General features: G+C 73.2%; 50 protein-coding genes (1 of these 50 running past the window's edge). 12 read left to right on the forward strand and 38 right to left on the reverse strand.

Annotation, left to right across the window (positions count from 1 at the left end; all coding sequences use genetic code 11):
• Positions 1–134 precede the first annotated feature (134 nt).
• Entirely contained in the window at positions 135–506 is a 372-nt protein-coding gene (locus tag M3148_RS15220; protein WP_251305579.1) for a hypothetical protein, read from the forward strand.
• 279 nt (positions 507–785) lie between these two features.
• On the forward strand, positions 786–2,597 hold the full coding sequence (locus tag M3148_RS15225) for an acetyl/propionyl/methylcrotonyl-CoA carboxylase subunit alpha (protein WP_251305580.1): 1,812 nt from the start codon (positions 786–788) through the stop codon (positions 2,595–2,597).
• Between the two features lie 3 nt (positions 2,598–2,600).
• On the opposite strand, the gene M3148_RS15230 is transcribed toward M3148_RS15225, so the two are convergent.
• Positions 2,601–3,524, reverse strand: a complete 924-nt coding sequence (locus tag M3148_RS15230; RefSeq protein WP_251305581.1) for an NUDIX domain-containing protein — start codon at positions 3,522–3,524, stop codon at positions 2,601–2,603.
• Between the two features lie 160 nt (positions 3,525–3,684).
• Between M3148_RS15230 and dapD the strand changes: the two genes are divergently transcribed.
• Positions 3,685–4,638, forward strand: a complete 954-nt coding sequence (dapD, locus tag M3148_RS15235; protein WP_251305582.1) for a 2,3,4,5-tetrahydropyridine-2,6-dicarboxylate N-succinyltransferase — start codon at positions 3,685–3,687, stop codon at positions 4,636–4,638.
• Positions 4,631–5,482, forward strand: a complete 852-nt coding sequence (locus M3148_RS15240; protein ID WP_251305583.1) for a hypothetical protein — start codon at positions 4,631–4,633, stop codon at positions 5,480–5,482. Before dapD ends, M3148_RS15240 begins: the two co-directional genes overlap by 8 nt.
• Here M3148_RS15240 and M3148_RS15245 read toward each other — a convergent pair.
• From M3148_RS15245 to M3148_RS15290, 10 genes are all read right to left on the reverse strand, one after another.
• Positions 5,479–6,312, reverse strand: coding sequence for a hypothetical protein (locus M3148_RS15245; RefSeq protein ID WP_251305584.1), 834 nt, complete (start codon positions 6,310–6,312; stop codon positions 5,479–5,481). The two genes, M3148_RS15240 and M3148_RS15245, sit on opposite strands and share 4 nt — an antisense overlap.
• A complete protein-coding gene (locus tag M3148_RS15250; protein ID WP_251305585.1) occupies positions 6,309–7,058 on the reverse strand; it encodes an ABC transporter ATP-binding protein in 750 nt (249 codons plus the stop codon). The genes M3148_RS15245 and M3148_RS15250 overlap by 4 nt, the downstream gene beginning before the upstream one ends.
• A complete protein-coding gene (locus M3148_RS15255; protein WP_251305586.1) occupies positions 7,055–7,678 on the reverse strand; it encodes a YIP1 family protein in 624 nt (207 codons plus the stop codon). Before M3148_RS15255 ends, M3148_RS15250 begins: the two co-directional genes overlap by 4 nt.
• Complete coding sequence (locus M3148_RS15260; RefSeq protein WP_251305587.1) at positions 7,675–7,959, reverse strand: hypothetical protein; 285 nt, start codon at positions 7,957–7,959, stop codon at positions 7,675–7,677. Before M3148_RS15260 ends, M3148_RS15255 begins: the two co-directional genes overlap by 4 nt.
• 13 nt (positions 7,960–7,972) lie before the next feature.
• The gene (locus M3148_RS15265; protein ID WP_251305588.1) at positions 7,973–8,515 is read right to left on the reverse strand and encodes a stage II sporulation protein M; all 543 of its coding nucleotides are present in this window, start codon (positions 8,513–8,515) and stop codon (positions 7,973–7,975) included.
• Positions 8,516–8,517: 2 nt separating this feature from the next.
• Complete coding sequence (locus tag M3148_RS15270) at positions 8,518–9,213, reverse strand: ABC transporter ATP-binding protein (protein WP_251305589.1); 696 nt, start codon at positions 9,211–9,213, stop codon at positions 8,518–8,520.
• Positions 9,173–10,834, reverse strand: a complete 1,662-nt coding sequence (locus tag M3148_RS15275) for a hypothetical protein (protein WP_251305590.1) — start codon at positions 10,832–10,834, stop codon at positions 9,173–9,175. Before M3148_RS15275 ends, M3148_RS15270 begins: the two co-directional genes overlap by 41 nt.
• A 10-nt stretch (positions 10,835–10,844) precedes the next feature.
• A complete protein-coding gene (locus tag M3148_RS15280) occupies positions 10,845–11,189 on the reverse strand; it encodes a hypothetical protein (protein ID WP_251305591.1) in 345 nt (114 codons plus the stop codon).
• Positions 11,190–11,309: 120 nt separating this feature from the next.
• Positions 11,310–12,467, reverse strand: coding sequence for a sensor histidine kinase (locus M3148_RS15285; RefSeq protein WP_251305592.1), 1,158 nt, complete (start codon positions 12,465–12,467; stop codon positions 11,310–11,312).
• Positions 12,468–12,506: 39 nt separating this feature from the next.
• Positions 12,507–12,683 carry a hypothetical protein gene (locus M3148_RS15290; protein ID WP_251305593.1) on the reverse strand — a complete coding sequence of 59 codons (177 nt, stop codon included), beginning with the start codon at positions 12,681–12,683 and terminating at the stop codon, positions 12,507–12,509.
• A 139-nt stretch (positions 12,684–12,822) separates the two neighbouring features.
• Between M3148_RS15290 and M3148_RS15295 the strand changes: the two genes are divergently transcribed.
• On the forward strand, positions 12,823–13,488 hold the full coding sequence (locus M3148_RS15295) for a response regulator (RefSeq protein WP_251305594.1): 666 nt from the start codon (positions 12,823–12,825) through the stop codon (positions 13,486–13,488).
• A 65-nt stretch (positions 13,489–13,553) separates the two neighbouring features.
• On the opposite strand, the gene M3148_RS15300 is transcribed toward M3148_RS15295, so the two are convergent.
• The 3 genes from M3148_RS15300 to fdxA all read right to left on the reverse strand — a co-directional run bounded on the left by M3148_RS15300 (position 13,554) and on the right by fdxA (position 16,499).
• On the reverse strand, positions 13,554–14,846 hold the full coding sequence (locus M3148_RS15300) for a citrate synthase (protein WP_251305595.1): 1,293 nt from the start codon (positions 14,844–14,846) through the stop codon (positions 13,554–13,556).
• Between the two features lie 197 nt (positions 14,847–15,043).
• Positions 15,044–16,180 carry a succinyldiaminopimelate transaminase gene (gene dapC / locus M3148_RS15305; protein ID WP_251305596.1) on the reverse strand — a complete coding sequence of 379 codons (1,137 nt, stop codon included), beginning with the start codon at positions 16,178–16,180 and terminating at the stop codon, positions 15,044–15,046.
• A 1-nt stretch (position 16,181) separates the two neighbouring features.
• Positions 16,182–16,499: a ferredoxin gene (gene fdxA, locus M3148_RS15310; RefSeq protein WP_251305597.1), complete on the reverse strand. Its 318-nt coding sequence runs from the start codon at positions 16,497–16,499 to the stop codon at positions 16,182–16,184.
• Positions 16,500–16,616: 117 nt separating this feature from the next.
• On the opposite strand from fdxA, the gene M3148_RS15315 reads away from it, so the two are divergent.
• On the forward strand, positions 16,617–16,841 hold the full coding sequence (locus M3148_RS15315; protein ID WP_251305598.1) for a putative acetyltransferase: 225 nt from the start codon (positions 16,617–16,619) through the stop codon (positions 16,839–16,841).
• 1 nt (position 16,842) lies between these two features.
• On the opposite strand, the gene M3148_RS15320 is transcribed toward M3148_RS15315, so the two are convergent.
• From M3148_RS15320 to typA, 4 genes are read right to left on the reverse strand one after another with little or no spacing between them, the layout of a single operon-like run.
• Positions 16,843–18,585, reverse strand: coding sequence for a VanW family protein (locus M3148_RS15320; RefSeq protein ID WP_251305599.1), 1,743 nt, complete (start codon positions 18,583–18,585; stop codon positions 16,843–16,845).
• Positions 18,586–18,627: 42 nt separating this feature from the next.
• Positions 18,628–19,125 (reverse strand): flavin reductase family protein, encoded by a 498-nt coding sequence (locus M3148_RS15325; RefSeq protein ID WP_251305600.1) that lies wholly within the window; start codon positions 19,123–19,125, stop codon positions 18,628–18,630.
• Positions 19,122–20,645, reverse strand: coding sequence for a PIG-L family deacetylase (locus M3148_RS15330; RefSeq protein ID WP_251305601.1), 1,524 nt, complete (start codon positions 20,643–20,645; stop codon positions 19,122–19,124). Before M3148_RS15330 ends, M3148_RS15325 begins: the two co-directional genes overlap by 4 nt.
• Positions 20,646–20,682: 37 nt before the next feature.
• A complete protein-coding gene (typA, locus tag M3148_RS15335; protein WP_251305602.1) occupies positions 20,683–22,590 on the reverse strand; it encodes a translational GTPase TypA in 1,908 nt (635 codons plus the stop codon).
• A 380-nt stretch (positions 22,591–22,970) separates the two neighbouring features.
• Here typA and M3148_RS15340 point away from each other — a divergent pair, with 380 nt between their 5' ends.
• Positions 22,971–24,011 carry a type IV toxin-antitoxin system AbiEi family antitoxin domain-containing protein gene (locus M3148_RS15340; RefSeq protein ID WP_251305603.1) on the forward strand — a complete coding sequence of 347 codons (1,041 nt, stop codon included), beginning with the start codon at positions 22,971–22,973 and terminating at the stop codon, positions 24,009–24,011.
• A gap of 109 nt (positions 24,012–24,120) precedes the next feature.
• Here the strand turns inward: M3148_RS15340 and M3148_RS15345 are convergent, their stop codons facing one another.
• From M3148_RS15345 to M3148_RS15400, 12 genes are all read right to left on the reverse strand, one after another.
• Entirely contained in the window at positions 24,121–24,807 is a 687-nt protein-coding gene (locus M3148_RS15345; RefSeq protein WP_251305604.1) for an ABC transporter ATP-binding protein, read from the reverse strand.
• Entirely contained in the window at positions 24,800–25,798 is a 999-nt protein-coding gene (locus M3148_RS15350) for an ABC transporter ATP-binding protein (protein ID WP_251305634.1), read from the reverse strand. The genes M3148_RS15345 and M3148_RS15350 overlap by 8 nt, the downstream gene beginning before the upstream one ends.
• Before the next feature lie 82 nt (positions 25,799–25,880).
• Positions 25,881–27,386: a sodium/proline symporter PutP gene (putP, locus tag M3148_RS15355; RefSeq protein WP_251305605.1), complete on the reverse strand. Its 1,506-nt coding sequence runs from the start codon at positions 27,384–27,386 to the stop codon at positions 25,881–25,883.
• Positions 27,387–27,461: 75 nt separating this feature from the next.
• Positions 27,462–30,254, reverse strand: coding sequence for an ABC transporter permease (locus tag M3148_RS18190; protein WP_251305606.1), 2,793 nt, complete (start codon positions 30,252–30,254; stop codon positions 27,462–27,464).
• Positions 30,251–33,397, reverse strand: coding sequence for an FtsX-like permease family protein (locus tag M3148_RS15365; RefSeq protein WP_251305607.1), 3,147 nt, complete (start codon positions 33,395–33,397; stop codon positions 30,251–30,253). The genes M3148_RS18190 and M3148_RS15365 overlap by 4 nt, the downstream gene beginning before the upstream one ends.
• Before the next feature lie 3 nt (positions 33,398–33,400).
• The gene (locus M3148_RS15370; RefSeq protein WP_251305608.1) at positions 33,401–35,164 is read right to left on the reverse strand and encodes an ABC transporter ATP-binding protein; all 1,764 of its coding nucleotides are present in this window, start codon (positions 35,162–35,164) and stop codon (positions 33,401–33,403) included.
• Positions 35,164–36,192: an ABC transporter permease gene (locus tag M3148_RS15375; protein WP_251305609.1), complete on the reverse strand. Its 1,029-nt coding sequence runs from the start codon at positions 36,190–36,192 to the stop codon at positions 35,164–35,166. The genes M3148_RS15370 and M3148_RS15375 overlap by 1 nt, the downstream gene beginning before the upstream one ends.
• 52 nt (positions 36,193–36,244) lie before the next feature.
• Positions 36,245–37,768: an ABC transporter permease gene (locus M3148_RS15380; RefSeq protein ID WP_251305610.1), complete on the reverse strand. Its 1,524-nt coding sequence runs from the start codon at positions 37,766–37,768 to the stop codon at positions 36,245–36,247.
• Positions 37,769–37,965: 197 nt separating this feature from the next.
• Positions 37,966–39,810 (reverse strand): ABC transporter substrate-binding protein, encoded by a 1,845-nt coding sequence (locus M3148_RS15385; RefSeq protein WP_251305611.1) that lies wholly within the window; start codon positions 39,808–39,810, stop codon positions 37,966–37,968.
• 292 nt (positions 39,811–40,102) lie between these two features.
• Positions 40,103–43,576 (reverse strand): bifunctional proline dehydrogenase/L-glutamate gamma-semialdehyde dehydrogenase, encoded by a 3,474-nt coding sequence (locus M3148_RS15390; RefSeq protein ID WP_251305612.1) that lies wholly within the window; start codon positions 43,574–43,576, stop codon positions 40,103–40,105.
• 299 nt (positions 43,577–43,875) lie between these two features.
• Positions 43,876–44,622 (reverse strand): DUF1345 domain-containing protein, encoded by a 747-nt coding sequence (locus tag M3148_RS15395; RefSeq protein ID WP_251305613.1) that lies wholly within the window; start codon positions 44,620–44,622, stop codon positions 43,876–43,878.
• A gap of 85 nt (positions 44,623–44,707) precedes the next feature.
• Entirely contained in the window at positions 44,708–45,277 is a 570-nt protein-coding gene (locus M3148_RS15400) for a thymidine kinase (protein WP_251305614.1), read from the reverse strand.
• Between the two features lie 37 nt (positions 45,278–45,314).
• Here M3148_RS15400 and M3148_RS18370 point away from each other — a divergent pair, with 37 nt between their 5' ends.
• Positions 45,315–47,126, forward strand: coding sequence for a S9 family peptidase (locus M3148_RS18370; RefSeq protein WP_251305615.1), 1,812 nt, complete (start codon positions 45,315–45,317; stop codon positions 47,124–47,126).
• 571 nt (positions 47,127–47,697) lie between these two features.
• Here the strand turns inward: M3148_RS18370 and M3148_RS15410 are convergent.
• Together M3148_RS15410 and M3148_RS15415 are read right to left on the reverse strand one after the other, a co-directional pair.
• Entirely contained in the window at positions 47,698–48,546 is an 849-nt protein-coding gene (locus M3148_RS15410) for a hypothetical protein (protein WP_251305616.1), read from the reverse strand.
• A gap of 1 nt (position 48,547) precedes the next feature.
• The gene (locus M3148_RS15415) at positions 48,548–49,051 is read right to left on the reverse strand and encodes a hypothetical protein (RefSeq protein WP_251305617.1); all 504 of its coding nucleotides are present in this window, start codon (positions 49,049–49,051) and stop codon (positions 48,548–48,550) included.
• 103 nt (positions 49,052–49,154) lie between these two features.
• Here M3148_RS15415 and yidD point away from each other — a divergent pair, with 103 nt between their 5' ends.
• The 3 genes from yidD to M3148_RS15430 all read left to right on the forward strand — a co-directional run bounded on the left by yidD (position 49,155) and on the right by M3148_RS15430 (position 50,659).
• The gene (gene yidD / locus M3148_RS15420; protein ID WP_251305618.1) at positions 49,155–49,442 is read left to right on the forward strand and encodes a membrane protein insertion efficiency factor YidD; all 288 of its coding nucleotides are present in this window, start codon (positions 49,155–49,157) and stop codon (positions 49,440–49,442) included.
• A gap of 339 nt (positions 49,443–49,781) precedes the next feature.
• Complete coding sequence (locus M3148_RS15425; RefSeq protein ID WP_251305619.1) at positions 49,782–50,159, forward strand: ArsR/SmtB family transcription factor; 378 nt, start codon at positions 49,782–49,784, stop codon at positions 50,157–50,159.
• The gene (locus tag M3148_RS15430) at positions 50,156–50,659 is read left to right on the forward strand and encodes an SRPBCC family protein (protein ID WP_251305620.1); all 504 of its coding nucleotides are present in this window, start codon (positions 50,156–50,158) and stop codon (positions 50,657–50,659) included. Before M3148_RS15425 ends, M3148_RS15430 begins: the two co-directional genes overlap by 4 nt.
• A gap of 71 nt (positions 50,660–50,730) precedes the next feature.
• Here M3148_RS15430 and M3148_RS15435 read toward each other — a convergent pair whose 3' ends face one another.
• The 5 genes from M3148_RS15435 to M3148_RS15455 form a co-directional block, all read right to left on the reverse strand.
• Complete coding sequence (locus tag M3148_RS15435; protein ID WP_251305621.1) at positions 50,731–51,225, reverse strand: hypothetical protein; 495 nt, start codon at positions 51,223–51,225, stop codon at positions 50,731–50,733.
• A 64-nt stretch (positions 51,226–51,289) separates the two neighbouring features.
• Positions 51,290–51,727 carry a VOC family protein gene (locus M3148_RS15440; protein ID WP_251305622.1) on the reverse strand — a complete coding sequence of 146 codons (438 nt, stop codon included), beginning with the start codon at positions 51,725–51,727 and terminating at the stop codon, positions 51,290–51,292.
• Positions 51,728–51,788: 61 nt separating this feature from the next.
• Positions 51,789–53,456: an ABC-F family ATP-binding cassette domain-containing protein gene (locus M3148_RS15445; protein ID WP_251305623.1), complete on the reverse strand. Its 1,668-nt coding sequence runs from the start codon at positions 53,454–53,456 to the stop codon at positions 51,789–51,791.
• 34 nt (positions 53,457–53,490) lie between these two features.
• Positions 53,491–54,012: a hypothetical protein gene (locus tag M3148_RS15450; protein ID WP_251305624.1), complete on the reverse strand. Its 522-nt coding sequence runs from the start codon at positions 54,010–54,012 to the stop codon at positions 53,491–53,493.
• Positions 54,012–54,743: a hypothetical protein gene (locus tag M3148_RS15455; protein ID WP_251305625.1), complete on the reverse strand. Its 732-nt coding sequence runs from the start codon at positions 54,741–54,743 to the stop codon at positions 54,012–54,014. The genes M3148_RS15450 and M3148_RS15455 overlap by 1 nt, the downstream gene beginning before the upstream one ends.
• A gap of 1,008 nt (positions 54,744–55,751) precedes the next feature.
• Here M3148_RS15455 and M3148_RS15460 point away from each other — a divergent pair.
• The gene (locus tag M3148_RS15460; RefSeq protein WP_251305626.1) at positions 55,752–57,158 is read left to right on the forward strand and encodes an IS1380 family transposase; all 1,407 of its coding nucleotides are present in this window, start codon (positions 55,752–55,754) and stop codon (positions 57,156–57,158) included.
• A gap of 112 nt (positions 57,159–57,270) precedes the next feature.
• On the opposite strand, the gene M3148_RS15465 is transcribed toward M3148_RS15460, so the two are convergent.
• Positions 57,271–57,671 carry the 3' portion of a hypothetical protein gene (locus M3148_RS15465; RefSeq protein ID WP_251305627.1) on the reverse strand. 223 nt of this gene lie beyond the right edge of the window, so the window shows 401 of its 624 coding nt (coding positions 224–624); its start codon lies off the right edge, out of view; it ends in the stop codon at positions 57,271–57,273.

Consider the following 57,671-nt stretch of genomic DNA (forward strand, 5'->3'; position numbering starts at 1 on the left):
CCCCTCCCCCATCCCCCCTCCCCCGCCGACAGCTGGATTCCGCCGACCGCCCGGTGCGCGGGAGGCGCCACAACCTCCTCCCCGGGGACGGGGACTTGTACCGTCGGTGGGAGGACGAGGGACGGGGTGATGCTGTGAGCGACCTGCAGTGCGCGGCGACGCTCGTCGTCGTGGACACGGCCGCAGGCGGCGAGGCACTGCGCGCCCGGCGTGCGGCAGCCGTCGTCTCGACGCCCGGCGCACTCGACACCGCCGCCGACCTCGCCCAGCTGCTCGAGGTCGCCCGCCGGGACCTGCCGGAGGACACCACCTCGCCCGAGGCTCTCGTCCGCGCCCTCGACGACCTCGCCGACGAGTACCGCGGGGAGTGCGTGGCCGTCGCCGTCACGCCCGCAGCGCTCGCCGCTCTGGTCCGCCTCGTGCTCCCTGGCGGACGCGGCGCCGTCGTCGTCGAGATCGACGGGGACGGCCATCGCTGGGAACCCTGGGCTGCGGGCGCCAGGTGAGCTCAGGAAGGCGACTGTCGGGGCTAGGTCGGTCGCGGTGGGAGGGCTGAGCGGCGGAGCGGGCGTGGGCTGTGCGGGCGCGACAAGCGGGCGCGCCCGCGCCGCACCCCTGCCCCGCCGCCCTTGTAGGGTCGGCACAACTCACCCGCGAGGGACCTGCGCCTGCCGACAGACTTGCCCGACGCGACGGTACCTGGATAGGAGTGTCGCCGCGGGGCGGCTACCGTGGGTCGGTCCGGGCGCTGGCCCCGGGGCCAGCGCGAACAGATCGGAGCACTCATGACGAGCACCTCTGGAGCGTCGTCCACCCGGCGCCCACTGACGAAGGTGCTCATCGCCAACCGCGGCGAGATCGCGGTGCGGGTCGCGCGCGCCTGCACGGACGCCGGGATCGCCTCCGTGGCCGTCTACGCCGACTCCGACCGTGACGCCCTCCACGTGCGGCTGAGCGACGAGGCCTTCGGTCTCGGCGGCTCCCGCGCGGCGGAGACCTACCTCGACGCCGGCAAGCTCCTCGACGTCGCCCGCCGCAGCGGCGCGGATGCCGTCCACCCCGGCTACGGCTTTCTCTCCGAGAACGCCGAGTTCGCCCAGCAGGTCATCGACGCCGGCCTCGTGTGGATCGGCCCGCCGCCCGCGGCCATCCGCGCCCTGGGCGACAAGGTGAGTGCCCGCCACATCGCCAGCGCCGCCGGTGCGCCCCTCGTCGCGGGCACGCCGGACCCCGTCGAGTCCGCGGACGAGGTCCTCGCCTTCGCCGACGAGCACGGCCTGCCGGTCGCCATCAAGGCCGCCCACGGTGGTGGGGGGCGCGGCCTCAAGGTCGCCCGCACCCGCGAGGAGATCCCCGAGCTCCTCGACTCCGCGGTGCGCGAGGCCAAGGCCGCCTTCGGCCGCGGCGAGTGCTTCGTCGAGCGCTTCCTCGACCGTCCCCGCCACGTCGAGACCCAGTGCCTGGCCGACGAGCACGGCACGGTCGTCGTCGTCTCCACCCGCGACTGCTCCCTCCAGCGCCGTCACCAGAAGCTCGTCGAGGAGGCGCCCGCGCCCTTCCTCACCCCCGAGCAGGACGCCCTGCTCCGCGAGGCGTCGACCGCCATCATGCGCGAGGCGGGCTACGTCGGGGCCGGCACCTGCGAGTTCCTCATCGGCGCCGACGGCACCGTCTCCTTCCTCGAGGTCAACACCCGCCTGCAGGTCGAGCACCCGGTGACCGAGGAGGTCACCGGCATCGACCTCGTCCGCGAGCAGCTGCGTGTCGCGGCCGGTGAGCCGCTCGGCTACACCGCGGTGCCCACCCGCGGCCACAGCATCGAGTTCCGCATCAACGGGGAGAACCCGGCCGCCGGCTTCCTGCCCGCGCCCGGCACCATCTCCTCCCTCACCTGGCCCGGTGGCCCGGGCGTGCGCGTCGACACCGGCGTCTGCGCCGGTGACACCGTCTCCGGGGCCTTCGACTCCATGCTCGCCAAGCTCATCGTCACCGGCGCCGACCGGCAGCAGGCGCTGCAGCGCGCCCGCCGGGCGCTGCGCGAGCTGGAGGTCACCGGCATCCCCACGGTCCTGCCCTTCGCGCGCGCCGTGCTGGACGCGCCGGAGTTCGCCGCCGCGGATCCCTCCTCCTTCACCGTCCACACGACGTGGATCGAGACCGACTTCGCCGAGCGCCTCTCCCAGCTCGGGGCGCCGGTCGCCCCCACCGCCGTCACGCCCGACACCCCCGACGACGCGACCGAGCGGGTCGTCGTCGAGGTCGGGGGCAAGCGGCTGGAGGTCGTGCTGCCCGCCGGCCTGGGCATCGGCGCCGGCCGCGGGGGCCGCGGTGCGGTCCGCCGTCCCGCCCGCCGCAGCGGCGCCCGAGCCGCCGCCTCGAGCAACGGCTCCCTCACCTCCCCCATGCAGGGCACGATCGTCAAGGTCGCCGTCGAGGACGGCGCGACGGTCGCGGCCGGCGAGCTCGTCGTCGTCCTCGAGGCGATGAAGATGGAGCAGCCGCTCGTCGCCCACCGCTCCGGGAAGGTGCGCGGGCTGCAGGCCGCCGTCGGCCAGAACGTCTCGGCCGGCACCGTCATCTGCGACATCGACGAGTAGCGGCTACCCCAGTACGAGGGACGGTCCCGCGGCCCGGGCGCCGCTCGCCTCGACGCGTCCGCGCAGCTCACGGTCGGCGGTGACGACGACGACGTCGGCCCCCTCCCGCACATGCCGCTCGGCCTGGGCCGCGATCTCGTCGTCGCCCTCCCCCGGCGCGTCGACGACGTCGACCCGGCCCACGCCGTCGGCGGCCGGGATCCCGGCCGCTCCCCTCCCACGTCCCTCGGCCACGAGGACGACGTGCGGGTACCAGGTGTGCCCGGGCAGGCCGACGCGCTCGGCGGGCAGGCCGGTCGTGGCGAGGGTGACCAGCTCGTCGCGCAGCCGGGTCGTCGCGGCGGCGCGGTCACGCCACCAGCCGTCGGGCCGCGAGCCCATCGTGTTGGCGCCGTCGACGACGAGCACGAGCCGGCGCCCGAGCAGCGCGCGCAGCGCAGGCAGCGCGTCCGCGAAGGCCGGGAGCAGCGGGCGGTCACGCACGGCGGCGCCCTCGACCCAGGCCACTCCGAGGCTCTCCGGGTCGCTGACCCGCGGCTCGACGTCCTCCACCGCCTCGGCGACGACGGTCGTGTAGGACCAGTCCGGGTGCTGGAGGCGGTGGCTCGCCCGCACCGCCATACCCGCCGGCGGGAGGGCGGCCTCCTCCTGCGCCTCGCGCAGCGCCCCCTCGACGTCCGTCTCACCGGGGTCGACCGCACCGCCGGGCAGGCCCCAGGTGCCGCCGTGGTGGCTCCACAGCGCGCGGTGCTGCAGGACGACGGCGTAGTCGTGCGGGCCGGTGGCCGGGTGGTGCAGCGGCCGCCACAGCACCAGGCCCGCGGCGCCGTGGCGCCCCCAGTGCCGGTGCCCGCAGCGGCACTCGACCCAGCCGTCACCGGGCCGGTGCGGCGAGCGCGGGTCCGGCGGGGTCAGCGAGTCGGCCACCGCACCACCCTGTCCCGCCACCCCCGCCCTCCGCAATCGGTGGCTTCCTGCGCCGGCCCGGCGGCCGCTCCACCAGCGGCGACCTCCCGGGAGGACTCCGTGAGGCGGGGCACACGGACGGCGTCCGGGAGCGTCCCCGGGCCCTCGTAGGCTGTCCCCCATGACGGCACGTCTCGCACGCGCAACCGGCCTGGCCACGGTCACGGAGGGGGGCACGGTCCTCGACGTCTGGTACCCCGACCCCACGGTCGACGGCGCGGAGGGGGCCGGATCCACGGCCGCCACCGCCCTGCCGGTCGCCGAGCGCCGCGACGAGGCCCGCGGCGTCCACAGCCGGGTCGTCACGGCGGAGATCGACCTCGACGCCCCTCCCACGAGCACCGTGGACGCCTACCTGCGCCTGCACCTGCTGTCCCACCGCGTCGCGGCGCCGAACTCCCTCAACCTCGACGGGATCTTCGAGGTGCTGCCCAACGTCGTGTGGACCTCGGCCGGCCCCTGCGCCGTCGAGGGCTTCGACCAGACCCGGGTGCGGCTGCGCGCGCGCGACGGCCACCTCACCGTCCACGGCGTCGACAAGTTCCCGCGGATGACCGACTACGTCGTCCCCAGCGGCGTGCGCGTCGCCGACTCCTCCCGGGTGCGCCTGGGGGCCCACCTCGCGCCGGGCACCACCGTCATGCACGAGGGCTTCGTCAACTTCAACGCCGGGACGCTGGGCCGCTCGATGGTCGAGGGCCGCATCTCCCAGGGCGTCGTCGTCGGTGACGGCACGGACGTCGGTGGCGGCGCCTCGATCATGGGCACGCTCTCCGGCGGCGGCGAGGAGCGCATCACCATCGGCCGGCGCTGCCTGATCGGCGCCAACAGCGGGACCGGGATCTCCCTCGGTGACGACTGCGTCGTCGAGGCCGGTCTGTACGTCACCGCCGGCACGAAGGTGACCGTCCTGACGGCCCCCGGGGACTCCGCCGCCTCACCCACGGTCGTCGCCGCCCGCGAGCTGTCGGGCCTGCCGAACCTGCTCCTGCGGCGCCACTCCGTGACCGGCGCCGTCGAGGCACTCACCCGGACGGGGACGGGCATCACGCTCAACGACGCCCTCCATGCGTAGCAGGCTGCTGCGTGGCACCGTCGGGGTGCTCGCGCTCGTCGTGCTCGCCGTCGGCGGGGTCGCCCTCCTCCTCACGCGGCTGGTGCCGGACCGCGTGAGCGAGACCTGCGCCGTCGTGCTCGACGACGGCACCCGCCACGTCCTGGACGCGGACCAGGCGGACAACGCCGCCCTCATCACCGCGGTCACCGTCCGCCGGGGGCTGCCCGCCCGCGCCGCGACCATCGCGCTCGCGACGGCGGTCCAGGAGTCGAAGCTGCGGAACATCGACTACGGCGACCGTGACTCCCTCGGGCTCTTCCAGCAGCGCCCCTCCCAGGGCTGGGGCACGCCGGAGCAGGTGACCGACCCGGTGTACGCGACCAACGCCTTCCTCGACGGCCTCGTGCAGGTGCCCGGTTACACCGAGCTGCCGGTCACCGAGGCCGCGCAGACCGTCCAGCGCTCGGGCTACCCCGAGGCCTACGCCGACCACGAGCCGGAGGGTCGCGCCTTCGCGTCCGCCCTCACCGGCCACTCTCCGGCCTCCCTCACCTGCCACCTGCCCGAGCCCGACGCCGCCGCGTCCCCGGCCGCGGCGGTCAGCGCGCGGCTGGAGCAGGACTTCGGGATCACGGCGACGGCGGCCGACGGCGCCGTCGTCGTCGGGTCCGCCGCACTGCCCGGGGAGGACCCGCAGCGGATGGCGTGGGCCGTGGCTCACTGGGCGGTGGCGACCGCGGTCGAGACGGGCGCGACGACGGTCGAGGTCGCCGGCCAGGTGTGGCAGCGCTCGGGCGGCAACGAGACAGGTTGGGAGCCGGCCGACGGCGGCGGCCCGGGCGACGGTGTCCGGATCTCCTAGCGGCACACCCGGGCGCGCAGGGTCGCCGGCGCGAGCGCCAGGGCAGCCGCGGTGACGCCGAGCGCCCCGAGCACGGTGAGCACCCACCCGGCGTCGACGTGCTGGGAGCCCCACGCGAGCGCCTTGAGGTGCGTCCCCAGCAGCAGCCGGGGCTCGGTCGCGACGACGAGCAGGACCGGTTCGACGAGTGCGGACCACCCGAGCACCAGCGCTGCTGCCGCCAGGGGTGAGCCCGTCGCCAAGACGAGGACGAGGGAGACGGCGAGGACGAGCGCCCCGAGCACGACCGTCCCGGCGAGCACGGAGGCGACGAGCAGGACCGTCTCCCCGTGCAGCCAGCCACCGAGCCCGCGGCCCCGCGCGACGAGGATCACTCCGGTGCCGGCAACCGTCCCCGCGGTGGCCGCCCCGGCCAGCGCCGTCCAGCGGCGGGTGGCGTGCAGCCACGCGGCGAGCACGAGCTGGCGCGGGGCGAGGCCGGTGGACAGCTGCACCTGGGCGAGCCGGCTGCGCAGGTCGCGGCCGACCGACGGGGCGATGAGGAAGACCGCCAGCACCGCGACCTGGGGTGCGAGGAAGCGGGCGACGGCGCTCGCCCCGGCGGGTTCACCGAAGCCGCCCACCGTGTAGGGCAGGCCCGCGCCCTCCGAGGGCACGGTACCGCCCGTGACGGCGGCCAGCCCGGTGACGAGGACGGCCACGAGGAGCCCGAGCACGAAGGCCCCCGCCACCGCCGGGCGCACGCCCCGCGCCTCCCGCTTGAGCGACTCGGCCGCCCACGCCCGGCGCAACCCACCGGCAGGCGCGGTGGCGGCAGCGACGGCGCTCATGCGACGACCCCCATGCCGGACGCGCCCGCCGGCGCCATGAGCGCGCCGAGGCGGTCCGCCAGGCCGGGCACCGCCGGGGGTGCGGGCGGCGCGCCGAGCAGCTCGGCCAGCTCGCCCTCGTGGACGGCGCGGCCCCCCCGGAGCACGACCACCCGGTCGCACACCCGCTCGAGCAGGTGGACGTCGTGGCTGGTGACGACCACGCAGCGCCCCTCCGCCGCCGCGGTGCGGATGATCGTGGCGAGGCCGAGCACGGCGACGGGGTCCAGGCCGTTGGTGGGCTCGTCGAGGAGGACGACGTCGGGGTCGCGCAGGAGCACGGTGGCGAGGGACAGTCGCTGGCGCATGCCCATCGACAGCTGGCCTGCGCGCACGGCCGACGCCCCGCCGAGGCCCACCTGTTCCAGGGCCTCGCCGGCCCGCCGGGCCGGCACCCCGGCCGAGGCGGCAACGACCTCGGCGTTGCGCCGGACGCTGTGCCCGTCGAGCAGGGCGGGCCCGTCGATGACGGCGCCGACCCGGTGGACGTAGCGGTGCGGCGCGTCCAGCGGGTGGCCGAGGACGGTCCCGCCTCCCGCCGTCGGGCGCAGGAGACCGCACAGCACGCGAAGGAGGGTCGACTTGCCCTCCCCGTTGGTCCCGACCAGGCCGGTGACACGCCCCTGCGGGAAGGTGGCGCTGACGCCGTCGAGCACCCTCCGCGTGCCGCGCGCCGCGACGAGGCCGTCGAGAACGACGCCGCTCATCCCAGCACCGCCTCGGCGAGCGGGCTGAGCAGCCCGACGAAGCTCGAGAGGAAGGTGACGACGACGCTCGCGGTGCGGCCCAGGCCCAGGGCCCGACGGCAGGCGAGGAACAGGAGGACGGCCGTCCACACGAGGAAGGGGTCGGCCATCTGGACGAGCCAGGACCGCTCGGCGTACCACTCGGCACCGGCCACGAGGGTGACACCGGAGATGACGACCTGCCGCAGCACGAGGGGCAGGATCGCGAAGAGCCAGGCCGTGGTGATGCGGCGTACGGTCGCGTCGGTGCCGGCGACGCGCACGGAGAGGCTGAAGACGAGCAGGTGCATGAGGAGGAGCACCAGCTGCAGCACGAGCGCGGCGACCCCGAGGGCCACGGCGATGAAGGGGGCGTTGGGGACGAGGTCGACCGTCTCCGGGTTGCCCCCGAACTCCCGCGCGAGCGCGTCACTGGCGACGACGCCGGTGAGGAGCGGGGCGAGCGGCAGCACGGCGAGGAGGAGCAGCACGACCGGGCGGGCGGCGCCGTCCCGGTCGAGGGACGCGAAGAGCCGGGACGGGGAGCCGAGCACCACGAGCAGCGGTGCCCGGACCGCGGTGGGCGCGGGCGCGGCGGTCATGACGTGTGCTCCAGCACCATGACCCCCGTGGCGACCGCGAGGTAGCCGACGACGACGGCGGACAGCGCCACCCGCATGGCCGTCGAGCGCACGAAGGGCAGGAGGAACAGCAGGCTCACGGCGAGGATGCCGAGGCCGACCGTGATCCCGAGGACGCCGGGGAGGACGAGGATCGCGACGAGGGCGAGGAACGGTGCGGCGCCCACCGGCAGGAGTCGCAGGAGCACGTTGCCCGGCGGCTGTGCTCCCGTGCTGGCGGACCGGTCGAAGAGCGTGTCCATGGGGTCTCCTTGGTCAGATGACGGTCGACTCGAGCGCCGCGGCGGCGACGAGCAGGATGGTGCCGGCAGCGGTCCAGCCCGTGGCGGCGAGGACGGCGCGGGTGAGGGCGCGCGCAGGGGCGGCCCCGCGGACGTAGGACCACACCCACACCGCGCCGTGGAGCCCGGCGCCGGTGAAGGCGACGAAGGCGAGCAGCTCGGGCACGAGGTGGGGGACGAGGGCGAGGGTGGCGCCCCACCCGAGGTCGGCGACGTGGGCGCCGAGGACGTAGCCGGAGGCCACCGAGCCGACGGCCGCGACACCGGCGGCGCCGACCCCGAGGGTGAGCCAGCCGAGGACACTGATCGCCAGCCCGAGGCGCAGGTTGTGGCGCAGGACGTCGAGCCCGCCGAGGTCGGTCCCGCCGGGGGCGACCTGCTCGACCTGGTGCCCGACCGCCCCGGCGACGAGGAGCGGGAGGAGGACGACGACGGCGGCCGTCACGCCCAGCGCCGTCTCGCGCCGGCGGGGAGCCGTCTCGCGCCGCCCGGGGGCGGCTCGCGTCGGCGCGAGCACGCTCACCACCTCACCCGCCCGGCCGGCCCGACGGCGTCGGGCAGCTCAGCAGGCCCGTCGGCGGTGACGGTGCCCCGCTCGACGACGACGCGGCGGCGCGCCACCCCGCGCATGTCCCCCACCGTGTGCGCGACGACGACGACGGCCCCGCCGCGCTCGGCCCAGGTGGTGATGAGCCCGCGCAGCAGCTCGGCGGTGTCCCCGTCGAGCCCGTTGAACGGCTCGTCCATGAGGACGAGTTCGGGCTCACCGACGGTGAGCAGGGCGAGGGAGAGCCGCTGACGCTCCCCGAGGGAGAGGTCACGACCGAAGGAGCGGGCCACGTGGTCCAGCCGCAGCTGCGCGAGCAGGGCGGCGGTATCGACGCGGCGCTGCCAGAAGCGGGCGAAGAACTCGATGTGCTCGGTGACGGTGAGGACGTCGTAGAGCACCGGCGCGTCACCGAGCAGCGCGACGCGCAGCCCCGCGCGCGTGGTGACGGTGCCGTGCGACGCCGTCACCTCACCGGCGAGGAGCCGGAGCAGGGTGGACTTCCCGGCACCGTTGGGGCCGCTGACGAGGACGACGTCCCCGGCCGCGAGGGTGAGGTCGACGTCCTGGAGGATGCGGGAGTCACCGATCTCGACCCCCGCTCCGGCGAGGTGGGCGAGCACCGGGTCAGACCCCGGTGGCGGCGCGTCGGCGTGCTGCAGTCGCACGGGTGTCTCCCTTCACGAGGTTGCGGTGGACCGCCGGGGCCAGTCGGCCGGCGGTGGCGTGGGCGACGGGGACCGCGGCGAGCACCGCGAGCACCGTGACGGCGACGGGCACGGCCCCGGTCCACACCGAGGCGAGCACGACGAGCGGGGTGGTGGTGGTGACGACGACCGCGGTGACGACCCCGCTCGCCAGCCGCACGGAGGGCTCCAGGTCCGCGATGCCCAGGTCCTTGCGGAAGAGCGCGGGACGGTGCGCGGAGCCGACGACGACGCAGACGGCCTCCCCCACGGCCGCGACGACGGCGACCACGGCCATCGCACCGAGCGCCGCCCCTGGCCACGGCGCCACGGTGTGGACGAGCCCGGCGCAGGCGATGCCGACGACGGCGAGGATGGTGGCGGCGACGGCGGACTTCGCGGCGAGGTAGCCGCGGTAGGCGGCCGGGTGCCAGCGCAGCAGGCGCAAGGTGGGGCCGTCGGCGTCGGAGGTGAGGAGCGGGGTCAGCGCCTCGGAGGCCATGCCGAGGATGACGACGACGAGCCCGGCGTTGGCGAGGGTGGCGAGATGACCGAGGAAGGGGTCCGCGGAGGTGGCGGCCACCACCTGCCCGGCGAGGCCGACCCCGACGAGCACGGGCAGGAGGGTGAGGACGTCGTCGAGGAGCTGCCAGGCGGGCAGCCCACGGCGCAGCAGGAGACGCAGGTCCTTGTCCGCCGTCGCCCGGGCCGGCGTGAGCGGGAAGGGCCGGGTGGTGCGCCACCGGTGCCCGCCGGACAGCCGGCTGCGCACGCGGTGGAGGTTCGTGGGCAGCGCGAGATGGGCGACGGCGAGGCCCGCGGCGAGCGCCAGCGCGGTCGCGGCACCGCACAGCGCCAGCCCCTCGGGGGTGCGGACCACGGCCAGGACCGACTCGACGCGCGGGTCGGAGAGGAGGGCACCGGGCCAGGACGTGAGATCCCCGCCCTCACGACCCGCCGCGAGGAGCACCGGGGAGACGGAGACGGCGAGCGTGGTGAGCGCCACGGGCACCAGCAGCCCCAGCCCGAAGAGTCCCGGCCCGACAAGGACGGGCGGAAGCCGCAGGACGAGGGTGAACAGGAGGCAGGACAGCGTCATGGCGAGGCCGGACGCGGCGACGTACAGCAGCCCGGCACCCGCGAGCGGCACGAGCGCTCGTGCCGGCGTGCCGGTGACGAGGGCGGCGACGGCGACGGCGAGCCCGAGGAGGAGGAGACCGGCGGCCTGCGGGACGAGCTGGGTGAGCCAGACCCGCCCGAGGTAGAGGTCGGCGCCGCGCAGCGGGGTGCGGGAGACCAGCCGGAGGTCGGCCTGCTCGTAGGCGGTGACGGCGCCGGCCGGGCTCAGCCCGGTGAGTACCCGGAGCAGCGCAAGGACGAGGAGGAGAGCGGCGCCGCCCTCGAGCAGCCGGTCCCGGCCCTCCCCCGCTGCGGGCAGGACGCCCACGAGGACGAGGCACGTCGCCACGGTGACGGCCACGGCGAGCGTGACCACCAGCGCGACGACGTGCCTGCGCGTGGGCAGCAGCCCGGGAACCCGGACGGTCCAGGCACGCTGACGACGGAGCACGTCCATCCGCCACAGCACCCACGCGTTCCTCATGTCAGCCGCCTCAGAAGGTCAGGGCGGCCTTGCGGGCCGCCTGCTTGCCGAGCTGCCGGACGAGCGCGGCGAAGGTGAGACGGATGGTCACGGCCCACGCCCCGAAGCCGAGCGGGACCAGCGCCAGCGACAGCGCCATGGCCCACGGGCTGTTGAAGGCGTTCCAGATGCCGACGGCGGCGGCCCCGCTGATGCCGAGGTGGACCTTGAGGTCCGGGGCGAGCTCCGCCGCCCCGAGGAGGCTGCTGGTGCCCAGGGCCGGGGTCAGCAGCAGGATCGCGACGGCGAGCAGCGTGACCGCCCCCGCGACGCCGGCGGCACGGACGGCGTCCGTGCCGATCGCTGAAGTCTTCATGTGCGCACTCCTTCGTGTGGTTCCGGACGGTGTTGTCCGTGGGAACCGACGCTAGGGAGGGCGCCGTACCCGGCGCGATACCCGATCCGCGACTCCGACCCCCGACCTTCGTCGAGAGAGTCAGGCGACGGGGACGACGCAGCGCAGCACCCACGTGTCGCCCTCGCGGGACCCGGTCACCGTCCCGCCGTGCTCCCGTGCGCGCGCGCTCATGTTGCCCAGCCCGAGGCCCGAGGAGGGCAGGTCCGACGCCTCACCGACCGCGTTGCGCAGCTCCAGGCACAGCCGGCCGGCCTCCCGGGTCGCGCGCAGCGCGACCGGCTGACGGGGGTCGGCGTGCTTGACGACGTTGGTCGCCGCCTCCTGGAGGATCCGTCCCAGGGCGACGTCGAGCTCCAGGGGCAGGCCCGCGAGGACGGCGGGGTCGTAGTCGACCTCCGTGCGCAGCCCGAGGGCGTGGAGGTGCTCGCGCACCGCCGCCATGGTCGCCTCCAGGCGCAACGACTTCTCCCCCGGCCCGGCGAGCTCCTCCGGTGTCTGCAGCACGCGCAGCATCCAGCGCAGCTCGGTGAGCGCCTGGCGGGTGGACTCGGCGATGACGCGCAGGGACCTGTCCCGCTGCTGCGCGTCCTTTGACATCGACACGACGTCCGCGTGCATCGACGCCATCGTCACGTGGTGCGCGACGATGTCGTGCAGCTCCCGGGCGATCCGGTCCCGCTCCTCCGCCAGCGAGCGGGCGCGCTCCTCCTCGAAGCCCGAGATCCGGTCCGCGGCGGCGGCGCTGCGCTGGGAGAGCGCGGCGTACGCCGCCCCGACGCTCACCGAGGCGACGAGGACGGCCACCGGGACGAAGGCGACGGCCCGGGAGTTCTCGTGGGCGAGGAGGACGAGGACGAGCCACAGGAGCGAGGCGGTGACGTAGCCGGCGGCGAAGCGGGGCGTCGCCTTGCCCACGACCACCCCGCTGAGCGCGAGACCGATGATGCCGGTCGGGAGCCACAGCTCGGTGGTGGCGCTGACGAGCATGACGACCATGACCGCGGCCGCACCGACGGTGACGCGGTAGGCGACGAGTGCCAGCGCGAGGTAGACGGCGACGACGACGACCGCGTCGAGCGGGCCCTCGCCGTCGGCGAGGACGTCGGCGAGGTCGAGGGTGCCGACGATCGCAGCAGCGACGACGACGAGGACGCGCGCCCAGGAGGCGAGCGGCGCACTCGTCCACAGGCCCGCGCGCCGGCTGCCGGCCGGCGGCGGCCGGTACCCCCGGTCCACAGCCCGAGGCTACCGGCCGGCGGGCCGGGACGGGGCGACTCAGCAGCGCTTCTTGAGGACCACGCACATGAGGTCGTGGAAGAACCCGGTGGTGCCCCGGCTCTCCCCGGCCACAGCGATCGAGCTGCCGGTGGGGTCGGCCGGGGCGTTCACCGCAGCGGCCGACGGGCCTGCGACGAGGAGGACGGCGACGAGGGCGGAGACTGCAGTCTTCATGAGAGCTCCTTCGGTGGACCGACGTTGGTCGCGGCAACTGTCTCAGCGGGGTGCTGCCCAGAGCCCTCGACGGTCCGCTACGCCCGCCTTGACCTTCGTCTAGCAGGGCAGCCTCACGGCTCGCCCTAGACTGCCCGACATGGAGCACATCCGGGTGCTGATCGTCGACGACCAGCCGCTCATGTCCGAGGCGTTGGCCGTCTTCGTCAACAGCGCCGAGGGCATGGTGTGCGCGGGGGTCGCCCCCAACGGCAAGGTCGGCATCGCCATGGTCGAGTCGCACCACCCCGACGTCGTCCTCATGGACCTGGAGATGCCGGTCGTCGACGGTGTCGCGGCGATGGAGGTGCTCAGCCGGGAGCACCCGGAGGTTCCTGTCATCGCGATGACCACCTTCAGCGGCCAGGAGCACGTCGTCGCGGCGCTCAAGGCGGGGGCGGCGGGCTACCTCGTCAAGGACATGGGCCCGGCGGACATCACCGCCGCGATCCGCAAGGTCCACGCCGGGGAGGCGGTGCTCGCGCCGTCGATCGCGCTGGCGCTCGTCCGCAGCGTCCGGGAGAGCACGTCCGCCCACGTCGACGAGTCGGTGCTCGGGAGCCTCACCGTGCGGGAGCGCGAGGTGCTCCAGCTCCTCGCCCGCGGCCTCAACAACGCGGAGATCGCCGAGCGCATCCACTTCTCCGAGGCCTCGGTCAAGGCGCACATGACCCAGATCATGAGCAAGCTCGGGGTGCGTGACCGGGTGCAGACCCTCATCCGGGCCTCCCAGCTCGGGCTGGTCGACCTGTCCCTCGAGTCCTGACGACAGCGCCCCGGCGGCCCGTCCGCGAGGGGACCGGGCCGCCGGGGCGGTGGCGTCGGGTGGCGTCAGCGGCCGGCGGGGTACTCCCGCTCGGTCTCACCGGTGTAGACCTGGCGCGGGCGCCCGATCTTCGTCGTCGGGTCGGCGATCATCTCGCGGTACTGGGCGATCCACCCGGGCATGCGACCCATGGCGAAGAGCGGGGTGAACATCTGGGTCGGGAAGCCCATGGCCTTGTAGATGAGGCCGGTGTAGAAGTCGACGTTCGGGTAGAGCTTGCGCTCGATGAAGTAGTCGTCGTTGAGGGCGATCTCCTCCAGGCCCATGGCGATGTCGAGCAGCTCGTCGGACTTGCCGAGCTTGCCGAGCACCTCGTCGGCGGCGTCCTTGACGATGGCCGCGCGCGGGTCGTAGTTCTTGTAGACCCGGTGGCCGAAGCCCATGAGGCGGACGCCGTCCTCCTTGTTCTTCACCTTGCGCATGAACTCCGAGGCGTCGCCGCCGGAGGCCTGGATGGTGGTAAGCATCTCGAGGACGGACTCGTTCGCGCCCCCGTGAAGCGGGCCGGACAGGGCGCCGACACCGGCCGAGACCGCCGAGTAGATGTTGGCGTTCGAGGAACCCACCATGCGTACGGTCGACGTCGAGCAGTTCTGCTCGTGGTCGGCGTGGAGGATGAGGAGCATGTCCAGCGCCTTGGTGAGCGCCGGGTCGACGTCGTGGTCCTGGTAGGGCAGGTGGAAGGTGAGCCGGTAGAAGTCCTCGACGTAGGACTTGGAGGAGTCCGGGTAGAGCAGCGGCAGGCCCAGGGCGCGCTTGGCGATGTAGGCGATCATCGTCGGCACCTTGGCCATGAGCAGCACGGTGGCGAGCTCGACCTGCTCCTCGTCCCGGGGGTCGAGGGTGTGCTGGTAGTAGGTGGCCAGCGCGGAGACGCCGGACTGGAGGATCGCCATGGGGTGCCCGTTGGCCGGGAAAGCGGTGAAGAAGGCCTTGAAGTCCTCGTGGAGGAGACGGTGCTTGTGGATGCGCTCGGTGAACGCCTCGAGCTCGTCCGCCGTCGGCAGCGCGCCCTTGATGAGGAGGTAGGCCACCTCGAGGAAGGAGGAACCCTTGGCGAGCTGGTCGATCGGGTAGCCGCGGTAGCGCAGGATGCCGGCGTCGCCGTCGATGTAGGTGATCGCCGACGTCGTGGACGCGGTGTTCATGAAGCCGGGGTCGAGCGTGACGAGGCCGGTCTCCTTGAGCAGCGAGGAGATCTTCACCCCGTCGTTGCCCTCGGCCGCCGGCACCCGGTCGAACTCCAGTCGCGTTCCGTCGACCTCGAACGTTGCCGGGGTGGGGGTGGCCTCGGACATGTACTGCCTCCTCAAGGATCGGTACGCCGGGTGCTCGTGGCCCCGGCACCGTCCGCACCGTCGGAGGCGGAGGCCTCATCGGTCCGCACGGTCGTGTGGGGTGGTTCCTCCATGAAGGGTAAGCCATACCACCGGCTGGACCGGAACCGGGGAGCCGCCGGACTTGTCCGTCACGACGTGACGCACGACACCCCGCCTCAGGGCAGCAACGGCCCCGTCGAGAGCCGCTCGGCCGCCGCGGCGACCCGCTCGTCGCTCGCGGTGAGCGCGATGCGCACGTGCCGGGCACCCGCGGGGCCGTAGAACTCCCCGGGCGCCGCGAGGATGCCACGCTCGGCCAGCGCGGCGACGATCGCGCGGCAGCCGGCCTCCCCCGCGGTGGTGGCCCACAGGTAGAGGCCCGCCTCGCTCTCGGGGGCGACGACCAGCCCCGCGGCCGAGCACGCGGCGAGGAGGACCTCGCGCCGGGCGCGGTAACGCTCGCGCTGCACGGCCACGTGCTCGTCGTCGTCCAGCGCGGCGGCGAGGGCGGCCTGGACAGGGCCGGGCATGATCATGCCGGCGTGCTTGCGCAGCTCGAGGAGACGGCCCACGAGCGTGGGGTCGCCGGCCGCGAAGGCCGCGCGGTAACCGGCGAGGTTGGACTGCTTGCTCGCCGAGTACAGGACGAGCAGGCCGTCGTGGCTGTCCCCGCACACGCGCGGGTCGAGGAGGCTCGGCACGCCCTGCGACGCCCACGGCTCGGCCCAGCCGAGCTCTGCGTAGCACTCGTCGCTCGCGACGACGGCGCCGCGCGCCCGCGCCCACTCGACCACCTTGCGCAGGTGCTCGACGCCGAGCACCCGGCCGGTCGGGTTGGACGGGGAGTTGAGCCACACGAGCCGCACCGGACCGGGCCCGACGGCGGTGGTCGCGTCCGCCGGGAACGGCTCCGCACCGGCCAGGCGCGCCCCGACGTCGTAGGTGGGGTAGGCGATCTGCGGGTGGACGACGACGTCCCCGGCCCCCAGCCCGAGCATGGCGGGCAGCAGCGCCACGAGCTCCTTGGAGCCGATGGTCGGCAGCACCTGCTCGGGGCTGAGCCCGGGCACGCCGCGGCGGCGGGCGAACCAGCCGACCACCGACTCACGCAGGCGGTCGGTGCCCTGCGTCGTCGGGTAGCCGGGTGAGTCGGCCGCGGCGACGAGCGCGTCCCGCACCACCTGGGGGGTGGGGTCCACGGGTGTGCCGACCGAGAGGTCGACGATCCCGCCGGGGTACGCCCGCGCCCGGTCCCGGGCGCCGGCGAGGCTGTCCCAGGGGAAGCTCGGCAGCGCGTCGCCGAACAGCGCCACCTCAGGCCTGCGGCGGGAGGGCGGCCACCAGCGGGTGGTCCTTGTCGATGAGGCCCATCTTGGCCGCTCCACCGGGGGAGCCGATGTCGTCGAAGAAGTTGACGTTGGCGCCGTAGAAGGCCGACCACTGCTCCGGGGTGTCGTCCTCGTAGTAGATCGCCTCGACGGGGCACACGGGTTCGCAGGCGCCGCAGTCGACGCACTCGTCGGGGTGGATGTAGAGCATGCGCTTGCCCTCGTAGATGCAGTCCACGGGGCACTCGTCGACACAAGCCAGGTCCTTGACGTCCACGCAGGGCTGCGCGATGACGTAGGTCACGGGTTCCCTCCCTCTGCGGCGTGGGTACCGCCGCCTGTCGGTGCTCTGCCAGTATCCCTCATCCGCCCCGCGTTGCAGCGCGTCCCGCCCGCTGGACGGGCGGGTGACAATGGCCGGATGGGAACGCTGTGGGCGGACTGGCCGGTGGGCACGCGCGTGGTCATCCGCTACCGGCGCGCCGAGGGAGGCTTCTCCGACGCGCTCGGTGACCTCGTCGAGGCGGACGACGACGCCGCCGTCGTCCACACGCGGCGCGGCCCGGTGCGGGTGGCCGCGGCGGACGCGGTCATCGGCAAGCCGGTGCCGCCACCCCCGCCGCGGCGCGCGCCCCGGCGGGGCTAGCTCAGCCGCCGCTGGGCGCCGAGCCGCACACGACGCGGTCCCACGGGATGTAGCGCGTGGTCCACGAGTTGCTGTCGACCTCGGCGCCGTCGAGCGACACGGTGCGCGACACCGTGACGCTGAAGCCACGCTCCGGCGAGCTGTTCGGGACGCAGCCGGACGCGGAGCTGTAGACGGTCGAGGGCTGGGTGAAGTTGAAGCGCTCGCTGGTGCTCGTCGTGACGTCGAAGTGCTCGGTGCCCCACAGCCGCACGTGGAGCTTCCCGCCGGACACCCATCCCTGGACGAGCGCGCCGTAGGGCGTGGTGTTGGTCCAGCGCAGGTCCACGCTCGGGGTGAAGAGCGTGGCCTCACGGCCCTCGGGGTAGCGCGCGTAGTGGTGGGAGTGGGTCTGGAACTCGTCGAGCTGCATACCCGCGAAGAAGGCGGCGTTGAAGACGGTCGTGGACACCTGGGAGAGGCCACCGCCCATCCCGCTCGTCTCCAGGCCGTCGACAACGACGCCGGAGGACACGAAGCCCCGCTCGGCGGTGATCGGACCCAGAGCCTCGATGAGGCTGAAGGTCTCTCCGGGCTTGACGAGGGTGCCGGAGATCTTCTCCGCCCCGACGACGAGGTTGCGCGTGCGCTGAGGGTCGTTGTGGAAGGGCGTGGCGAACTCCGAGACCACCTCGGTGACCTTGAGGGCCTCGGCGTCGGCGGCCGTGAACTCGGGCTCGACCTCGACGAGCCGCGCCTCGGCGGTGCGGTCGGAGCTGGAGACGGCGGCCGCGGCCACGGTCTCGACGAGGACCTCCTCGTCGACGTCCATCCCGGTCGCCCCGGGCACAATGGTCGGTCGCCCGTCCTGAAGGACGATGCGGGCGTCGCGTGCCTCGGTGCGCACCTCGGGGTCGAGCTCGAGGACGAGGTCGACGAGCGCCTCGCCGTCGAGCCGCAGCTCGAGGGCGCCGTCGTCGGTGGGCTCGAGGGTCGCGACGGAGGTGAGGTGCGCCGGGGTGAGCTCGATGAGCCGTCCGTCGATGTCGACGGCCACCGGCGAGCGCGTGAGCGGGCGGGCCACCTCGTCCATCGCCGTCCGGACGGCGTCGGCGGTGATGGCGGGCGCGACCTCCTCGCCCGCCAGCTCGAGCGGACGCTCCCCGCTGATCCAGGAGTCGGCGACGAGCTCGACGGCGGCGTCGACGTCGACAGCCGTGCCGGCCACCGGCTCGGTCACCTGCGCCTCGCCGTCGGTGAGCGCGATGGCGCCGTCGACGGGCGCGACGTCGAGCGTCGCGGCGACCCGCTCGACCTCGGCGCGCAGGGCCGCCTCGTCCACCCGGACGACCGGGTCGTGCTCCTCGGTGCCGAAGAGGTGGGCGACGACGCTGCGCGGGTCGAAGGACAAGCCCGAGAGGCGGTCGACGGTGGCGGCGGCGTCCAGCTCCAGGCCGGCGGCGGCCGGGTCGAGGGTCGTCTCGTTCTCGGCGAGGGAGACCGGGACGGGCGCGGTGGCCGTGTCGGCCAGCTCCTCGTCGAGCCGCTCGGTGGCCTCCTGCGCGGTGAGCCCGCCGATGTCGACGCCCGCGACCGTCGCGCCGCGCGGGACGCGGTCACCGAGGTACCAGGCAGCACCGGCGTAGGCGGCGAGCAGCAGGACGAGGACGACGAGGGCGACGACCCACCCGCGGCGACGGCGTCGCGGGCTCTCCTCCTCGAAGTCGACGAGCAGCGAGTCGTCGGCCGACGTGTCCGTTCCCATACGTGTTTCCCTCCGGGATCGCGTCACGGTGCGACGCGCAGATCAGGCGTCCCCGAGCGGCCGCAGCCGCCCGAGGTGGTGGACCAGGGCACCGGTGGCGGTGCGGCCGAGCGTGGCGTCGAGGACCTCGCCCACGACGACGTCGTGGTCGCCCGCGGTGCGGATCCAGTGGGTGCGGCACTCGAGCCAGCCCTGTGCCTGGTCGACGAGCGCGGCGTCGCTCAGCGGGCCGCGGCTGTGGTCCACACCGACGAGCTGCCCGATGGCGGGGCGTCCGGGGCTGGAGAGGCGCTCGGCGGCGACCTTCGCGTCACCGTCGAGGATGCTCACCGCCCAGGTGTCGACGTCGTCCAGCGCCTCGCGCAGCCGGGCATCGGTGTGGACGCAGAAGAGGACCATCGGCGGTCGCAGGGACACCGAGGTGAGCGCGGTGGCCGTCATCGCGAGGTCGGTGGCGCCGTGGCGCACAGAGACCGCCGCGACACCCCCGGCGAGGCGCTGCATGGTGGCGCGGTACCGCTCGACGAGCTCCTCGTTCACGTCCGCCTCCCCCGGGTGCCGTCGCCGAACCAGCGGGCCGGCAGCACCGCCGCGAGCACGCAGGCGACGGGCGCGCCGAAGAGCCAGACGTAGCCGATGGCCTCGTCGGTGACGAGGACGTCACCACCGGGGCGGAGGAAGGCCATGGCCTGGGTGAGGCCGACGACGGCGAGCGCGGTGAGCAGGAGCCCGCCACCGCCCGCGATCGCGCGCGCCGCGACGGCTGCCGCGAGCACACCGGCCAGCCCGAGGACGATGCCGACGGGCAAGCCCTCGAGGGTGAAGCGGTGGACGACCGTGCCGAGCGCGCCCATGACGAGTCCGGCGAGGAGGGAGACGAGGACGCCGACCGTCCCGCCGCTCGTGACGAGCCGGGCGAGGACGCCGCGGCGCGGGACGGTGGCGGTGGCGGCACCGCCGTCCGGGACGGCGACGGCGGGGCCCTCCGGGGCGGCCTGCGACGCGGAGTCCTCCGGGGCGGCCTGGGGTGCGGAGAGGACGGGTGCGGGGGCGACCGGCGCCGACGACGGGACCGGGGTGGCGCCGTCGTCGTGCGCGAGGACCGCGGCGAGGGCGGTGGCGTCGGAGCCGGGGGCGGGGCGCAGGTGGACGCGGTCGAGGACCGGCACGAGCGCCGCGTTGCTCAGCCCCAGGTACCCGACGAGCCGCCGGCCGTCGATCGGCGCGACGGCCTGGACCTGGGTGCGGTGCTGGCGCAGCGCCGCGAGGACCTGCTCGGCGACGGGCCGCACGTCGAAGGACGCGGTGAGTTCCGAGGCGGGCACGGCGAGCGAGGGCAGCTCCCCGCCCGGGTCGAGCACCGTGAGGACGGTGCCGTCCGGGGCGTGGAGCGGCGCGTGGTGGCCCAGGACGTCGGCGAGCTCGGCGAGCGCCGCCCGCAGGTGGGACTCCTCCTGCGCGGTCCACAGGACGGTGGGCACCTGCCACGGCGCCAGACCGCCGAGCGGCTCAGCCGGGTCGGCGGCGATCTCGATCGCGCGGGCGGTGACCCGGTGCGCCTGGACGTGGTCGGGGTGCCCGTACCCGCCGCCCGGCTCCTCGGTGAGCACCGCCGTCGGGCGCACGTGGCGGACGACGACGGCGAGGAGCCCGGCAACGACGTCGACGTCGAGGGTGCTGAAGGCGTCCGGTCCGGCGTCCTCGGCCGGCCCGGCGAGGCCCGGGCGGACCCACCGCATGCCGGAGTCGCGGAAGCGGGCGGGCCGTCGGCCCTCGAGGGCGGGGACCTGGTCGAGGAAGAGGTGGCGGTGCGCGCCGAGCTCGGCGAGGGCGGCGGACAGCTCCGCCTCACGGCGACGGGCCAGCTGCTCGGGGTCGTCGGCGAGGTGGGCGAGGTCCGCAGGGATCACCTCGCCGCGCTCACCGCGGGTGTAGGTGACGACGGAGACGTCGACACCGGCGCGGGCGGCGAGGGCAAGCAGGCCACCCGCACCGATCGTCTCGTCGTCGGGGTGCGCGAAGACGGCGAGCAGCCGGTGCTCGGGTTGCGTCGTCATCATCACCCCATTCTTGTCCAGGCCGCCGTGCGGCCCGGTGTCAGGCGCGGCGCAGGCGGGCTACCGCCTTGGCGCGCTCGGTCGCGTCGAGGACGACCTTGCGGATCCGGATGGACTCCGGCGTCACCTCGACGCACTCGTCGTTGCCGGCGAACTCGAGCGACTCCTCGAGGGTGAGCCTGCGCGGGGGCACGAGGTTCTCGAAGGTGTCCGAGGACGCCGCGCGCATGTTCGTCAGCTTCTTCTCCTTGGTGATGTTCACGTCCATGTCGTCGACACGGGAGTTCTCACCGACGACCTGGCCCTCGTAGACGATCGAGGTGGGCTCGACGAAGAAGGACCCTCGCTCCTGGAGGTTGATCATCGCGAAGGGCGTGACCGAGCCGGCGCGGTCGGCGACCATCGAGCCGTTGGTGCGCAGCTCGATCGGGCCGTGCCACGGCTCGTAGCCCTCGGCGATCGAGGAGGCGATGCCCGTGCCGCGGGTGTCGGTGAGGAAGCGCGTGCGGAAGCCGATGAGGCCACGGGCGGGGACGACGAACTCCATGCGCACCCAGCCGGTGCCGTGGTTGGTCATCGTCTCCATGCGGCCCTTGCGCAGGGCGAGGAGCTGGGTGACGGCGCCGAGGAACTCCTCGGGGACGTCGATCGTCATGCGCTCCATGGGCTCGTGGATCTTGCCGTCGATGGTCTTGGTGACCACCTGCGGCTTGCCCACGGTGAGCTCGAAGCCCTCGCGGCGCATCTGCTCGACGAGGATCGCCAGCGCGAGCTCGCCTCGGCCCTGGACCTCCCAGGCGTCGGGACGGTCGGTCGGCAGGACCTTGAGGGACACGTTGCCGATGAGCTCGCGGTCGAGGCGGTCCTTGACCTGGCGAGCGGTGACCTTGGCGCCCTTGACCTTGCCGGCCAGCGGGGAGGTGTTGATGCCGATGGTCATCGAGATCGCGGGGTCGTCCACCGTGATGAGCGGCAGCGGGCGCGGGTCCTCGAGGTCGACGAGCGACTCACCGATCGTGATGTCCTCGATGCCAGCGACGGCGACGATCTCACCGGCGTGCGCAACATCGGTCGGGACGCGGTCCAGCGCCACGGTCCGCAGGAGCTCGGAGATGCGCACGGGCTTGAGGGTGCCGTCGCGGCGCGCCCAGCCCACGTTCTGGCCCTTGCGAAGCTCGCCGTTGAAGACGCGCAGCAGCGCGAGGCGGCCGAGGAACGGGGAGGCGTCGAGGTTGGTGACGTGCGCCTGGAGGGGCGCGCCCTCCTCGTACGTCGGGGCGGGGATGTTCTGCAGGATGGTGGCGAAGAACGGCTCGAGGTCGGGGCTGTCGGGCAGCTCGCCGTCGAGGGGCTGGTCGAGGGAGGCGCGGCGGGCCTTGGCCGAGGCGTAGACGACGGGGACGTCGAGGACCGAGTCGAGGTCGAGGTCGGGGACCTCGTCGGCGAGGTCGCTGGCCAGGCCCAGGAGCAGGTCGGTGGCCTCGGCGACGACCTCGGTGATCCGGGCGTCGGGCCGGTCGACCTTGTTGACGACGATGATGACCGGCAGCTTGGCGGCGAGCGCCTTGCGCAGGACGAAGCGGGTCTGAGGCAGCGGGCCCTCGGACGCGTCGACGAGGAGGACGACGCCGTCGACCATCGACAGACCGCGCTCGACCTCACCGCCGAAGTCGGCGTGGCCGGGAGTGTCGATGACGTTGATGGTCACGCCGTCGGGGGCGCCGTGCGCCGCGGCCGCGGGGCCGGTGTACCGCACGGTGGTGTTCTTCGCGAGAATGGTGATGCCCTTCTCGCGCTCGAGGTCACCGGAGTCCATCGCCCGCTCGTCGACGTGCTGGTGGTCTCCGAAGGCGCCCGACTGCCAGAGCATGGCGTCGACCATCGTGGTCTTGCCGTGGTCGACGTGGGCGACGATCGCGACGTTACGCAGGTCGGAACGAACGGGCATACGCGGAGCTCCTCCGGTGAAGGGGTGCCCGGGCGGCGCCGGCATCGCTCGAGGAGCGGGAACGGTGCGCCGAGTGACGGGCGGGGTGGCACCCGAGGCCCGAGTGCCGCCGATGAATTCTACAACCGCCCGGCCGCGAAGACACCGTGTGTGACCATCCCCATACCACCCCCGCCCCTCGCCGCACTGGCCCCCACTCCCACCCCCCGCTTGGGTCGCCCTTTCGGTTCTTGCGTCGCCCTTCCTGGCGCCCCGGGCTGAGCGAAACGTACGACCCATCGGACCGAGACGGTGCTCCACCGGGACCGCTCGCGGAGGGGCGCTCCACTGGGCGCCTTCGGCTTCCGCGTTGCTGCGCGGACCTGCGTCACTGTCTCTGCATGGCGGTGTCCCTGGGGCCTGAGCCTCTTCCTCGCGTCACGCTCAGCCGTGACTTCGGTGCCAACGCGATGCGCGACGCCCAGCGAGGCGGCCTGGTCCGGGTGAGCCACGGCGCCTTCGTCGAGCCGCTCGCCGAGGCGAGCACCTGGGCGGAGGCCGACCATCTGGCGCGTGCCCGCGTCGCCGCCACCGCCCACCGGCTCACGGGGCGCGCCGTGCTCAGTCACGAGTCGGCCGCTCTCGTCCACGGGTTGTGGCTGCTCCGCGCACCTGATCAGGTGCACGTGACACAGGAGTACCGACCTCGCCGGCAGAGCGTCGCCCTCACACGACACGCGGGCACCCTGCCGCCCGAGGACGTCACCACGGTCGACGGCTGCTCCGTGACATCGGTCGAGCGGACGATCGTCGACTGCGCGAAGACCCTCCACCCCCGCGATGCCCTCGTCGTCGCCGACAGCGGCATGCGACTGCTCCTCGACCCCCGCCGCGACGAGCCCGACGCGGTGGCCGAACGCGCCGAGTCGCTCCGCGGCCGGCTCCTGGCCCTGGTCGACCACGGCGCGCGGCACGGGCGGGTCCGGGCCCGGGCCGTGACCGCGCACGCCGACCCGCTCTCCGAGTCGCCGTACGAGACGGTCATCCGCTGGATCGCCGTGTCTCGCGGACTACCCCCTCCGGTGCTGCAGATGCGCTTCGACGTCCGCGGACACACCTACTACACCGACCTCTGCTGGCGCTTCGACCTCGAGGTGGACGGCTCGCGGTTCCTGCTCCAGCTCCTCGGGGAGTACGACGGCGAGGTGAAGTACGCCGTCGAGATGGCCGTCCCAGCCGCGACGGCGCGGGCGATCTCGGACGTGGTGGTAGCGGAGAAACGCCGTGAGGACGACCTGCGCAGCCTGCCTCACACCCGGGTCGTCCGGTTCGACAAGAAGGACGCCTACCGGGAGGACGCCACCTTCCGCAGGCTCTGCGCCTCACTGCCCGCGTCCTACGTGGCCACGCTCCGACCGGTCCCCGCACTGCTTGTCCGGTAATTCCGCCACGATGCATCGCACTTCTCCCTCACCCCGGGACGCCAGAAAGGGCGCCCCAAGATCGGAAAGTACGACCCAAGCGGAGGGTGGCGGGGCGGAGCCCGGGAGGTCAGCGGAGTGGGGCCTGGTGGCCGTCTCGGAGGGTGATGACCTCGTCTGCGCGCTGCATGAGGACGGGGTCGTGGGTGGAGACGACGGCGGCGAGGCCGCGGGCGTGGGCGAGGTCCTGGAGGAGCTCCATGATCGTGGCCGCGGTGCGGGAGTCGAGCTGGCCGGTGGGCTCGTCGGCGATGAGGACCTCCGGCTCGGCGACGAGCGCGCGGGCGATGCCGACGCGCTGCTGCTGGCCGCCGGAGAGCTCGTAGGGCCGCTGGCGCACGTGGCCGGAGAGCCCGACGAGCTCGAGGGCGCCTGCCACCCGCTCCTCGCGCTCTGCGGGGTCAACCTCGAGGAGGCGCAGCGGGATCTCGACGTTCTCGGCGGCCGACAGCACGGGGATGAGCCCGAAGGACTGGAAGACGTAGCCGATGCGGGTGCGGCGCACCTCGAGGACGTCCTTCTCCGGCAGGGCCGACAGCTCGCGGCCGTCACCGAGCAGCACCCGCCCGCTCGTGGGCCGGTCCAGCCCACCGAGGAGGTTGAGCAGGGTCGTCTTGCCCGAGCCCGACGGCCCGCGCACGACGACGAGCCGACCGCGAGTCACCTCCATGCTCACGTCCGTGAGCGCGCGGACCTCACCGGCGCCCGTGGTGAAGACCCGGCCCACAGACTCGGCGATCAGCAGCACCTCAGCCATCGTCGCCCTCCCCGCGCAGGTCGCGCCGACGCGGCCGCCGGGCCGACGCCGCCGTGGAGCCGTCCGACCCGCGCGCGCCCGTCGCGCCGTCCGCGTCGGAGGCCGTCCGTGCCGCACCGTCGGGCCAGACGCCCACGTGGTCGGTCTCCAGGGCCAGCCGCACCCGCTCGCGCAGGTCGAGGGCGCTGACGAAGTCCTCCGGCAGCTGGAGACGCCCGGTGCGGTCCAGGACGGCGAACTCCTCCGCGACGTGCACCTCGGCGCCGGAGTCGTCGCGCTCGGTGCGCCGCAGCACCTCGGTGGAGGTGCGGCCGTCACGGATCTGGACGGTGCGCCGCACGTGCTCGGACACGGTGGGGTCGTGGGTGACGACGAGGACGGTGACGCCCAGGCGCTCCGACACCCCGCGCAGTGCCTCGAGGACCTCGGCGCTCGTCGCGTCGTCGAGCTCACCGGTGGGCTCGTCGGCGAGGAGCACGCGGGGGCGGTTGGCCAGCGCGACGGCGATCGCGGTCCGCTGCTGCTCCCCACCGCTCATCTGCTCGGGCCGGCGACCACGGCAGTGCTCGATCCCGAGGAGGGCCAGCAGCTCGTCCACCCGCTTCGCACGCGCCTTCGCGCCGGACAGCACGAGGGGCACGGCGATGTTCTCCGCGGCGGTGAGGTAGGGCAGGAGGTTGCGGGAGGTCTGCTGCCACACGAAGCCGACCGTGTGCCGCTGGTAACGCACCCGGTCCGTCCGGCTCATCGCACCGATGTCCGTGCCGGCGACGACGGCGCTGCCGCCCGTGGGCCGGTCCAGCCCGGACAGGATGCTGAGGAGGGTCGACTTTCCCGAGCCGGACGCACCGACGATCGCGACGACGTCGCCGCGTTCCACCCGCAGGTCCAGCCCCTGCAGCGCCTGCACCTCCACGCCCTCGGTGGAGAAGATCCGCACGAGCCCGTGGCACAGGATGTCCGGCTCGGCGCCCTGCACGGTCGTCGTCATCGTCACCTCGTCGCTGTCTGCGGCCCGCTGGCGGCGCCATCGTCTCATCGCCCCGCCCACCCGCGTGCCGGTCCGCGCCGCGCTACTCCGCCGGGGCCCGCCTCGCCCCCTGGGCCGCCGCCGTGAACTCCCGCTCCATCTCCTCGTCCGGCCGGTAGGTGCGCTTGCTGACGACGACGGCGACGAGCAGGTTGGCGAGGAAGCCCGGCACGATCTCGTACAGCGTCGCGCCGAGGATCTCCGGCCCGAACTGCTTCCACAGGATGACTGTCACAGCGCCGGTCACCATCCCGGCGAGCGCGCCCCAGGTGGTGAGCCGGCGCCAGAAGAGGCTGAGGAGGATCGCCGGGCCGAAGGAGGCACCGAAGCCCGCCCACGCGAAGGCGACGAGATTGAGGATCGTGTCGGTGGGGTTGAGCGCGAGGACCGTGGCGATGACCGCGACGCCGAGCACGGACACGCGCCCGAGGACGACGAGCTGCCGCGGCGAGGCGTCCTTGTTGACGATCCGGTAGAGGTCCTCGACGAAGGCCGACGAGCACACGATGAGCTGGCTCGAGACGGTGCTCATGATCGCGGCGAGCGCGGCGGCGAAGATCGCCCCGACCAGCAACGGGTGGAGCAGCACCTCGGACAGCGCCAGCACGATCTGCTCGGGGTCACTCAGGTCCAGGCCGATGCGGTTGACGTAGGCGATGCCGAGGAGGCCGGTCACCACCGCGCCGACCAGCGAGATGACCATCCAGCCGATCCCGATCCGCCGCGCGCGGCCGGCCGAGAGCGCGTCCCGCATCGCCATGAAGCGCACGATGATGTGGGGCTGGCCGAAGTAGCCCAGGCCCCACGCGAGCGCAGAGACGACGCCGACCACCGACGCCCCGGTGACACCCTCTCCCGCCAGCGGAGACAAGCGGGCGGGATCGACCTCGCGGATCCCCTCGAGTGCCTCTCCGACCCCGCCGAGTGCGACGAGCACGACGACCGGCACGATGAGCAGCGCGATCATGATCATCGTGCCCTGGACGACGTCGGTCAGGGAGGCGCCGAGGAACCCGCCGATGAGCGTGTAGGCCAGCGTGACCCCGGCGACGATGAGCATGCCCGTGCGGTAGGACGTGTCGAAGGCGACCTCGAAGAACACCCCGCCGGCGACCATCATCGAGGAGACGTAGAAGGTGAAGAAGACGAGGACGATGGCGCCGGAGGCCACGCGCAGCGACCGCGAGGTGTCGTGCAGGCGGTTCTCGAAGAAGCTCGGGATGGTGATCGAGTTCTTCGCCGTCTCCGTGTACGAGCGCAGGCGCGGGGCGACCAGACGCCAGTTGAGGTAGGCGCCGATGGTGAGCCCGACGGCGATCCACCCCTCGATGAGCCCGCTGACGTAGATGGCGCCCGGCAGGCCCATCATGAGCCACCCGGACATGTCCGAGGCACCGGCGCTGAGTGCCGCCGTGGTCGGCGACAGGCGGCGCCCGCCGAGCATGTAGTCCTCGTGGCCGCTGGTGCGACGGTAGGCGTAGTAGCCGATCGCCAGCATCGCCACGAAGTACGCGACGAGCGCGATGAGCTGGTAGGTGCGGTCAGACATCGTCGTCTCCTCCCCGAGAGCACGATTTGCCCAGTGTGGCATACGCCACAGACATGCCCGTGCCGCCCGGCCGCGTCAGGTCTCCTCGCCCATCCGGAGCTCGCTCGCGACGTCGGCCCGGCTGCTCACCACGGTGGAGACGAGCACCGCCAGCGCCGTGACGAGGAGGACCCCGCCGAGCACCGCGCCGACGACGAGCGGGTCGACGACCAGCCCGGGCTGCTCCTCCCCACCGGTGAGCGCCCGCAGGTCCATCCTCCCGAGCACGACCCACGGCACAAGGACCCCGAGGACCCCGCCGGCGAGCACCGACACGGCGGCCAGCGGCACGAGCTCCCAGGCGACGATCCCGCGGGCACGCCGCCGGTCCAGCCCGAGCGTGCGCAGCACCGCGAGCAGCCGCCCGCGTGCGGGGGCGCCCACGAGCTGGGTCATGACGACGGCGACGACGACGAGCGCCAGGCTGAGGACAACGGCGACCGTCAGCGCCGCGCTCATCCCCCCGGCCATCGGGGAGGAGAGGAAGCCGCTCGCGTCGCCCGCCGGGTTCTGGGCGAGGGCGACGGGCTCCACCTCGCGGACGCGCTCGAGCACCGCCGTCGGGTCCGCGCCGTCGGCGACGTCGACGAGGGCGATGCGCGGGAGCACGGCCCGCTCGGTGGCGGCGGTGAAGGCGGCGTCGTCGACGAGGACGTCCCCGGTGGTGCCCGCGCCGGCCAGCCGCTCGACCGTGCCGACCACCTCGAGCGCGACCCCGTCCCCGACGGCGGCCTGCAGGGTGTCCCCGACGCCCGCCCCGAGCGCCTCGACCGCCACCGCGGACAGCACGGCCGGGACGGCGTCGCCCGCGGCGGCGGGCAGGTCCGCGGGGAGGTGGTCGATCCCCACGCCGTCGGCCTGGACGTCGCGCACGGCGGCGAGGTCGGCGACGGCGAGGTCCAGCCGCTCCCCCGACACGCTGACGGTGCCGGCGTCACCGACCGTCGCCACGCCGGCGACCCCAGGCACGCCGGCGATCGCGGCGGCCTGCTCCTCGTCGATGACCGGGCCGGACAGGCGCAGGTCGGCGCCCACGGACTGCCACGCCGTCGCCTGCACACCGGTGCTGACCGTCGAGCCGAGGACCGCGGAGAACATCGCGACGGAGACGCCGATGACGAGCGCGACGGCGGGAACGAGCCCGCCGGAGGGGTCGCGGACCGCGCGCGCCGAGCCGAGGAAGGCCGTGACCCCCCGACGACGGCGCATCACCCCCGCCAGCGCCCGGACCGGCAGCGGGTAGACGCGCAGGACGAGGACGCAGGTGGCCGCGGACAGCAGCAGCGGCACCCCGGTGAGGAGGACGTCGGTCTCCCCGGTCCCGGGGACGACGCCGCGCTGGACGAGGAGGACGACGGCGACGGCGGTGAGGGCGAGCAGCACCGCCTCGGCGACCCACCGCCAACGCCCGGACCGGCCGCCGAGGTCCGCGCGCCCCTCCCGCAGGCCGCGCGGGGAGGTGCTCACCGCGAGCATGACGGCGGGCACGAGGGCGACGGCGCCGGTGACGGCGAGGTCGGCGGGCACCGTGCGGCCCGGCAGGAGGAGGACGGCGAGCAGCGCGCCGGCGGCGGCCGCGGGCACGCCGAGGACGAGCCCCTCGAGCGCGAGCATGGCGCGCAGCTGCCACCCCGAGCCGCCGCGCGCGGACAGGAGCGCCAGCCCGGGCCGGCGGCGGGCGACGAGCAGCCGCGCGGCCAGGAGGAGCACGGCGAGGGTCACCCCGAGCGGGCCGGCCGCGATGACGGTGAGCACGGTGGACGTCACCGCCTGCTGCTGCTGGACCCTGTCGAGCACCTCGCCCAGCCCGCTGGCGAAGCGGACCTCCGGCGCCGGGCCGAGCTCGCCGGCCTCGCCCAGCGGTTGGGGCGTCGTGAACCGGAGGAGCTGGGCTTCCGCGGCGTCGACGTCGTCGGTGGTCAGCGCCCCGACGGCGACCGGGAACCACATCTGGGTGCGGAAGCTGGCGACGTGGGCAGGGAAGCCCGGCGGGAGCCGCCCGTCCCACGAGGGGTCGAGGTAGGCGGCGGCAGTGGCCGAGGTGCCGAGGTTGAGGTCGTCGACGACGTGCGGCTCGGCCGAGTACAGGTTGTGGTCCCAGTAGTCCGCGCCGGGGTCGTCGACCTCGTAGGTGCCGGTGAGCAGCGCCGGGACGGTGTTGCCGGCGAAGCGCCGCTCGGTGCCGACCTCCCACTCGAGCACCTCGGCCGCGGGCGCGGACAGGACGAGCTCCAGCGGCCCGCTGGCAGCGATGGCGGCGTCCACGAGCGCGGCCTCCTCGTCCAGGGTGAGGGCCCAGCGCTCGGCGTCGGTGAGCCCGGCGAAGGGGTCGACGGGGGCGGGCGCCGCGGGCCAGCGACCGCCGGTGAGCGTCACCCGCTCGGCGAGCTGCGGGTCGACGGTGAGGCGCAGCCACTGCCGGCCGATGACCGGGTCGGGCGGGGGCGCGACCTCCGCGGGCTGGCTCTCCAGCGAGAAGCTGGGCTCGCCGAGCAGGGTGCGCAGCGGCTCGGGCTGGGCGGCGCGCAGCTCCTCGAGGGCGACGTGGACGCCCCCGAGGTTCGCCTCCACGTCCGGCGGGTAGGGCGTGGAGCCGGGTGGCGGCGGGTCGAGCCGGGGCCACTCCGTGGGCAGGACGCCGACGACGTCGCGGGACAGCGGGCTCGTCGCGGCGATCTCGTGGGTGACCTGGCGGTCGTCGACGCCGGTGAGCAGGCGCGGCCAGGCGGTGACGACCCCGGCGACGAGGAGCACGAGGAGCGCGAGCGCGACCGGCACCGCACGGTGGGCGGTGGCCTGGCGGCGCGCGAGGCCGCGGAGGCTGCTCACCGCACCTCCTCCCGGTACTCGGCGTCCAGCGCCTGGGCCCGCACGCGGGCGCCGAGCACCGCGGCGACGACGCCCAGGCCGCCGACGAGGACGACGAGCACCGCGAGCCCCGGCACGACGTCGAGCCGCCCACCGAGGGGCAGCGGTGAGGGCTGGGTCGCGGCGGCGCGGGCGAGGGTGGGCACGAGCAGCACCGAGGCGGCCCAGCCGGCGAGGACGCCGAGGACGACGCCGAGCCCGCCCACGCCGAGCAGCTCGGCCACCCGGGCGCGAGCCTGCGCCGCGGGCGCCACACCGAGCGCGCGCAGGACGACGACCTCGCTGCGACGCTCCCGCGCGAGGGCGAGGACGACGGCGGTCACCCCGGTGAGGGCGAGGAGCGCGGCGCCCACGGCGACGATCCAGAAGGTGTGGCGCACCGAGCCTGCGGAGTCGGTGAGGTTCTCCCCGGCCACCTCGACGGTGGCCTGCCGGCCGGCGAGCGCGCTCGCCTCCGCGGCTACCTCGGTGGGGTCGGCGTCCGCCTCGACGGTGAGCCACACCTGGCCGGGGAGCAGCGGGCGCTCCTGTCGGCTGAGGACGTGGGCGCCGAGCGCGGCGAGGTCGACGAGGACGGCGTCCTCCTCCAGGCCGCCGGGGACGGCGCCGACGACGGCGCCCACCTCGAGGTCGACGGCCCTCCCGCCCAGCGCGACGGTGGCCGTGTCCCCCACCCCCAGGTCCGCAGCCGCGGCAAGGTGGGAGGTGACGGCCGCGGGCACCGGCTCCGCACCGCCGTCGGGCAGGAGACGGACCGCGACGTCCTCGCTGCCCTCGAACGCGCCCCGCACGCCGACCGTGCCGACTGGCTCGAGGTCCGCAGTGGCGAGGGCCTGCACCCAGGGCGCGGTGCCGAGGCCGACGTCGGTGCCGTCGGCGGTGAGGCCGGTGACCTCCACGGACAGCTCGTAGCCGAGGCGCGGGCCGGTGGCGGCGAGGTCGAGCGCGGCGAGCCGGAACTCCCCTGCGGCGGGCAGCTCCAGGCGCAGCGTGTGCTCGGTGGGCTCGGGTCCGAGCAGCCCGTCGTCGTCGAAGGGGGCGGCCGGCAGCCGTCCGGCGTCGAGCGCGCTCAGGCCACCGTCCGCGTCTGCCACCCACAGTGTCAGCCCGAGGCCGTGGTCGCCCTCCCGCCGCCTGGCGCGGTCCGCAGCGAGGAGGGCGTCGACCTCGTCCTCGGGGACGCCCATGATCTCGAGGTAGTACTCGCGGTCCGAGGCGACCAGCTCCTCCTCCGCCTCGAGCGCCCCCGGCGGCAGTCCCAGCTGCGCCCGGAGCGTGAGGTCGAGGGTCTGCGCGCCGGGCGGCAGCGCCACTCCCCGGGTGGCGGGAGCGAGACCGGCGACGGCGCCCCCGGGGACGCGCGCGACCTCCTCGAGCCGCGTGGTGTCCAGGGCCGTGACGGCGAGGGGCAGCTCGCCGAAGGTGCCCGTGCCCCGCAGCACCGCCCCCGCGCCCCGGACGCCGGCGACCTCCCGGTAGGGCACCGCCGACAGGGCCTGCGGCTCCGGGCCGCCGGCCCCGGCGGGCACGGTGACGCGCACGTCGGTGCCCGTGGAGAGGGCGGCGACGTGCTCGCGCTGCACGGCGGTGGCCCCGGCGAAGGAGGAGGCGACCGTCGCCGTGCCGACGGCCAGGACGACGAGCACGAGCGGCACGGCGTAGGCGCGCACGCGGCGGGAGACCTGGCGGGCGGCGAGGACGCCGGGCAGGCCGCGTCCCCGCTCTCGGGCCCGGGCGGCGGCGCGGACGAGCGGACCGAGCAGGGCGAGCGCGAGAACCGCGAGGAAGGCGAGCACCGCCCCGAGGGAGATGACGGCGAGAACGTCCGCGCCGCCGTCGTCGATGAGCGGGGTGCCGTGCCGCAGCAGCTGCCAGGCGGAGAGGGCGGCCGCGGCGCCGGTGAGCGCGACCGTGCCGGCGGCCGCGGCCCCGCGGAGCCGGCCGGAGCGGTCGGCGACCATCCGGCGGGCGACGCCCCGCGCGTGCAGGCCCGCGACAACCGTCCCGGTGAGGACGGTGAGGACGGCGACGACGGCGCCCGTCATGACGACGACCCCGCGCTGCGCCTCCCCGCCGTCGAGCCGGCCGACGACGACGGCGGCCACCACCGTGCCCACCGCGCCACCGACGAGCGCGACGACGGCGAGCTCGGCGGCCGCCCACGCCGTCACCTGCCGGGCGGCCGCCCCGCGGGCGACGAGGATCTCGGTCTCGCGGGCCCGGGTCTGCCCGAGGAGACGGACGACCTGGACGAGGGCGACGACGGAGACGACGCCGAGGAGCGCCACGGGCACGAGACCCACGGCCGCCGCGGTGGCGGTCGCGTCCGCGAGGCGGTCGACGGTGGCGGCGAGGTCCCCGGTGACGGACAGGCCACGGACGGCGACGGCGTCGTCGTCGCCGAGGGCGTAGTCGAGCCCCGCGAGGCCGTCGGCGAGGGCGGGAAGGTCCGCCACGGTGAGCGCCTCGGCGCGCGGGTAGGCGGTCCAGCGGACGAAGGGCGCGCTGACGGCGTCACGGACGGTGGCGGCGTCGGTGAGGAGCGGGCCGACCACGCCCTCGGTGTGCGGGTCGGTGAACCACGCGCGCCCGTCACCGGTGCGCCACGTGCCGGAGACGGTGAGCGTCGCGCCGTCGACGACGAGCTCGCTGCCTGCCCTCAGGCCGGCCTCGGCGGCGGCCTCCTCGGGGACGAGGACCTCCCCGGTGCCGGGCGGCCCGCCGTCGGTGACGACGGCGCCGTCCCCGGCCCGGAGCTCGGCGAGGACGACCCGCAGCTCCTGCCCGCCCGCCTCCGCGCTGACCGCCTCGGTCCACAGCGTGCGCGTGACCTCGGTCGCGGGGCCAAGGCGGGCGATGACCGTCTCCCGCACGGCGGCGTCCTGCGCCTCAGGGTCGTCCGCGAGCCGGGTATGCACCTGGACGCCGGCGTCGTGGGGCGCGGCCTCGGTGAGCGTCGCGCGGATCGTCGCGATCCCCGCGGCCCGGGTGTAGCCGGTGCTGCCGGCGAGGATCGCGGCCAACGTGGCCGTGAGGACGAGCAGGGTGAGGAGGGCGCCCCGCTGTGCGCGGCCGCGCCGCAGCAGGAGACGGGGCGCCCTCACGGCCTACTCGCGCGTGGACTCGTCCAGCGGCCCGGTCCCGATCGTGCCCTTGTCGAGCTGGAGCTCGGCGACGCTCTCCCCGAAGGAGGCGAGCAGCGCGTGGCGCTCCTCGCGGCGGCGACGCTGCTCCCCGGGCTCGGGCACCGGAGCGGCGGCGAGCAGGCGCTGCGTGTACTCCTCCTGCGGGTTCTGCAGAACGTCCTCGCGGCTGCCCTTCTCGACGATCTTGCCGTTCTGCAGGACGACCACCCGGTGGGCGAGCAGGTCGACGACGGCGAGGTCGTGGGAGACGAAGAGGCAGGCGAAGCGGTAGCGCTGCTGGAGCTCGGTGAACATCGCGAGCACGCTGGCCTGGACCGACACGTCCAGGGCCGAGGTGGGCTCATCGGCGACGAGCAGCTCGGGCTCGAGGACGAGCGCACGGGCCACCGACACGCGCTGACGCTGGCCCCCGGAGAGCTCGTGCGGGTAGCGGTTGTACACGCTGCGGGGCAGCTCGACGGCCTCGAGGAGCTCGTGGACCTTGCGCTCCCGGGACTTCTTGTCACCGATCTTGTGGACCGCCATCGGCTCGGCGATGATGTCGCCGATCGGCAGGCGCGGGTTGAGCGAGGCGGCCGGGTCCTGGAAGATCACGCCGATCCGGCGGCGCAGGGCCTTGGCCTCCTTGCGGCGCAGCGCCCCGAAGTCCTCCCCGAAGAGGCGGATCGTGCCGGAGGCCGCGGGGATGAGGCCGAGCGCGCAGCGGCCGATCGTCGACTTGCCCGAGCCGGACTCGCCCACCAGCCCGACGATCTCGCCCTGGCGCACGGCGAAGGAGACGTCGTCGACGGCGCGGAACGGCGGCTTGCCGGCGCGCTGGTACTCGATGACGAGGTTCTCCATGCGCAGGGCGTGGACCTCGTCCTCCTCCACGGGCGGGGCCTCGACGTGGGCGATGCCCAGCTGGTCCCGGCCGCGGCCCAGGTGGGGCACGGCGTCGAGCAGGCGCTTGGTGTAGGCGTGCTGCGGGTGGTTGAGGACCTGGTCGACACTGCCGGTCTCGACGATGTTGCCCTTGAACATCACCGCGACACGGTCGGCCATGTCGGCGACGACGCCCATGTTGTGGGTGATGAGGAGGATGCCGGTGTTGAGCTTGTCCTTGAGGGAGCGCAGCAAGTCGAGGATGTCGGCCTGGACCGTGACGTCCAGCGCCGTCGTCGGCTCGTCGGCAATGATGACGCGCGGGTCGCAGCTGATCGCGATGGCGATGACCACGCGCTGGCGCTGACCACCGGAGAGCTCGTGCGGGTACTGCTTGAGGCGGCGCTCGGGCTCGGGGATGCCGACCATCCGCAGCAGCTCGGCCGCGCGCTCGTCGGCGGCCCGCCCGAAGGCGATGCCGTGCAGCTCGAGCGCCTCGGTGAGCTGGGTGCCGATGGTGAGCACCGGGTTGAGGGCCGTCATCGGCTCCTGGAAGACCATGGCGACGTCGTTGCCGCGCATGCGGCGCAGCTCGCGCTCGTCGAGCTCACCGACCGTGCGCTCCCCGACGACGATCCCGCCTCCGGTGCGGGCGTTCTTCGGCAGGAGGCCGAGCGCCGTCATCGAGGTGACGGACTTCCCGGAGCCGGACTCGCCGACGAGGGCGACGACCTCACCGGGGTGGACCTCGAGGGAGATGCCCTTGACGGCGTGGACGGAGCCGAACTCGGTCTTGAAGCGGACGTCGAGGTCGGTGAAGGAGAGGACCGGCCCGCTGGACTGCTCGGAGGTGGTGGTCATCAGTCCTTGTTCCTGTTCTGCCGGGGGTCGAACGCGTCGCGCAGACCGTCACCGATGAAGTTCACGCTCAGCGCGATGCCGAGGATGAAGATGCCGGGCCACCAGAACAGCCAGGGCCGGGAGGTGAAGGACGCCTGGTAGGTGCTGATGAGGACGCCAAGGGAGGTGTCCGGCGCGTCGACACCGAAGCCGAGGAAGGACAGCGAGGTCTCGAGGAGGATCGCCGCCGCGATCGACAGGGTGGCCGAGACGATGATCGTGCCGAGCGTGTTCGGCAGGATGTGCTTGACGATGATCCGCAGCGGCGAGGTGCCCACGGCCCGGGCCGCGGCGACGAACTCCCGTTCGCGCAGGGAGAGGACCTCACCACGCACGAGCCGGGCGAGGCCGGTCCACGTGACGATGCCGAGCATGAACGCCAGGGTCCAGATCGACCCGCCGCTGATCTGGCCCAGGACGGCCGCGAGGACGAGCAGCGGGATGACGATGAGGAGGTCGGTGAGGCGCATGAGGACGGCCTCGATCCAGCCGCGGAAGTAGCCCGCGGCCGCGCCCACCGCCGTGCCGATGATCGTCGAGACGATGCCGACGACGAAGGCGATGATGAGCGAGCGCTGGGTGCCGCGCATGACGAGCGCGAAGTAGTCCTTGCCGACGTTGTCCTGCCCGAAGGGCTGGTCACCGATCTGGAAGGGCCACAGGCTCAGCGAGGGGCGCCCGCCGTCGGTGACGGTGCCGGCCAAGGTGTAGCCGTGCTTCCACCAGCCGGGGACCGGCCCGAAGCCGATGGAGGTGTAGGCCAGCAGCGTGATGAAGATCAGCGCGCCCATCGAGACCATCGCACCGCGGTGGCGGAGGAACCGGCGCAGCACGAGCTGCCCCTGGGAGTAGGACTTGTCCGTCTTCCCCTCGAGGTCCTCCTCGACGGAGAGCTGGTCGATGTTCTGCAGCGTGCCGGGGTCGGCGCCCTGCATGCCCGGCTGCGGGACGATGTGCTCCGGCCGGTTGCTCTTCCTGAACCTTCTCATCGCTGCCTCCGGGTCGCGGGGCTGGTACGGGTGCCTGCGTCACTCACTGCGCTCACCGTCGGATCCGGGGGTCGAGGAAGGCGTAGGCGATGTCGGCCAGCATGTTCATCACGACGGCGGCGGTGCCGGTGACCAGGAAGAAGGCCATGACGGGTGCGGGGTCCACCTGGACGAGGCCGGTGCGGAACAGCTCGCCCATGCCCTTCCAGCCGAAGACCGTCTCCGTGAGCACCGCACCGCCGATGAGGCCGGCGAAGTCGAAGGCGACGATCGTCGTGATCGGGATGAGGGCGTTGCGGAACGCGTGCTTGGTGATGACTACGCGCTCGGACAGGCCCTTGGACCGCGCCGTGCGCACGTAGTCCTGCTCGAGCACCTCGAGCATGGACGAGCGCGTGTAGCGGCTGTAGCTGGCGACCGACACGAGGGTGAGGAGGACCGTCGGCAGGAGCAGCTGGGTGCCCTTGTCGAGGAACTCCTGCCAGAAGGTGCCGTCGTAGTTCGGGGTCTCGGCACCGATCGTCGAGATCGGGCGGCCGTTGCGGACCGAGCCGAGGTAGCCGGCCCAGGCCGACAGGGCCTGGTCGGTGACGATGACGAGGCTCATCACGGTCGCGGTCGCGACCGACACCCAGATCGCCATCGTGCGGGAGTAGCCGCCCCACAGGGCGCCGCTGAGGACGGCGATGACGATCGCGACGGCGAACAGCCCGAACAGCACGCCCCAGCTCGGGTCGGCGAGCTGACCTGCGAAGACGAAGTAGGAGACGATCCCGACGCCCACCGTGGTGAGGGCGGCTTTCAGGACGTTCTTGTTCCCCAGGCCCGAGCTCAGCATGACGATGAGGAGGGCCGCGCCGATGGAGGCGACGGCGACGACGCCGATGCCAAGTGCGGGCTGGCGGTACCAGTTGACGGCGTCGAAGTAGAACATCGCCGCGAGGACGAACAGGAACGTGCCGCCACCGGTGAGCAGCCGCCGTCGGGCGTCACCACCCAGGGCGCCGGCGACGATGACGGCGAGCACGAGAGCCACGAGGGCGATCTGCCACAGCGCCATGTCCGGCGAGACGATCCAGTCGTTGAAGCGGATCGCGCCGTACTCCTTGAGGAGCACCGCAGCCCAGAAGACAGGCAGGGAGTACATCATGAACGCGAAGAACGTCACGATGTAGTCGAAGCCGGAGTACTGGCGGATCGCGGTGAGGATGCCGATCGCGATGCCGATGACGATGGCGAGCAGCGTCGAGAGGATGACGAGACGCAGCGTGGCCGCGGCAGCGTTGCCGAGGAGGTCGATGACCGGGATGCCCGCGCGGTTGAGCCCGAGCTCACAGGAACCGACGACACACTTGCCCACCCCCGCGAGCCAGGCGCCGTAGCGCTCGTACCACGGGTCGTCCAGGCGCATGTTGGCGCTGCGCATGGCGATGAGGTTGTCGCGGTTGGGGTCGTTGGACTCCCGAAGGTCCGCCAGCGGGTCGCCCGAGTTGATGGTCAGGACGAACATGAGGAGGGACCCACCGAGCAGGACGAGGGCTGATATCCCCAGCCTGCGCAGGATGAACTTGATCACGAGCTTGCCCTTCGGGTCTTCCGGGGTGAGCCCGGACAGCCTAGCCCTGTCCTCGTGGGACGTCGGGCAGGCGCCGAGAAATCACGTCAAGGCACCGTACACGCACGACGGTGGGGCAGAAGGAGGACTCCCCTCCTGCCCCACCGGTCATTGAGCGTGCCTTCAGGTGATCGGAGTGAGAATCACCTCAGCCGAGGTCACTCCGCGAGCAGCCACTGCTCCGCGTTCCACGCGACCTGGCTCTGGGTGGCCGTCTGACGGACGTTCTCCATACCGGCGGTGTGCGCGACGACGCCCGGGTGGGCGAAGACCGGGATGCCGAAGAGCGTGTCCCACAGCTCCTTCTCGATGATCTTCGTCTGCTCGAGGTGGACCTCCTCGTCGAGGGAGGAGGACAGCTCGACCCAGGCCTGGTCGACCGTCTCGTTGGAGTAGCCGCCGTAGTTCTGCGGGTAGTCCGTGGAGTAGATGTTCTGGCCCGAGGAGATCTGGCCGGAGCCTGCCCAGGCGAAGAGGGCGACCTCGTAGTCACCGGCGGGGAGCGCGTTGGAGAAGAAGTCCTGCGCACCGACGTCGGTGATGTTGAAGCCGGCCTGGTCGCAGCTCGACTTGATGAGCTCGATCTCGGAGGTACGGCGGGGGTTGGGCGCCGAGTAGCCGATGCGGACGTCGATCGGCGTCGCGATGCCGGACTCCTCGATGAGGCGGGTGGCCTCCTCGAGGTCGACCTCGTCGTAGCGGCCGTCGTACGCGGCCTCGACGACCTCGTCGTAGTTCGGCTGGAACGGGAAGACCTCGCGGGCGTTCATGACGACGGCCTCGGGGTCGACCGGCTTGATGAGGTTGTCGACGATCTGCTGGCGCGGGACGCAGTAGGCGAAGGCCTCGCGCAGCGCCTGGCCGCCCTCCTCGTCGGAGAACACGCCGTTGTTGAAGTTGAAGTCCAGGTGCTCCCAGGTGAGGGTCGCGCCCGTCTGGACCTCGACGGCGTCGCCGAGGGCCTCCAGCTGCGGCAGCGTGTCCACGGTGGCCTGCGGCTCGATGACGTTGAGGTCACCGTTCTGCAGTGCCTGGTTGTGGCCGGAGGCGTCCAGGAAGCGGAAGGTGATCCGCTCGGTCGCCGCGGGGGTGCCCCAGTAGTTGGGGTTCGCCTCGATGGTGATGGACTGGCCGGCGGTCCAGCCGCCCTCCATGAACTGGTAGCGGCTGCCGGACGGCGCGATCTCCGGGGCGGGGACCTCACCGGGGCTGGAGAGCCAGCCCTCGTTCCAGAACTCCGCGGCCTTTGTCAGCGTCTCGACGTCCTCGTCGAGGATGGCCTGGACGAGCTCCTCCTCGGTGATCCCGATCTGCTCGGCCACGACGTGGGCCGGGAGCAGGTAGGAGCCGGTGACGAGGCGCCAGTCCGGGTACTTCTCGGCGTACTCGACGGTGAAGGACTTGGCGTCCCAGCTGTCGGCCTGCGGGCCGGTGGGGACGTTGGTCTGGGTGTAGTCCGTGCCCGAGACGTGGTTGAACACCGGGTTCTCCGGGTCCGGGGAGAGCCACGCCGGGTTCTGCGAGACCCACTCGAAGATGAAGTCCGCGTAGTCGATGGCGTTGCCGTCGGACCACACGGCGTCGTCTGCGACGGCGTACTCGATGACGAGCGGCTCGTCACCCTCGAGGCCGGAGACGGCCTCGGCGGTGCCGAACTCCTCGTTCTCGTAGATGGTGCCGTCGGTGCCGAAGTAGAAGAAGCCCTCGGGACGGATGCGGTCCATGATGACGTTGTTGTACGTGCTGTACGTGTCCGCCGTCAGGGAGTTGTAGCCGGTGAACTCGTCCTGGCCGGTCGAGTAGAAGATGTCACCCTCGACGGTCTGGACGTCGCCCAGGTCCTCCTTGGCCGTGGAGCTGGCCTCGCCCGAGCCGGTGCTGTCAGTGGTGGTCTCGTCACCGGAGCCCGTGGACTCCTCGTCGCTGGGGCTGGTGCACGCCGCGAGGACGAGCGAGCCTGCCACCAGCACGGCGGCCGCCTGGGCCGTACGCCTGATCTTCAATGTTCCTCCTGGATGCTGGGACGTGACCGCGGGCCGCGCCCGGGGGTGCCCGGTCGGGTGCCGCGGTGCACGCCGAGGTGCCGTCACGGTACACACGGGGGAGTGGCATATACGACGGACGAAACAACCCGGCAACCGTTTCGTTATGGACTTGAGACAGCCTGTGGGGAAGATCTCACCATGTGGACTCCCTCACGCTCCCACCCCTCCCCCATCCGCATATGCGGGATAACGACGGCGTGCCGCGCTCGGGAGGCGTGATTTTCGTGCATATGCGGGTAGGGCGGGTGGGTCAGGCGCCGGCGGGGAGGTGGCCGAAGCGGTGCCTCGTGCGGGAGACGGCCTGCTCGCGCGTCACCGCGAGCAGCTCGCGGCGGCCCGTCGCGAGCACCGGGCCGGCGAGCACCGTCACCTGCGGTGACCACAGCGCGTCGAGGAGCGCCCCGGCGTCGGGTCCGACGACGCGCACCCGCTCGATCCCCTCCTCGCGGACCCGCGCGAGGAACTGGGCGTCGGTCTCGGCCCGGGTGACGTGCCCGCCGAGACGGCGCAGGCCGGCATGGGTGTCGCGCCCGCGTAGCGCGTGCAGGGCCGCGCTCGTCGCCGGGTCCAGGCTCACGCGCACCTCCGCCCCCACCGCCTCACCGGCGAGGAGGACGCGCAGCAGCTCGACCGGCGCAGCCCCGGGCACCGTGCGCACCGTCAGCGGCACCGGCCGGTAGCGGAAGGCGTTCGACTCCGCGCGCAGGCCGGTGTGGTCCTGCGCGTGGCGGATCTCGGCCTCCCACGCGGCGGCGTCGGACCCGGCGGCGCTCTGCAACCAGGTCCGCTCCGCGGCGTCAGGGACGAGGGCGGCGTAGTCGGCGAGCGCCGCGCGCACGGCCGCGGATGGCTTCGCGGTGCGCGCCGGCAGGCCGTCCATCGCCCACTCCCCCAGCTGCGCGACGTAGTTCGGGCCGCCGGCCTTGGCGCCGGGGCCGACGGCGGAGGACTTCCACCCGCCGAAGGACTGCCGCTGGACGATGGCGCCGGTGATGTGCCGGTTGACGTAGGCGTTGCCCACCTCGACGCGCTCGAGCCAGTGGTCGATCTCCTCCTCGTCCAGGGAGTGCAGGCCGCCGGTGAGCCCGTAGGCGGTGGCGTTCTGCAGCTCGATGGCCTCGTCGAGGGTCTCGGCGCGCATGATGCCGAGCACCGGCCCGAAGCACTCGGTGAGGTGGAGGAAGGACCCGGGCGCGACGCCGTCCTTGAGGCCCGGGGACCACAGCCGCCCGGTGCCGTCGAGCTGTCGGGGTTCCACGAGCCACCGCTCCCCCGGCTCCAGCGTGGTGAGCGCGCGCCGCAGCTTGCCGGTGGGCGGCTCGATGACCGGCCCCATCGTCGCGGCCAGGCCGGTGGGCCAGCCCACGCGCAGGGAGCGGACGGCGTCGACGAGCTGGCGCAGCAGCCGCTCCGAGCGCCCGGCAGAGCCGACGAGGATCGCGATCGACGCCGCGGAGCACTTCTGCCCGGAGTGGCCGAAGGCGCTCTTGACGAGGTCGGCGACGGCGAGGTCGTAGTCGGCGGCGGGCGTGATGACGAGGGCGTTCTTCCCGGACGTCTCGCCGAGCACGCGCGGTCCGTCGGGGCGGCCGGTGCGCCAGGAGCAGAAGAGCTCGGCGGTCTCGGCGGCGCCGGTGAGGACGACGGCGTCGACGTCGTCGTGGGCGACGAGCGCCTGGCCCACCTCGTTCTCCTCGGCCCGGACCAGCTGGACGACGTCGTCCGGAACCCCCGCCGCGCGCAGGGTCGCGACCGCCGCCTCCGTGCAGCCGGGGACGGCGGGAGCCGGCTTGATGACGACGGCGCTGCCCGCCGCGAGCGCCGCGAGGACACCGCCGATGGGGATGGCAACCGGGAAGTTCCACGGCGGGGTCACGAGCGTGAGGACGTGCGGGGTGAAGCGCGCACCGTCGGTGTGGAGGGAGGCGCCACGCTCGAGCTCGAGGGCGCGGTCGGCGTAGTAGCGGGCGAAGTCGACGGCCTCGGAGACCTCGGGGTCGGCCTGCTCGATCGTCTTGCCGCCCTCGGCGACCATGAGCGTGACGAGCTCGCCGCGGCGCGCCTCGAGCTCGTCCGCGGCCCGGCGCAGGAGCGCGGCCCGCTCGGCGGCGGGGCGCGCGAGCCAGTCGGGCTGGGCGGCCCGGCCACGGGCGACGACGGCGTCCACCTCCGCCGTCGTGCGCAGCACCGGGGAGGTGAGCGGGGCGGGACGGGCGCGGACCCGCTCCCGCGCCCAGGCGCGGACCTCGGGCAGCGCCGGGTCGGCGTCGGTCGTGTTGTCAAAGGACGTGCCCGCCGGCTGCCGGTCGGCGGTGCGGCGACGCTGCGCGGAGACGGTGCCCATCGCCGTGACGGAGGCCCGGAAGCGGGCCTCCTGGTCGGCCATGGACGCCTCGCCCGCGCCGTCGTCGCCGTCGAAGAGGGCTCGGAGGAAGTTCTGCGGCTGGGCGTTCTCCTCCAGGCGGCGCACGAGGTAGGAGACGGCGACGTCGAAGTCCTCGGGGGCGACGACAGGCGTGTAGAGGAGGACGGAGCCGACCGCCGCCTTGACCGCGCGCGCCTGGGCCGGGGCCATGCCCTGGAGCATCTCGACGTCGAGCATCGCGGTGACGCCGCGGCGCTGCGCGAGCAGGTGGGCGAGGGCGACGTCGTAGAGGTTGTGGGAGGCCACGCCCAGGCGCAGCGCACCGGCGAGCTCGGGGCGCAGGGACCGCTCCACGAGGCGCAGGTAGTTGGCGTCGACGTCGTCCTTGGTGGCGTAGGGCGCCTGCTCCCAGCCGTGCACCTCGGCCTCGACCCGCTCCATCGAGAGGTTGGCGCCCTTGACGAGGCGCACCTTGATCCCGGCCTTCCCGGCGGCGGCCCGCTGCTGGGCGAAGTCGACGAGCCGCTCGAGGGCGGCGACAGAGTCGGGCAGGTAGGCCTGGAGGACAATGCCGGCCTCGAGACCGGCGAACTCGGGCTCGGACAGGAGCCGGGTGAAGACCTCGAGGGTGAGGTCGAGGTCGCGGTACTCCTCCATGTCGAGGTTGACGAAGGCGTGCGGGCTGCGGGCCGCGGCGGCGCGGTACAGCGGGCGCAGACGGTCGAGGACCCGCTCGACGGTGCCGGCGGTGTCCCAGGTGGAGATCTGGGAGACGAGGGAGGAGACCTTGATCGAGACGTAGTCGACGTCGTCGCGCTCGAGGAGGGCGCGGGTGCGCTCGGTGCGGGCGCGGGCCTCGTCCTCCCCGAGGACGGCCTCGCCGAGGAGGTTGATGTTGAGGCGGAAGCCGTCGCGGCGGGCGCGGGCGAGGTGCTCGGCGAGCGCGGGGTCGTGGGCGTCGACGACGAGGTGGCCCACGATCTGGCGCAGCCGGCGGCGCGCGAGCGGGACGACCAGCCGGGGCGCGAGCGGGGCGACGAGCGCGCCCGCACCGAGCAGCGTACGGTCGATCGGCCCGAGGAAGCCGGCGGCACCGGCGGAGATGCGCGACAGCTCCCGGGCTGCGACCTCCTCGTCCTCCGGGCGCGCGACGCGGTCGACGAAGCGCACCGCGAGGTCCAGCCCCTCCGGGTCGCTGACGAGGGCGGCCAGCTGCGTGGAGGCGGCCCGCTCTTGGCGGGTCTGCCCCTCCTCGGTGGCCGCGAGCCACGCGTCGGCGAGGGCGACGGCGTCCTCCACGAGGTCGGCCACGTCCGGCGGGGTGGCCCGGTGCTCGTCGGTGGGGGTCGCGGTCGTCATGACGCCTCCTCGGGGGTCGCCCGGTCGGGAGCTGAAGTCGGTCCTTCCAGGTTCCCACGCCCCGCCGTGCGAGGGCACACCACCCAGCCCGGGCCAGACCACCCACCCCGCTCCCGCCGACAGCCGGATTCCGCCGCCCCCGCTCCGCCCAGGCGCCCACCCCGCTCCCGCCGACAGCCGGATTCCGCCGCCCCGCTCAGCCCAGGCGCCCACCCCTCGCGCCGACAGCCGGATTCCGCCGCCCCGCTCAGCCCAGGCGCCCACCCCGCTCCCGCCGACAGCCGGATTCCGCCGTCGGCTCAGCCCAGGCCGACGAGGAAGGACACGAGCGCGGCGAGGACAACGGTGTTGAACACCCAGCCGACGAGCATGTGGCCGGCCAGCGTGCGGCGCATCCGCGCCGTCGTCGCCTGCACGTCCGCGGGCCCGAAGGCGGCCTGGACGCCGAGGGCGAGGTAGAGGTAGTCGGAGAAGTGACGCTCCTGGGCCTCCGGAGTCCCGTCCTCGGGGAAGCGCAGGCCACCGCCGACGGCGTCGAGGCGAGCCACGTGGACGGCGTAGGCGACGAGGCTGCCGCCCCACGCGAGGACGATCATGAGGATGCTCGCGGCGACGAGGAAGCCGAAGTCTCGCATCGACTCCGAGACGATGAGCCAGACCGCGACGACGAGGGAGCCGAGCGCGAGGAGGACCGGCCACGACGGACCGTCCCCGCCCACGCCGTCGTCCCGCCACCCCAGCGACCACCGCAGCCACCGTGGCCGTCGCAGCTGCCGACGGCGTGCCTCGCCCAGGGCGGCCGTGAGCGCGGCCCCGGACACACCGGCGAAGGCCAGGAGGGTGAGCGCGGGGTAGGCGAGGAGCAGGACGCCGTACAGGACGAGGACGACGGCGAGCGCCCGCTCGTCGTCGGGGATGTCGAGCACCGGCGTGAGGGTGAGGAGCAGCGCGGCGACGGCGAGGACGGGAGCGACGAGCCAGGCGCGGGTGAGGTCGTCCGCGAGCAGCCGGGTGCGGCGGGGCAGGTCGAGCGTCCGGTGGGGCACGGCGTCCTCTCGGGTGACGACGCCGGGCGGCGTCGCGCCCGAATCTAGAACGTCCGCGCAGGCCCGCCCAAAGCGGGCGTCCCGCTCAGCCGCGCAGGTGAAGGCGGCAGCGGGCCTCGTAGGCCTCCGTGCCGCCGACGTGCTCGGTGGCGGGGACGGTCGCGTCACCAACGTCCCCGGCGGCCGTGCGGACGTGGAAGGGGGCGTCGCGCCCGCACACGGCGCAGACGGCGGTGAGCTTGGTGACGTCGTCGGCGATCGCCATGAGCGAGGGCAGCGGCTCGAAGGGGCGCCCGTCGAAGGTGACGCACAGCCCCGCGACGACGACGGTGGTCCCCGCGAGGACGAGCGCCTCCACCACGGGCACGAGGCCGTCCCCGAAGAACTGGGCCTCGTCGATGGCGAGGAGGTCCGGCGTGCGGGCGGCGAGGACCGCCTCGAGCGAGGGCACGTCGCTCGCCGCGCGGGAGGGGATGCTGAGCCCGGCGTGGGACGCCACCCGCCCAACCCCGTGCCGCTCGTCCCACGAGTGGTTGACGACCTCGACGTCGAGACCGGCGAGCTGCGCGCGGCGCACCCGCCGCAGCAGCTCCTCGGACTTCCCGGCGAACATCGGCCCGCACACCACCTGGAGCCGTCCCGGAGCCTCGCGCATGGGCACACCCTAGTGAGCCGGGGTTATGTTCGAGGGCGTGAGCACCGACACCGAGACCGTCGTCCGTTCCCTCCTCGACCTACGCACGTGGGTGGCCTTCGACGTCGACGACGCCGGCCGCGTCCTCGCCGGGCACGACGAGCTCGGCACCGTCCAGCTCGTCGAGATCGCGCCGGACGGCACCCGCACGCCCCTCACCGCGCTGCCGAGCCGCTGCTCGGGCCGGTACGTCCCGGGCCGCCGCGCCGTCGTCGTCCAGCACGACACCGACGGCGACGAGCTCATGCAGCTCTCGCTCCTCGACCTCACCGTTCCGCCCACCGAGCCGGTGGCGCTGGGCGGGCTCGTGCCGCTCGTCCACGACCGCCGCTACATGCACGTGCTCCAGGACGTCACCGCCGACTCGCTCGTCTTCCACACCAACCGCCGCAACGGCGTCGACATGGACGTCGTCGTCCGCGACCTCGCCACCGGGGCCGAGCGGGTGGTGCACGACGGCGGGGGCTACGTCGCCGCGGCCGCCGTCTCCCACGACCACGGCTCTGTCGCCGTGACCGGCCTGAGCCTGCGTCCCGCCTCGACGCTCGTGCGGGTGTCCGGGCCGCGCGCCGTCGGCGACGGTGCCGTCACCGACCCCGACGAGCACGCCCGCCACTCCCAGGTGGCGTGGGCGCCCGGGGACGAGGCGCTGCTCGTCGAGTCCAACCACGAGCGCGAGTTCACCGGCGTCGCCCGCGTCTCGCTCGACGGGCAGGACTGGACCTGGCTCGTCACCGATGAGGCGCACGACCTGCGCCTGTGGGCCTCCCCCTCCGGACGCGCGATGGTCGTCGGGACCGTGCGCGACGGCGTCGTCACCCTCGCCGTGCACGACGGCGACGGCGCCTCCCGCTGCGACGTCGACCTGCCCGGGGAGGGGGTGCCCGACGTCGTGTGGGCGGCGGACGAGCGGCGCATCGTGGTCACGCTGTCCACGCCCACGGACCCCTCGAGCCTCCACCTCGTGGACGTGGCGACGGGCGCGTCCACCTCGCTCGCCGCCGTCGAGGTGCCCGGCGAGCTGCGCGGGCAGCTCGCCGCGCCCACGGTGCACCGCGTGCCGACGCCCGACGGCGAGGAGGTGCCGCTCTTCCGCTACTCCCCCGCTGGCGCTGACGCCGCGCTTCAGGGTGCCTCCGTCCTGCTCATCCACGGCGGGCCGGAGTCCGCGTCGATGCAGAGCTTCAGCCCGGTGGTCCAGGCGCTCGTCTCGGCCGGGCTCACCGTGCTCGTCCCGAACGTCCGCGGCTCGACGACGTACGGCAAGCGCTGGTACTCCCTCGACGACGTCCGCCTGCGCCTCGGCTCGGTGGCCGACCTCGCCGCCATCCACGAGTGGCTGCCCTCGCAGGGGCTGGACCCGGCGCGCAGCGCGCTGTGGGGCGGTTCCTACGGCGGCTACATGGTGCTGGCGGGGGTGGCGATGCAGCCGGAGCGGTGGGCGGCCGGCGTCGACATCGTCGGGATGAGCTCGCTCGTCACCTTCCTCGAGAACACCTCGCCCTACCGGGTGGCCTACCGGGAGCGCGAGTACGGCAGCCTCGCCGAGGACCGCGACTTCCTCGAGTCCGCGTCGCCGATCACGTACCTCGACGACATCGTCGCGCCGCTGTTCGTCATCCACGGCGCCAACGACCCGCGCGTGCCGCTCAGTGAGGCCGAGCAGATCCGTGACGCCCTCGCCGGCCGCGGCATCGACTGCGAGCTGCGGGTCTACGAGGACGAGGGCCACGGCCTGGCGAAGCGGGAGAACCGCCAGGACTCCTACCCGGCGGCGATCGAGTTCCTCAGGCGACACCTGGCGCGCTGAGCTCCGCTCGGCCGCGGGGCCGCTTCTTTAGGTGTTGGCTTTTCGACGTGTGAGGGCCAAGAAGCCACACCGCACGATGTGGGGTACATCGGTTCGCCTCGTCAGCGGACCAGCGCGGTCTCGCGCACCTCCGAGCCGACCGGCGAGTCGCCAGCAGACCGAACCCGGCGACGATGGCGAGCATCCGCCAACCGCCTGGGTCCACGGCGAGGTGTGGTTCGGCATGTGATTCGCGGCGATCACCGCCGTGAAAGTAGAGCGCGAGCGGGGACGCGAGTGTCAAGACAGCCCGCAACGACCGCAAGCGGCCACTCCCGACCGGAGCCGTCAAGCACCGTCGCGCCGAGGACGAGGACACGGCCACAGGCCCGCGAGCATAGGGACTGCCCGTCACCCGTGGAGCGAGATTACCCACGGAAGTTCACACCCGGAGGGGCTCAGCCGGCGGCGGGTCCGTCCGACCGAGGCAGGCCGCCGGCCGTCACTCGGTGGCCATCGACAGCCGGCCCCGTCCTCGGTGTGGACTACTGGACCGCTGAGGTCCAATACTCCGCACCCAAGGCTGTGACGGTCAGGCCGCCACGCGGCTCGGTCGCGAACGGCGCGCCGCCAGGCGCTCCCTGACCTTCTCCAGCGGGAGGAAAGCGAACCAGCACACCACCGTGGGCAGGAAGTGGATGCCCATGGCGATGAAGGTGGCGAGGTGGAAGGCGAGGAAGCAGCCGATGGCGAGGTAGAGCCACCGTCCCCGCAGGAAGAGGACCACCGGAGAGAGGATCTCCAGCACCAGCGATCCCCACTGCGCCGCGCGCAGGAGCATCGGGTAGGCCAGCGTCCACTCCACGAAGTGGGAGCCGCGCCGGACGATCGCCCAGGTGAGCACCGAGCCGTTCGCCCAGGTGACCAGGCTCCCCGCCCGGGACCACTTGGCGAACACCGAGCCGAAGTACGTGAGGACGGTGGCGATCTGCACGGTGCGCATCGCCCAGCCGGCGGCCTGGGAGAGCCGGTGGTCGCGGTAGTGGGCCACCCCGACCGTCGGCAGGACGAGGGTGGCGATCATGAGCGCCATGTGGTCGTGCTGGACGTAGGAGAAGCCCTGCGAGTTCAGTGCCCACACCCAGAAGGTGAGCGCGGCGCCCCAGCCGGCGAGGCGCTGCGCCCGACCGGCGATGGCGAGCACGCAGAAGAGCAGGAGCGCGGCGAGCAGCGCCCAGGACAGCGCCGTGCTCAGTGGCGGCAGGTGGACGAGCCGCGCCAGCAGGGTGGGCTGGTAGAGCTCGGGGACGTGGGAGTGCTGGATGACGTCGTCGAAGTTGAACAGGACGTCCCAGATGACGAAGGCGTAGAGGAGCACGCGGAACGCGGCGACCCGGGCCAGCGGGACCGGGCGGGTGAGCCAGCCGACGACGGCGCGCACGTCAGTCCCCCTCCGTGGTCGAGTCCCAGCGCAGCAGCTCGACCTCCTCGGGCTCGCCGACGACGTAGCCGTCCTCCAGCTGCTGGATCGAGCGCATGAGGTAGAGCGTCTCGACGGGCTCGCGGTTCGGCTTGAGCGCCGCGTAGCCGTCGATGAGCGACTGCATGAGCGCGGGGTTGTCGAGGATCCGCTGCAGCTGGCCCTCGACCTCCGCGCGCGCCACCCCGATCGTCCGGTCGTTCATCGCGATCCGCCGGCCGTCCTCCGTCGCGGTGTCGGCGAGCAGGTAGGTGGACCGGACGGTGCCGTCGAGGTCCCGCGCCGTGGCGAACTGGGAGAGCGTGCCGAGCGGGAAGAGGTCGTTGGTGTCGGCGACCTGACCGTAGGCGAGCACCCCGAGCGCCGCGATGGTCCCGGCGATCCGCACCGCCACCCCCGTGGCGGACAGCCGGCGGACGTCGGTCTCGTCAGCCTCCGGGCGACGGTGCTCTCGGGGCGACTCCATGACGGGCAGCGTAACGGCGTCGGGCAGCGGCGAGACCCACCGCCGCGGGGCGGGGCGTGTCACTCGCCGTGCCGGGGCGCGGGGACGCCGTTACGGTGACGCGATGGGACCCGCCACGCGCGCCGCAGATGCCCTGATCCGCCTGTACCAGCAGCGCCTGTCCCCGCGGAAGGGGTGGACCTGCGCCCACCTCGTCGCCCACGGCGGCCAGTCGTGCTCGGCAGCGGTGCGTGACGTCGTCGTGAGCCGTGGCGTCGCCCGGAGCGTCGTGCCGACGGTCCTCCGCTTCGTCGCCTGCTACCAGGCGGCAAGCATGCTGGCGACCACCCAGGTGCAGGGGGTGTGCTGCTGCGGCGGCATCCCCATCCCCTTCCGTTTCGGCGGCCGCTGACGGGCCGACGGCGGAACTTCAGCTGCCGGGCGCGGTGAGCGCGGCACGGAGGCGCTCGAGGCCGTAGTCGAAGGTCTCGTCGACGCTCCCACCGAGCCGGAAGGCCCGGCGAGCTCCATTGGAGGAAACCCGGGCGCACAGCCTGCTCCGTTCACGGACAAGCCTGAGCAGGCGCTGGCTTCCCTCGACCGGCTGCGGGCATCTCCGTGGGCGCTGCCGGGGCACGGGGCACCCTGGCGCTGAGCACCGGCCGCTGGGGTCCGCGCCGCCTGACGACCCCGGCGGGGCGCAATCCCATAGCCTATGCGTAACCGTAGCGTTACGCTTCGGGGATCGGGGATGACCGTGTTCGAGGCGCTGGCGGACGAGACGCGACGCCGCCTGCTTCTGGAGCTGGCTGACGGTGCACAGTCGGCCGGTGAGCTGGCCGCGACCGAGGCAGTCTCCCGCCCTGCGATCAGCCGGCACCTCAAGGTGCTCCGCCAGGCAGGCCTCCTGGACGTGCGCCAGCACGGACGCCACCGCATCTACGCGCTGCGCCCGGACGGACTCTCACCGGTCCGGGAGCTGCTGGACCGGCTCGAGGCGGTCGACGAGCCGATCATCGCGCTGCCGGTCACCGACGGGCAGCTGGCAGCCCTCGACCTCGAGGTGCGCAGGACGGCGCGCGAGTCCCGGACCATGTCCGACCACCTGTCCCAGAGGAGCTCATCATGACCACGACACCAGAACCGCGCGGCCGGCTCGGCACCGGCACCCACGGGCGCGAGGTGCAGATCGAGCGCCAGTTCCACGCCCCCATCGGCGACGTGTGGGCGGCGATGACCGAGCCAGACCGCCTCGAGCGGTGGATCGGGCGGTGGGAGGGGGACCCCGCCACGGGGAAGGTCACCTTCTTCATGACGGCCGAGGGCGACGACGTCGGGCCGGAGGAGCTGACGATCACCGAGTGCAGGGCGCCCCACCGCTTCGCCGCGGACACCACCGTCGGGGAGGGGGTCTGGCACCTGCGCTTCGAGCTCAGCCAGGACGGTGAGGTCACGACCCTCGTGTTCGCCCAGGCGCTCGGCGATGACCCGCTCGGCAGCGTCGGGCCCGGGTGGGAGTACTACGTCGACCGACTGGCGCGGACCCTGGCGGGCGAGGACGCCGCGGACGTCGACTGGGACGACTACTACCCGGCCATGAGCGCCTACTACGAGGCCCTCGAGGGCTGACGACGCTCCCCAGCGCCGCTACCCCTCGCGAACTGCCTCCTGAAGAGTGCCCACGACACCTCACCGCTGCGTCATCGGCGCCGGCGAGCCGACAGGAGGCCTCGCAGCAGCCTGGTCCACCGCGAGCGCCGAGCGGGGACCGCCGGTGGATCACCTGCCGCGGACGCCGCACGGTCCAGACACTCCTCGATGAGCGCATCGTGCAGCGGACGGAAGACCAGTGGCCACGTCACCGTGGCCGCACCACTGACCCTCATCACCAGCTCGTGCCGCAGCACGCTGGACCGTTCTCCCACCGCCGTCACCGAGAAACCGTGCGTTCCGTGGAAGCCCACCGGTCTGGTGAACCGGAAGGTGACGGAGCGACCGGGAGTGAACGCCTCGACGACGTACCGCACCGGTCCGTGCCCACCCGTCGCGCCGACCCCGAGGGGCCGGTCGAGTCTCATCGCGGGCCACTGGTCGCGCGGCCACAGGCGGTCCGAGCTGCTCGCCAGGGAGTTGATGAGCTCACGCACCCACTCCGCGTCCGCGGCGATCTCGCGCTCGTGCACGTTGCGGATCACGGCCCACTCCCGGTTCGGCCGACTTCGCCACACGCGTTCCCGGCACGCACGGCACAGCCGACCGTCACGTCCGCTTCAGCTCCTCGGCGAGCATGACGATGATGCCGCTCGGGCCACGCACGTAGGTGAGCCGGTAGAGGTCCTTGTACGTCGCCACTCCGCGGAGCGGGTGGCAGCCGTGCCGCGCCGCCACCTCCAGGGCGTCGTCGAGGTCGTCGACCGCGAAGGCGACACGGTGCATGCCGATCTCGTTCGGCCGGGTGGGCTCGGTCTCGATGGCCTGCGGGCGGAGGTACTCGAAGAGCTCGATGCGCGCCTGGCCGTCGGGCGTCTGCAGCATCGCGATGTTCGCGTGGTTGTCGTCGAGCCCGACGGCGGTGTCCGTCCACTCGCCGCTGACCGTGTCACGGCCGAGCACGGTGAGACCGAGGTCGGTGAAGAAGGCGATGGCCGCGTCGAGGTCCTGCACCGCGATGCCGACGTTGTCCAGCCTGATGGCCATGGGCGGCACGCTAGCGAGCGCCGGGTCGGCGGACAAGGGTGTTGCCGGGATCCGGGGAGCGCTACAGCTCGGTGACCTGGCCGGCTTCGACGTGCCACCGCCGGTCGGTCCGCACCGTGGCGAGCATCCGCCGGTCGTGGGTCACCAGCAGCAGGGTTCCGTCGTAGGACTCGAGCGCCTGCTCGAGCTGCTCGATGGCTGGCAGGTCGAGGTGGTTCGTCGGCTCGTCGAGCACGAGGAGGTTGACGCCGCGAGCCTGGAGCAGCGCCAGCCCGGCGCGGGTGCGCTCCCCCGGTGACAGCTCGTCGACCGGTCGGTTGACGTGGTCGGCCTTGAGCCCGAACTTCGCCAGCAGCGTCCGCACCTCCCCGGACGCCAGGTCCGGGACGAGCGACTCGAAGGCTGTCGCGAGGAGCTGGGACCCGGCAAGCACGGCGCGCGCCTGGTCGATCTCGCCGATGTGGACGCTGGCCCCCAGGCTCGACGTTCCCTCGTCCGGCAGCTGCTGGCCGAGCAGGGCGCGAAGGAGTGTCGACTTGCCGGCGCCGTTCGGTCCGGTGATACCGATCCGCTCCCCCGCGTTCACCTGCAACGACACCGGGCCGAGCGCGAAGGAACCCTGCCGGATCACCGCCGAGCTGAGCGTCGAGACCACCGACCCGGAGCGCGGCGCCGACCCGATGCTGAACTGCAGCTGCCACTCCTTGCGAGGCTCGTCGACCTCCTCGAGCCGAGCGATGCGGCTCTCCATCTGACGGACCTTCTGCGCCTGCTTCTCGCTCGACTCGCTCGCGGCCTTGCGCCTGATCTTGTCGTTGTCCGGCGCCTTCCTCATCGCGTTGCGCACGCCCTGGCTCGACCACTCCCGCTGGGTCCTGGCCCGCGAGACCAGGTCGGCCTTCTTCTCAGTGAACTCGTCGTACTTCTCCCGCCGGTGGCGACGGGCGACCTCTCGCTCCTCCAGGTACGCGTCGTAGCCGCCGCCGAACACCCGGTTGGTGCGCTGAGCCAGATCGAGCTCCAGCACCCGCGTCACGCACCGCGCGAGGAACTCGCGGTCGTGACTGATGACGACGACGCCGCCACGGAGCCCCTGGACGAGGGCTTCGAGCCGTTCGAGACCGTCGAGGTCGAGGTCGTTCGTCGGCTCGTCCAGCAGCACGATGTCGAACCGGGACAGCAGCAACGCCGCCAACCCGACACGTGCGGCCTGCCCTCCGGACAGTGAGGTCATCAGCGCCTGCTCGGGCCGCGCCCCGCCGAGGTCCAGACCCAGCTCGGCGAGCACGACCGGCAGGCGCTCCTCGAGGTCGGCGGCACCGCTGGACAACCAGCGGTCCAGCGCCGCGGAGTACGCGTCGGACGGGTCGACGCCGCTACCCTCGGCGAGTGACGGGTCGCCGAGTGCCGCCGCCGCGGCGTCCATGACCCTCGTCGTCTCGGCGCACCCCGTGCGGCGGTCGATGTACCCGGCGACGGTCTCACCGACGACGCGCTCGTGCTCCTGGGGCAACCAGCCGACGAAGGCGTCCGCCGGTGACAGCGTCACGGTTCCCTCCTGCGGCTGGTCCCTGCCGGCGAGCAGCCTGAGCAGCGTGGACTTCCCGGCGCCGTTGGCACCGACCACCCCGAGGACGTCACCTGGCGCGACAGTGAGGTCGAGCGAGTCGAAGAGGGTGCGATGGCCGTACCCGCCGGCCAGGCCGTGGGTCACGAGGGTCGCGGTCATCGCCCAATCCTGTCATCGGGGAGGCACTCGGCCCTCACCGCGGCGCGGTGCCCCCGCTCACCAGGCGATTGATCAGCGCGGCGACCTCCTTGGGCCGCTCCTGTGCGCCGAGCTTCAGCTTGATGTCCGTGCCCTGCCGCAGGCGCACCCGGAGCCGGCCAAGGAGGAAGAAGGGCACGACCTCCGCGTCGAGGACGTCGGTCAGGGGCGCCTCGCGCTTGGCCGGCCAACGCCGCCACGGCTGGTCGATCGTGAGGATGACACGTCGATCAGTGACCAGCAGCAGCGGGAACGTGTCCGCGGACAGTCCGCCCACCGCGACGTCGAGCACCGTCTCCTCGGGGTGCAGAAGCCTCTCGGGGAGGATGACGTCGCTCACCGAGAATCGCTGTTCGCTGTTGCGTGCCATCGCCTCGCGGTAGGTCCGCTCCGCCCGGGTGCGGCCGCTCGCGGCCCACGCCTGCGCCATCGCCCCCTCGAAGCCCTCGCCGTGCTGCTCCTGCATCTCGCGCTGCAGCTTGGCGGCAGCCCGCAGCCGCTCTCGTCGTGACACCATCACCGCCTGACCTCGCGGCCCCGCAGATCGGGAACGGCAGGGAAGCCGGGGAGCTGCCGTGCGGCATCGGCGGGGTTCCCGCTCAGCTCGCGGACCGGCGCGGCGGCGGTGGCCTGGGCCAGCTGAACCGCTCCTGCCGCGCCCGCCGCCCGCGCGATCTGAGCCGTGACCTGCTCCGGCGGCGTCGACCCGGTACCGGCGAACCAGACCCAGCGACCGTCGACAGAGCGCGGCGGCGGGTCCTGCAACGCCGCGAACCTGGCACGGTGGCGACGCGCGGCCTTCGGCGAGGGGCCGACGAGGTGGAGGCCCTGCCGGGTCCAGGCGTTCCGCCGCACAGTCGACTGCGCGGGACCGCCGGGACCGGTCTCCCTCGCATACCGGCGAGCGCCGGTCACCGGGACCACGCTGCCGGGGACGATCTGGTCGTATCGCAGCACGTAGGGTCGCAAGCCGGGGGCGAAGGACCCGATGACCAGGCCGCGCTCGCACACGAGCAGCCGCTCGTGGCCGACGTACAGCAGCGCCACCGCGAGCAGGAACGCAAAGGTCACTGTCGGAGCCACGGCCAGCAGGAGGGTCTCCCCGGGATTGATGAGCGTAAGTCCGGAGAACAGGAGCCACACCGCCACGAAGATGCCGATCACCAGGGGCGTGGGCTTGTCCCAGTACTCGGCGACGACACCGCCGAGCTCGTCACGGTGGCGGCGGGCCTCGGAGCGCACACTCACCGCTCGACCGTCCAGGGGTCCCGGTCGTCCGGCCTGATCCGCCCGCGGCCGTCGTCGTCATCGTGCGGCCTGGTCACCCGGGCGCGTGCGTCCGTCGTCATGTCCCGCCTTCGTGCGTCGTCATGTCACCGCCGTTCACGGTACGTACCCTGCCGCACGACGCAGCCCGCTACACGTTGAAGCGGAACGAAAACGGCCCATTTTGGCTGGTGACGGACGCCGTCGGTAGACGTCTAAAACCCGCCCTGACCTGCGCAAACGCTACTATCGGACCGTTGGGTCTGGTTGGTCGTCATCGGCCTCCGCCGGACTTCTTGCGGACTGTTTGCGGACCGCTAGGTTCCAGCTCGCCCGGCGATGGTGGCCGCGGTGGAGGCAGAGGCACGGCGAGCGTCCACGAACCGATCAACTCGAATCTGTCGTCGCGAACGAGGCGAACGGCCATTCGCGGAATCCCTCTGACCAACGCCCGGCGTTAGGTCTCGAACAGCAGGGCATCGGACTCGGGAACTCCTCAATCCTCTCGAGCTGCTCCATGGGCTCGAAACCGGGCCCGGAAGCGCGGGATCCAGCGCAGCAGCGTAGTAGCGACGATCGCGTCGAGATGTTCCTCCATCCCGGGATGGAGGATCAGTCAGCGGCGAATCGCTCGCAGCTGAAGAGCAACCGGGCGTCTGACTGGTCCGAGGTCAGCCTGGTCGATGGATCCGCCTGAAGCTCGGCAGCCCGCGACCGGATCACTACCTCGTGCTCGGGGCGCGGGCTCACGTCGGCTGCTCCAAGAGGTCTGGGGCACACGCCTCCAGCAGCAGCCGGCCGACATCGGTGAAAGGGCCCTCGACATGGCTCACCGGGAACCGTTCGCGCGCCTCCCGGACGAGGCCTAACCCGGTGCTTTCACGGCAGGGCGGCGATGGTTCCGTGTCGTTGACGTAGAAAGTGCTCCTGACCTGGGACGATGTGGTTTGTCTAGGACCAACCGCAACCAGTTCGAGGAGCACCTTCAAGGTGAAGACTACCCGCGCCTATCCACGTGTCGAGGTCGACACGGCCAGCGTCCCGGCGGTCGGTCAGGCCGGCGGGGTGCTACTGACCGAAACCATCGCGGCCACCGGTCTGGGAGCGGAGCTGTCGGAGGCGCTGGCGCCGTGGCGCAAGCCGCTGGCCGTCCACGACCCCGCCAAGGTCATCACCGACCTGGCGGCGTGTCTGGCGCTGGGCGGGGACACGCTCTCAGACGTCGCGTTGCTGCGCGCCGAACCCGACCTCTACGGGCCGGTGGCCTCTGACCCGACGGTCTCGCGCACCATCGACGCCCTGGCCACCGACGCCACCGCGGCGTTGCGGGCGATCAACACGGCGCGGGCCGCCGCCCGCACCAGGGCATGGTCGCTGGCCGGTGAACACGCCCCGGACCACGAGACCAGCGCCAAGTCGCCGTTGATCATCGATGTGGACGCCACCTTGGTGACCTCTCACTCCGACAAGGAGCGCGCTGGGGCGACGTTCAAACGCGGCTACGGCTTCCATCCGTTGTGCGCGTTCCTCGACCACGGTCACGAGGGCAGCGGGGAACCGCTGGCGCTCATGCTGCGGGCCGGGAATGCCGGCTCGAACACCGCGGCCGACCACATCACCGTCATCCGCGACGCGCTGCGTCAGCTGCCTGGCTACCGGCGCGGGACCCGTGCGGGCAGGAAGGTTCTTATCCGTACCGACGGCGCCGGCTGCACCCACGACGTCATCGAGTGGATGCACGGCCAGCGGCTGTCCTACTCCGTGGGGTTCACGCTGCCCGCCGAGACCCCCGAGCTGCTGGAGCTGATCCCCCAGGACGTGTGGCAGCCCGCCCTCGACGCCAACGACCAAATCCGTGACGGGGCCTGGGTCGCCGAGCTCACCGACCTGCTCGACCTGACCGGCTGGCCGCCGGGGATGCGCGTCATCGCCCGCAAGGAACGTCCCCACCCTGGTGCTCAGCTGCGCATCACCGACATCGATGGCCACCGCGTCACCGCGTTCGCGACAAACACCCGCCCCGGCGGTCCCGGCACTCAGCTCGCCAACCTGGAGCTGCGTCACCGCCGCCGGGCGCGCTGCGAGGACCGCATCCGCACCGCCAAGGACACCGGCCTGCGCGCGTTCCCGCTGCACGACTTCGCACAGAACCAGATCTGGCTCGCCATCGTCGCCCTCGCCGCGGAGATCACCGCCTGGATGCAGATGCTCGCCCTCACCACTCACGATGCCCGCCGCTGGGAGCCCAAGCGACTACGGCTGCGGATCTTCACCATCCCGGCCACCATCGCCCGCCATGCCCGGCGCACTGTCCTGCACCTGGCCGACACCGCGCCCTGGGCAAGCCTCGCTCACCAGGGCCTGCGGCGTCTTCGCCGGCTCGCTGCTCCAGGCTGAGACCCCGAACTTCCTGTCCCGACGACCTTTCAGCAAGCCCCCCGGCCATGGAACCGGCGCCCACCCGAGACGACACTCGGTCCTTCTGTCGCACCTCGATGTCAGAATCGACTCAGCCACAGACACCGACGAGGCCACCACCCCGCCCGGCCGCCCCATGAAAGATCCGGGCTAATCCGACACCACGGCGGCGCCACGAATATGCCGTCCATAGATGCGCCAGCGACTCGTACTCGCCGTCGTCGTCCCGGTCGTGCAAGATCGCGAACCCGCTCAAGGTTCCTTTCCAGCTTGTCCGGTCGCCCCCTCCCATGGACGAGTACGGTGCCACGGAGAGGAGCCAGATGCCGGCCTCGCCGGGCGAGAAGTCCCAGCCGCATTCACGTCTGTAGGCTCGGCCAGCCCGGGCGAGTGCAGAGTCTTCCCAGTCGTCGATGTGGAAGGCGCCGAGCGGATCGTCTTTGGAGTACCCGTCGAGGTCGACTTGCACGATAACCTGCGCCCATTGGTCGC

The sequence above is a fragment of the Georgenia satyanarayanai genome, assembly GCF_023715365.1.
In the GTDB taxonomy this organism is placed as follows: Bacteria; Actinomycetota; Actinomycetes; order Actinomycetales; family Actinomycetaceae; genus Oceanitalea; species Oceanitalea satyanarayanai_B.

What these genes read in the sequence shown, in the direction of transcription:
- M3148_RS15225 (WP_251305580.1), top strand. Translation starts at nt 786, where the DNA reads ATGACGAGCACCTCTGGAGCGTCGTCCACCCGGCGCCCACTGACGAAG.
- dapD (WP_251305582.1), top strand. Translation starts at nt 3,685, where the DNA reads ATGACGGCACGTCTCGCACGCGCAACCGGCCTGGCCACGGTCACGGAG.
- M3148_RS15240 (WP_251305583.1), top strand. Translation starts at nt 4,631, where the DNA reads ATGCGTAGCAGGCTGCTGCGTGGCACCGTCGGGGTGCTCGCGCTCGTC.
- M3148_RS15245 (WP_251305584.1), bottom strand. Translation starts at nt 6,312, where the DNA reads ATGAGCGCCGTCGCTGCCGCCACCGCGCCTGCCGGTGGGTTGCGCCGG.
- M3148_RS15250 (WP_251305585.1), bottom strand. Translation starts at nt 7,058, where the DNA reads ATGAGCGGCGTCGTTCTCGACGGCCTCGTCGCGGCGCGCGGCACGCGG.
- M3148_RS15255 (WP_251305586.1), bottom strand. Translation starts at nt 7,678, where the DNA reads ATGACCGCCGCGCCCGCGCCCACCGCGGTCCGGGCACCGCTGCTCGTG.
- M3148_RS15260 (WP_251305587.1), bottom strand. Translation starts at nt 7,959, where the DNA reads ATGGACACGCTCTTCGACCGGTCCGCCAGCACGGGAGCACAGCCGCCG.
- M3148_RS15275 (WP_251305590.1), bottom strand. Translation starts at nt 10,834, where the DNA reads ATGAGGAACGCGTGGGTGCTGTGGCGGATGGACGTGCTCCGTCGTCAG.
- M3148_RS15280 (WP_251305591.1), bottom strand. Translation starts at nt 11,189, where the DNA reads ATGAAGACTTCAGCGATCGGCACGGACGCCGTCCGTGCCGCCGGCGTC.
- M3148_RS15290 (WP_251305593.1), bottom strand. Translation starts at nt 12,683, where the DNA reads ATGAAGACTGCAGTCTCCGCCCTCGTCGCCGTCCTCCTCGTCGCAGGC.
- M3148_RS15295 (WP_251305594.1), top strand. Translation starts at nt 12,823, where the DNA reads ATGGAGCACATCCGGGTGCTGATCGTCGACGACCAGCCGCTCATGTCC.
- M3148_RS15300 (WP_251305595.1), bottom strand. Translation starts at nt 14,846, where the DNA reads ATGTCCGAGGCCACCCCCACCCCGGCAACGTTCGAGGTCGACGGAACG.
- M3148_RS15315 (WP_251305598.1), top strand. Translation starts at nt 16,617, where the DNA reads ATGGGAACGCTGTGGGCGGACTGGCCGGTGGGCACGCGCGTGGTCATC.
- M3148_RS15320 (WP_251305599.1), bottom strand. Translation starts at nt 18,585, where the DNA reads ATGGGAACGGACACGTCGGCCGACGACTCGCTGCTCGTCGACTTCGAG.
- M3148_RS15330 (WP_251305601.1), bottom strand. Translation starts at nt 20,645, where the DNA reads ATGATGACGACGCAACCCGAGCACCGGCTGCTCGCCGTCTTCGCGCAC.
- typA (WP_251305602.1), bottom strand. Translation starts at nt 22,590, where the DNA reads ATGCCCGTTCGTTCCGACCTGCGTAACGTCGCGATCGTCGCCCACGTC.
- M3148_RS15340 (WP_251305603.1), top strand. Translation starts at nt 22,971, where the DNA reads ATGGCGGTGTCCCTGGGGCCTGAGCCTCTTCCTCGCGTCACGCTCAGC.
- M3148_RS15345 (WP_251305604.1), bottom strand. Translation starts at nt 24,807, where the DNA reads ATGGCTGAGGTGCTGCTGATCGCCGAGTCTGTGGGCCGGGTCTTCACC.
- M3148_RS15350 (WP_251305634.1), bottom strand. Translation starts at nt 25,798, where the DNA reads ATGACGACGACCGTGCAGGGCGCCGAGCCGGACATCCTGTGCCACGGG.
- putP (WP_251305605.1), bottom strand. Translation starts at nt 27,386, where the DNA reads ATGTCTGACCGCACCTACCAGCTCATCGCGCTCGTCGCGTACTTCGTG.
- M3148_RS15370 (WP_251305608.1), bottom strand. Translation starts at nt 35,164, where the DNA reads ATGACCACCACCTCCGAGCAGTCCAGCGGGCCGGTCCTCTCCTTCACC.
- M3148_RS15375 (WP_251305609.1), bottom strand. Translation starts at nt 36,192, where the DNA reads ATGAGAAGGTTCAGGAAGAGCAACCGGCCGGAGCACATCGTCCCGCAG.
- M3148_RS15390 (WP_251305612.1), bottom strand. Translation starts at nt 43,576, where the DNA reads ATGACGACCGCGACCCCCACCGACGAGCACCGGGCCACCCCGCCGGAC.
- M3148_RS15400 (WP_251305614.1), bottom strand. Translation starts at nt 45,277, where the DNA reads ATGCGCGAGGCTCCGGGACGGCTCCAGGTGGTGTGCGGGCCGATGTTC.
- M3148_RS15415 (WP_251305617.1), bottom strand. Translation starts at nt 49,051, where the DNA reads ATGGAGTCGCCCCGAGAGCACCGTCGCCCGGAGGCTGACGAGACCGAC.
- yidD (WP_251305618.1), top strand. Translation starts at nt 49,155, where the DNA reads ATGGGACCCGCCACGCGCGCCGCAGATGCCCTGATCCGCCTGTACCAG.
- M3148_RS15425 (WP_251305619.1), top strand. Translation starts at nt 49,782, where the DNA reads ATGACCGTGTTCGAGGCGCTGGCGGACGAGACGCGACGCCGCCTGCTT.
- M3148_RS15430 (WP_251305620.1), top strand. Translation starts at nt 50,156, where the DNA reads ATGACCACGACACCAGAACCGCGCGGCCGGCTCGGCACCGGCACCCAC.
- M3148_RS15440 (WP_251305622.1), bottom strand. Translation starts at nt 51,727, where the DNA reads ATGGCCATCAGGCTGGACAACGTCGGCATCGCGGTGCAGGACCTCGAC.
- M3148_RS15445 (WP_251305623.1), bottom strand. Translation starts at nt 53,456, where the DNA reads ATGACCGCGACCCTCGTGACCCACGGCCTGGCCGGCGGGTACGGCCAT.
- M3148_RS15450 (WP_251305624.1), bottom strand. Translation starts at nt 54,012, where the DNA reads ATGGTGTCACGACGAGAGCGGCTGCGGGCTGCCGCCAAGCTGCAGCGC.